This is a genomic window from Streptomyces sp. NPDC001100, from assembly GCF_053598575.1.
In genome coordinates this window covers 114245-170295 of record NZ_JBSFKO010000015.1, presented here as the reverse complement: position 1 = coordinate 170295, position 56051 = coordinate 114245, and the positions used below count along the sequence as shown (strand labels likewise).

The following is a 56051-nucleotide window of genomic DNA, read 5'->3' as shown; positions in this document are numbered from 1 at the left end:
AGGAAGGCTTTCCTCACATGACCTCCTCGCACGGCCGGGGCCTGCATCTGGCCGCCGCCGTCGACCAGCGGTCGGCTTATGACGCCGACTCCTACGTCGAGTTGGCGCGGCTCGCCGAGAGCGGCGGCCTCGACTTCGTGACCCTCGACGACACCTTCGCGCGCCCCGGCCCCGACGCCCTCGCGGTGCTGTCCCGGGTCGCCCCGGCGACCGGCCGGATCGGCCTGGTGCCCACCGTGACCGTCACCCACACCGAGCCCTTCAACGTCCAGGCGGCGGTCGCGACCCTCGACTGGGTCAGCCGGGGCCGGGCCGGCTGGCGGATCGACGTGTCGACCACCGAGGGCGAGGCCCGGCTCTTCGGCCGCCGCCATGCCGCGCCCGCCGACGCGCTGTGGCAGGAGGCGGGCGAAGTCGCCGAGGTGGCAGCCGAGTTGTGGGACAGCTGGGAGGACGACGCCGAGATCCGGGACGCCGCGACCGGCCGCTTCGTCGACCGCGACAAGCTGCACCACGTCGACTTCCAGGGCTCCTTCTTCTCCGTCAAGGGCCCCTCGATCGTGCCCAGACCCCCGCAGGGCCACCCGGTCCGCGTGGTCGACGCCACCGAGGGCCAGGCCCGCTCGACGGCCGCCCGGTACGCCGATGTGGCTCTCGTCCGCGCGGCGAGCTCCGCGCAGGCCGGTGCCGTACGGGCCGAACTGCGCGCGTCAGCCGAGAAGTTCGGCCGCGATGCCGACACCCTGCGGGTCCTGGTGAGCCTGGTCGTCGACCTCGGCGACGGCGAGCACGCGGCCGAGCCGGGCCACGGCGGAGGCGGCCCCCGGCAGACCGCGCACGGCCCGCTGTACCGGGGCGGCCCGGTGGATCTCGCCGAACTGATCGCGGCCTGGCACGGCGACCGTACCGTCGACGGCTTCCATCTCACGCCCGTCGAACCCCGCCGCGACCTGGAGCGGCTGGTCAACGGCACGGTCGCGCTGCTCCAACACCGGGGCCTGTTCCGCACGTTCTACCCGGGCAGCACGCTCCGCGAGCACCTGGGCCTGGCCCGGCCCGCCAACCGGTACGCGGTGACCGGGGGAGCGGCGTCATGACCGCACAGTCCCGGAAACAGATCCATCTGGCGGCGCACTTCCCCGGCGTCAACAGCACCACGGTGTGGGCCGATCCGCGGTCGAGGTCCCAGATCGCCTTCTCCTCCTTCGAGCACCTCGCCCGCACCGCCGAGCGCGGACTCCTCGACTTCTTCTTCCTCGCCGAGTGGCTGCGGCTGCGCGAACACAAGGGCCGTATCCACGACTTGGACGTGGTGGGACGGCCGGAGTCGCTCACCGTCCTGAACGCGCTCGCCGCCGTCACCGAGCGGATCGGCCTTGCCGCCACGGTCAACGCCACCTTCAACGAACCGTACGAACTCGCCCGCAGACTCGCCACGCTGGACCATCTCAGCGGAGGCCGGGCGGCCTGGAACGTGGTGACCTCCTCGGACGCCTTCACCGGCGAGAACTTCCGGCGCGGGGGATATCTGGACCGCGCGGACCTCCCCCACTCTCAGCTGCGTTCGAGCGGGGGGACCCCCATCACCCGGGCGGCCGAATTCGTTGACGTGGCAAGGGAGTTGTGGGACTCCTGGACCCCGGACGGACTCTCCCGCCCCTTCGCCCACAAGGGTCAACACTTCGACGTCGCGGGCGAGTTCACGGTGCCGCGCTCACCCCAGGGGCACCCGGTCGTCATCCAGGCCGGGGACCCGGGGGAGGGCCGGGAGTTCGCGGCCCGATCGGCCGACGTGATCTTCACGCGGTACGGCACGCTGGAGGACGGCCGCGCCTTCTACGCCGACGTGAAGGCACGCCTCGCGAAGTACGGCCGTGGCGAGGACGATCTCAAGATCATGCCCGGCGTCACCGTCGTCCTCGGCGACACGGCGGCCGAGGCGCAGGAGCGGGCCGCCGAGATCCGGCGGCAGCAGGTCTCCCCGCAGAACGCGATCCTCGCCGTGGAGCAGATCTGGGGCGCGGACCTCTCCTCCTACGACCCCGACGGGCCGTTCCCCGACTTCGACCCGGAGCCGGACCCCTCGCTCACCCAGGGGCGGACCCGGCGCGGCGACAGCGTCGCGACGGCCGAGAAGTGGCGGGCGCTGTCACGGCAGAAGGGGCTGTCCATCCGGCAGACCGTGATCGAGGCGAGCGGCCGGCAGTCCTTCATCGGCACCCCCGAGGCGGTCGCCGCCGAACTGGAGACCTTCGTACGGCAGGACGCCGCCGACGGCTTCGTTCTCGTACCGCATCTCACGCCGGGCGGGCTCGACGAGTTCGTGGACCGGGTGGTGCCGCTGCTCCAGGAACGCGGCGCGTTCCGCACGGAGTACCGGGGCGCCACCCTGCGCTCCCACCTCGGGCTCGCCGAGCCGGGAGGGAAGGGCTGACCTGCCCCTCGACGGGGAACCCTTCACCGGCTCGGTCCGTCTCGGCGGGTGAACTCGCCTTCCGGCTCGACGGGTTGGGGGTGGCGTTCCAGGGGAGGGCGCAGGACGACGGCAGGGTGTCGGCGGTGTTCGCCGACTCCGCGAGCCGGGACGGCAGTTGCCGGTTCCGCTTCCCGTATCCCGACGCGCCGGACGCAGAGGGGCGCACGACGGTCGACCTCGACCGGGCGGTGCTCCCGCCGTGCGCGTTCGCCGACCATTTCATCTGCCCTTTCCCGCCGCCGGGGAATACGCTGGGCGTCGCGATCGAGGCGGGGGAGCGCACCCTTCGGCAGGCGGGGCATCGGCCCTGGTGGGCCGGGATGTGGCTGTCGGCGGCGGGGTGATCAACTCGCGTAGATCGTGGGCAAGTTGAAGGCTGCACGGCCGAAAGGCGCCCTTGCGCCCGTCGGTCACGCAGCCGAATACTCCCCCACAGCGCTTGTCAGGGGCACGACGTGTTCGAAAACCGGACGCCCGACTCTGACTGCGCCTCACGGGCCCCGACCCCACGCGGGCCCCCGAATTCCCCTAGGAGGGAACGAAACGTGAGGATCAAGCGCACCACCCCCCGCAGCGGAATCGCGAGACGGGCCGGGCTGATCGCCGTGGCCACCGGATTCGTCGCCGCTGCAGCGTTCGCCGTCCCCACCGCGAACGCGAGCGAAGCCCGGACGTTCAGCGCGAGCCAGCTCTCCGCGGCCAACTCGTCCGTGCTCAAGGCCGATGTCCCGGGCACCGCCTGGGCGGTCGACAGCAAGACCAACCGCGTCGTCGTCACCGTCGACAGCACGGTGTCCCAGGCCGAGATCGCGAAGATCAAGTCGCAGGCGGGCAGCACCGCCGACGCGATCACCATCAAGCACACGGCCGGTCAGTTCAAGAAGCTGATCACCGGTGGCGACGCCATCTACGGCGGCGCGTACCGCTGCTCGCTCGGCTTCAACGTGCACAGCGGGAGCACGTACTACTTCCTGACCGCCGGACACTGCGGTGAGGTCGCCTCCACCTGGTACTCCAACTCCGGTCACACCACGGTGCTGGGCACGAACGTCGGCTACAGCTTCCCGACCAACGACTTCGCGCTGGTCAAGTACACCAACACCTCGATCGCCCACCCGAGCGCGGTCGGCAGCCAGACCATCTCCAGCGCGGCCACCCCGGCCGTGGGCACGACCGTCTACCGGCGCGGTTCCACCACCGGCACGCACAGCGGCCGGGTCACCGCCCTGAACGCCACCGTCAACTACGGCAGTGGTGACATCGTCTACGGCATGATCCAGACCACGGTCTGCGCCGAGGGCGGCGACAGCGGCGGTCCGCTCTACGGCGGCACCGTGGCCTACGGTCTGACCTCGGGCGGCAGCGGCAACTGCACCTCCGGCGGCACGACCTTCTTCCAGCCGGTCACCGAGGCCCTGAGCTACTACGGCGTGAGCGTCGGCTGACGTCCGCCTGATCTCCTCCGCTCCGGACTGCAGCCGGCAGCGGGTGGGCCCCCGTACGCAACTGGCGTGCGGGGGCTCGCTCTTGTGCCGAGCGCGGAGTTACCTTCGTGGTATCGAAGAAGGCACCTGATGCGCCCACGTCGGACCCTGGGGGGCCGTGATGGTCGAGGAGCTGGTGACGGCGGGAGTGACGCTCGCGTCCGTCGGAGCGGTGTACGCGATGGCGGCGGCCCGGGTCGTCAAGCAGTACGAGCGGGGCGTGGTGTTCCGGCTCGGCCGACTCCGGTCGGACGTGCGCGGACCGGGGTTCACCATGATCGTCCCCTTTGTGGACAAGCTCCGCAAGGTCAACATGCAGATCGTCACGATGCCGGTGCCCGCGCAGGAGGGCATCACGCGTGACAACGTGACGGTCCGGGTGGACGCGGTCGTCTACTTCAAGGTCGTCGACGCCGCGGACGCGTTGGTGCGGGTCGAGGACTACCGCTTCGCCGTCTCGCAGATGGCCCAGACGTCCCTGCGCTCGATCATCGGCAAGAGCGACCTGGACGACCTGCTCTCCAATCGCGAAAAGCTCAACCAGGGCCTGGAGTTGATGATCGACAGCCCCTCCATCGGCTGGGGCGTGCAGATCGACCGCGTCGAGATCAAGGACGTCTCTTTGCCCGAGACGATGAAACGCTCGATGGCCCGCCAGGCCGAGGCCGACCGCGAACGCCGCGCCCGCATCATCAACGCGGACGCCGAACTTCAGGCCTCCAAGAAACTCGCCGAGGCGGCCAAGGAGATGTCCGAACAGCCGGCCGCGCTCCAACTCCGCCTGCTGCAAACGGTGGTTGCGGTCGCGGCCGAGAAGAACTCGACGCTCGTCCTCCCCTTCCCGGTGGAGCTGCTGCGCTTCCTGGAACGAGCCGCCCCGGCCGCGCCCGCGGCACCCGTGTCACCCGTTGCTCCTGTGGCACCGCAACCGGTGCAGGAGCAACTCCCGCCCGCCGAGCCCCATGCGGATCCGGAACCCGAGGGGTCGATTTCCGGACAGGACTAGTCCTCACCGGTTGATGGCCGTTGCTCGCACGCGGTGTTTGCAGTGCGAACGGCCTGGGATGACAGTGGACAGTCAAAATGGTGAGGGCGTACGGCCGTGCCCCGCGCGCGACCTGAAGTCGACCTTGTGCGCTCCCTGTGAGGTTGGGAAGAGTGGGTGCCCGTCAACCTACCTTTCGGCTCGCCAGGCCCTCTGACCTGCCGGGCCGACCCCCCACAGGAGGACACGAGTTGAAGCACCGACGCATACCCGGGCGACGGGCGGTCGTGGCGGGCGCGGGCATAGCCGCGCTGGTCGTCGCGGGAGTCACCTTGCAGAGTGCGAACGCCAGCGAGACCTCGCAGCCGGCCGCACTCCGCACCCTCTCGGTCCCGGCGGCCGGAAAGCTCGCCTCGACGCTCGGCAAGGACCTCGGCACCGACGCGGCCGGCACGTTCTACGACGCGAAGACCAAGAGCCTCGTGGTCAACGTGCTCGACCAGGCCGCCGCCGACACCGTCGAGGCGGCCGGCGCCAAGGCGAGAATCGTCGAGCACTCCCTCGCCGAACTGACAGGCGCCCGTACGACCTTGAAGCAGGACGCCACCATCCCCGGCACCTCATGGGCGACCGACCCCACCACCAACAAGGTCGTCGTCACCGCAGACCGCACGGTCTCCGGCGCCGAGTGGGCCAAGCTCACCAAGGTCGTCGACGGACTCGGCACCAAGGCCGAACTCCGGCGCACCACTGGGGAGTTGAAGCCCTTCATCGCGGGCGGCGACGCCATCTCCGGCTCGGGCGGCCGCTGTTCGCTCGGCTTCAACGTGGTCAAGGGCGGCGCGCCCTACTTCATCACCGCCGGGCACTGCACCGAGGCCATCTCCACGTGGTCCGACGCCGGCGGCAACGAGATCGGCACGAACGAGCAATCAAGCTTCCCGGGCAACGACTTCGGCCTGGTCAAGTACACCTCGGACGTCGCCCACCCGAGCGCGGTCGACCTCTACAACGGCTCCTCGCAGGCCATCACCCACGCCGCCGACGCCACCGTCGGCGAGAAGGTGACCCGCAGCGGCTCGACGACCCAGGTGCACACCGGCACGGTCACCGGCCTGGACGCCACCGTGAACTACGGCAACGGCGACATCGTCAACGGCCTCATCCAGACCGACGTCTGCGCCGAGCCCGGCGACAGCGGCGGCTCCCTCTTCGACGGCGACGCGGCGATCGGCCTCACCTCGGGCGGCAGCGGCGACTGCACCTCGGGCGGCGAGACCTTCTTCCAGCCGGTCACCGAGGCACTGTCGACGTTCGGGGCGCAGATCGGCTGACCTGTCGTACGACGCCGTTCGCGCGATGTCGTGAAGGCCCGTCCCCGCGCGCGAGGGGGCGGGACTTCCGTGTCCGTACGGTCGGCTCAGCGCTTGGGCCAGTACCACAGCGGTTCGTCGAGCGGGCCCTCGCGACCCGCCACCGTCGTCTGCCCGAACTCCTTCACCAGCTCTATGGAGTTGACGTCGAGACGGTGACGTATCGCGCCCTTCTGCAGCGCGTCCGCGAGCGGTCTGGCGTGAGTGACCACGATGATCTGCGTGTCCTTGCCGGCGGTGAGGACCAGATCGGCGAGCGGCGGGATCAGGTCCGGGTGGAGGCTGGTCTCCGGCTCGTTCAGCACGAGCAGCGACGGGGGCCGGGGCGTCAACAGCGCCGCCGCCCACAGGAGATAGCGCAGGGTGCCGTCCGACAGTTCGGCGGCGGTGAGCGGGCGCAGCAGCCCGTGCTGGCGCAGGGCGAGCCGGAAGCGTCCGCCGAGATCGGCGATGTGGACCTGGCTGCCGGGGAAGGCCGCGTCCACGGCCGCGTCCAGCGCCTCGCCGTCACCGACCTCGCGGATCGTCTGCAGGGCGGCGGCCAGATCGGAGCCGTCACCGCTGAGCACGGGCGTCCGGGTGCCGATGCGGTCGGCCCGGGCCGGCGCGTGCGCGTCGGTGCGGACATGGTCGTAGAACCGCCAGGACCTGATGAACTCCCGCACCGCCAGCACGTCGGGGGCGTGCTGCGGGTCGGCCAGCTCGCCGAGCATGCTGTCGTACGGGCGCAGGGCGCCGTGTGCCCGGGACCAGCCGCCGCCCGCGCCGCGCAGTCTGACGGCGGCTGCCGCGCGGTCGGACAGGACTGCGGCCGGGCGCAGTACGGGGCCGCTCCAGATGCACTCGCGCTTGATCTCCGGATCGAGGTTGAACATGGAGGGGGCGCTGCCCGCACCGGGGGCGGGGCTCGGATGCCCGAAGTCGACCGCGTACCCGAACTCGTCCCCCGCGAAGCCCAGTTGCAGACTGACCGGGCCCGAGCGGACCGTGCCCTGCACGGCATGTCTGCCCTCGCGCACCGCGCGGCCGATCTTCTCCGGGCCCGCCCACAGGACCGACGGCAGCCCGCCCTCCTGCGCCAGCGCGGCGACGGCGCCGCCGCGCGCGGACTCGGCGAGCAGGCGCAGCGCGCGGTACAGGCTCGACTTGCCCGTGCCGTTCGCCCCCGTGATCACGTTCAGTCCGGTCAGCGGGACGATCAGGCGGCGCAGGGAGCGGTAGTTCTCGACGGCGAGGGTGCTGATCATTGGTCCAGGGTTGCAGACGGGTCTGACAACGCCGGTCGGCCCAGCAGCCGCTCGTGCTTGTGCCGCAGCGTCGCCGCCAGCAGGGTGATCACGACCCCGGCGAACGCCCACGCGGACAGCACCAGCAGCGGGCCGGTCACGGCGTTGCCCTTGAAGTAGGCGATCGAGCGCGCCACCCAGGTCCCGGCGCCCGGGGGCAGCGCGGGCCCGATCGCGTTCCAGAACGGCGGCAGCAGCGGCAGCGGGAAGGCACCGCCCGCGCTCGGGTTGCCCGCGATCACCACCAGCAGGATCGCCAGACCGATGCCCACCACCCCGAAGAGCCCCTGCAGGGCGAGGGTCGCGGCCCCGACGGCGAAGGTGATCAGCGCGCCGAGCCCCCAGAACGCCATCACGCTCCCCGGCAACGCGCCCAGGGTCGGCCCGACGATCACCGCGCCGCCGAGCCCGCCGACGATCGCGACCAGTGCCATCACGATCAGCCGGATCACCGCGCGGCGTGGGTTGGCGGGCCGCGCGCCGGTGCTGATCGCCAGGATCGAGGCGCAGAGATAGCCGCCGACGCACCAGCCGACGACCAGATAGAAGGACGACAGCCCGTCGAAGTCCTGGGCGGAGGCCGGGGCCACGTCCACCACCCTGATCGTGCGCTGCTCGGCCCTCTCCAGGGTGGTGGTGATCGTCTCCAGGGTGGTGGCGAGGACCGTGCCGCCGCCGGTCGCGACCAGGAGCGTGTCCTTGATGCCGCGCGAGTCGATGACGAGAGCGCCGTCGATGTCCCGGTTCAGGATCTGCTTCCGCGCACTCGCCGCGTCCGGCACCGTACGCGGGTCCAGCGGCGAACCGGGCAGCTGCTTCAGCCGGGCCACCGTCTGCTCGGCCGTGACCCCGGGCGCGACCACCCCGAAAGCCACATCCCTGGGCTTCGGGTTGTGGAGCGCCCCCACGTAGGAGGCGATGAAGAGCAGCTGAAGGGCGACCACACCGATGACGAGCAGGGTGGCCCGGGGGCTGACCGCGTCCTTCACCTCCCCGAGGAAGGACGTACGGGACGTACCGGCACCGGGGGGTTCTGTCATGTCCCCACGGTCCCGGTGGCCGGGTGTTCGCGCAGGCGGGAAGGGGCCGAACGGATGTCGTGCATGTGTTCGGAAAAGTTTTCTTCCCAACTGTTAGGCCCGGGTGGGGAGCTGACGGGGTGGCGTCTGTTTCGGACACCGCACACCTCCCCAAGGAATCGATGATGTGTTCGAATGTGGGTCGCCGGCGGGACTGATGCGGGTCGCTGACCGGGGCCGATGAGGTTAGGGTAATCGAACGAGCGTACGATGAATATATCGGGCAGATGTGGCCGAAAAGGGGTGGAGTGATGGAGGTGCGGCATGGCGGGCTTCGCTCATCTGCACGTCGCGTCCGGTTACTCCGCCCGCTACGGCGCCTCCCATCCCGAGCAGCTCGTCGGCCGGGCGGCCGAGCGCGGGATCGCGGCCCTCGCGCTCACCGACCGGGACACGGTCACCGGTGCTGTCCGCTTCGCACAGGCGTGCGCGAAGGAGAGGGTCCGGCCGATCTTCGGCATCGACCTGGCGGTGGAGGCGCTGGCACCCCCGCCGCCCGCGCGGCGCCCGCGCACCCCCGTACGCGGCGGCGCGCATGTGATCGAGCCGCCGCTGCGGTTCGTGCTGCTCGCCCAGGGCCGGGAGGGATGGGCCCGGCTGTGCCGCATCACCTCGGCCGCCCACGCCGGCACCGCGTCCGGCGCGGCACCGGTGGTCGTGCCGTGGGAGGCGCTGCGCGAGTACGGCGGCCCCGGGCTGACCGTGCTGCTCGGACCGCTCTCGGAGCCGGTGCGGGCACTGTCGGTGGGCCGGGAGGACGTCGCGATGAGGCTGCTGGTGCCCTGGCGGGAGATCTTCGGGCGGGGGGTCCGGCTGGAGATCGTTGCGCAGAAACGTTTCGGCACCGGTCCGGGCTCCCTCCGGCTGGCCGCCCGCACCCTGGCGCTGGCCGACCGCACCCACACCACCGCCGTGCTCTCCAACGCCGTCCGCTACGCCGACCCCGACCAGCACCGCCTCGCCGACGTCCTCGACGCGGCACGCCTGTTGCGCCCGATCGACCGGCGCCGTCTGGACAGCGGACAGCGCTGGCTCAAGGACGAGAAGGAGATGACGGTCGTGGCGCGGATGATCGCCGAGTGCGCCGGAGCGGACGTACGGCGGGCCCGTCGGCTGATGGCGGACACCGCGAGCACCGCGGAGGCGTGTGTCGTGGACCCCGTGGACCTCGGCCTCGGCAGACGGCACTTCCCGGAACCGTCGCTCTTCGGCGCCGGACCGGAGACGGGCGGCGCGGCCGGGCTGCTGCGCCTGAGATCCGAGGAGGGCCTGGTCCGGCGCGGCCTCGACCGCGACCGGGCGGCACTCGACCGACTGGAGGAGGAACTCGCCGTCATCTCCCACTGGAACTACGACGCGTACTTCCTCGCCGTCGGACAGGTCGTCGCCGACATCCGGGCCAAGGGCATCAGGGTCGCCGCCCGCGGCTCCGGCGCCGGCTCGCTGGTCTGCCACGCGCTGGACATCGCCACCGCCAACCCGCTCGACCACAGCCTGCTGTTCGAACGCTTCCTGAGCAGACGCCGCGAATCACTGCCCGACATCGACATCGACGTGGAGTCCGCCCGCCGCCTGGAGTGCTACGACACGATCTTCGAACGCTTCGGGAAGGAGCGGGTGGCGGTCACCGCGATGCCCGAGACCTACCGGGCACGCAGGGCGCTGCGCGACACCGGCCTCGCTCTAGGGATCGCCCCGGCCGACGTCGACCGGATCGCCAAGAGCTTCCCGCACCTGCGCGCCTCCGACATCACGAACGCACTCGCCGAACTGCCCGAACTACGGCAACTGGCGGGCGAGGCGGGTCGGTTCGGCCCTCTGTGGGAACTCGCCGAAGGGCTCGACTCCCTGGTCCACGGCATGGCCATGCACCCCTGCGGTGTGGTCATCAGCGACGCGACACTCCTGGACCGGCTGCCCGTGCAGCCCACCCCGCAGGGCGACTACCCCATGGCCATGGCCGCGAAGGAGGAGATCGAAGCACTCGGCAACATCAAACTCGACGTCCTGGGCGTCCGTATGCAGTCCGCGATGGCCCACGCCGTCACCGAGATCGAACGCGCCACCGGCAACCGGATCGACCTCGACGACCCCCAACAGGTGCCGCTCGACGACGTGTTCGCGTTCAAGCTCATCCAGGAGAGCCAGACGCTGGGCCTGTTCCAGCTGGAGTCGCCGGGTCAGCAGGACCTCCTGTCCCGGCTCCAACCCCGTGACGTGCAGGACGTCATCGCCGACATCAGCCTCTTCCGCCCCGGCCCGGTCGCCGGAGGCATGCCCGAGCGGTACATCGCGGCCCGCCACGGCGGCGCACCGGACTACGCCCACCCGGACCTGGAACCAGTACTCGCCGACACCTACGGCGTGACCATCTGGCACGAGCAGATCATCGAGACCCTCCGGGTACTGACCGGCTGCGACCGGGCCTTCGCCGAGATCACCCGACGAGCACTCGGCGGCAAGGACCAACTGCCCCGGATCAAGGACTGGTTCCACCAGAAGGCACGCGAGCGTGGCTACAGCCCGGCCGTCCGGGACGAGGTCTGGGAGACCGTCGAGGCCTTCGGGGCCTACGGCTTCTGCCGTGCCCACGCGGTCGCTTTCGCCGTACCGGCCCTGCAGAGCGCCTGGTTGAAGGCGCACCATCCGGCGTTCCTGCTGGCCGGGCTGCTCGAACACGACCCCGGGATGTGGCCCAAGCGGGTCCTGGTCTCCGACGCCCGGCGCCGGGGGGTGCCGGTGCTGCCCGTCGACATCAACCGCTCCTGGGTGAAGCACGTCGTGGAGATGACCGAACAGGAGGAGTGGGGCGTGCGGCTCGCGCTGTCCGGGGTGCGTGGCATCGGCGAGGCGGAGTGCGCGCGGATCGAGGAGGGGCAGCCGTACGGATCGCTGTCGGACTTCTGGCAGCGGGCCCGGCCCAGCAGACCGGTCGCCGAACGGCTGGCGGAGATCGGCGCGTTGACCTGCCTGCACGACGGCCGGCTCACCCGGCGTGATCTCCTGCTCCAGATCACCGAGTTGCACCGGCAGTCCCGCAACCGGACCGCGGGAGCCGGTCAACTGCCCATGGACACAGGGGCTGTTGGGGGAGTGGAACCGAGCGGACTGCCGGAGCTGACCGGACGCGAGGCGCTGAGCGCCGAGTTGGGGACTCTCGGCATCGACGTCTCCCGGCATCTGATGGAGCATCACCACCGACTGCTGCGCGAGATCGGCGCGACGGACGCGGCCCACTTGGCCGAACTGCGTGCGGGGCAGCAGGTGTTGGTCGCCGGTGTCCGTGCTTCCACCCAGACCCCGCCGATCGCGAGCGGCAAGCGGATCATCTTCGTCACCCTGGAGGACGGCTCGGGACTGGTCGACCTCGCGTTCTTCGAGGACTCCCACCCGGCCTGCGCGTACACCGTCTTCCACAGTGGCCTGCTGCTGGTGCGCGGCACGGTCCAGGTGCGCGGCACCCGCCGTACCGTGGTCGGTTCCATGGCCTGGGACCTGGACGAGATCGCGGCGGCCCGCCGGGACGACGGCCCCGAGGCCGCCCTCGCGCTCCTGGGCGCCGACCGCCCGCACCCGACCCCCGCCCAGCCGCACCGCACTCTCGCCAACGGCACCACCGGTGCCCGCCTGCATCCGTACGCCGACCTCCAGCCCGCCGGCACCCGCTCCGCCGACCTGAAGAAGTTCGGCCACCGCAGCCCGGGGAGCGCAGGATGAACGGGATGAACGGGATGAACGGGATGAGCACACGTCAGCGGCACATCGCCCACTTCCATCTGCACGCCGTGCTGAACGGGGCCCAGTACGAGGACATAATCGAACTGGTGTCCGGAATCACGCCCCACGTCCAGGCGATCCCGCCCAACGCCCTTCAGGTGGACCTGACTTCGGCGCTCCGGTACTTCGACATGTCCGCCTACGACGCGGTCCAGACGGTGAAGATGCGGCTGAAGGCCCTCTACGACATCGACAGCAGCGCCGGCCTCGCGGGCAACCGCATGCTGGCGGCGATGGCGGCCGACGCGTCCGCCCCGGGGGCCACCGCCTGGGTGCCCACCGGGCAGGCGGCCGACTGGCTGTATCCCCGGCCGATCACCGCGCTGCCCGGGATCGGCCGCGCCACGGCGGACACGCTGCACCGCTACGGCCTGCACACCATCGGCCAGCTCACCGACCTGCCTCCCGCGACCCTGCAACGGCTCCTCGGCGCGGGCCAGGCACGGCTGTTGGCCGAGCGCGCCCGCGGCCACGACCCCCGCCCGGTCGTCCCCGCGGAACCGGCGGCACACCTGGTCGCCGACCTGGCCCTGAGCCGGGACTGTCTGGACCCGGACCAACACCACCGGGCCGTCCTGGGACTTGCCGACCGGATCGGCCAACGCCTGCGCGGGGAACGGCAGTTCGCGGGCCGGCTCACCCTCACGGTCCGCTACGCCGACCGCACCTCCACCACGCGCACCCGCGCCCTGCCGGAACCCATCGACCACTCACCCGCTCTCGCCGCCACCGCCCTGGGCCTGTTGACCTCCCTGGGGCTGCAACGCGCCCGCGTCCGCGCCTTCGTGCTCCGCGCCGACGACCTGCGGCCGGCCGACAGCGTCTACCGTCAGCTCTCCATGGATCCCGCGGACGCCCGCGCCCGCGCGGTCGAGGCCGCCGCGGACCGCGCCCGTCGACGCTTCGGACAGGAGGCCGTGCGCCCGGCCGCCCTGGCCGACTGAGAACCGCCCCTATATTCAGGGGTGTTGGCGGCGGTCGTTGTTCCGCAGCCGCCAGGCCCGCACCAGCAGGAAGAGCCCGATCAGCGCGACCGCCACGCCCAGCACCGCGTACTGGCCGTGGCCGGACATGGCCGAGCCGTTCATCGCGCCGGTGCCCTGCGCGATCCAGACCGCGCCGAGCACGACGAGGACGATCCCGCCGATACCACGGACCAACATGGTCGCTCCATTCTCCGTACCGGTATGTCCGCGGCGGTACCCACCCGCGTCCATGGCTCAGCTTCGTCCCGTTCGGTGCGGCCGGGGCGGTCGAAAACCTTACGGAACGGGAACGTCGTACCGACCGGGGTGCTGCCCGGCCTGCTCCTGATGTGACCGAACTCCCTTTGCGTGCGGGTCAGTTGGCCCACGGCGGAACGATGTGTGTCCCGTCGGCCAACTCCGCCTCCAGCCCGATGGACGTGGTGACCCAGGTGATCACGGCGCGGTCGGTGGGGTTCTCGGCGCCGAAGGTCGCGCCGGGGTTGATGATCAGCGTGTCGCCCGCGCCGACCCGGTCGGTGCGGCCGTCGAGCGTGATGACCAGTTCGCCTTCGAGGATGTGCAGGATCTCCTCGCGGCTGACGGTGTGCAGGGGCGCCTTGGTGCCGGCCGGGATCTCGCCGCGCCAGGCGCACAACTCCTCGCTGCCGGTGGCGGGACGGGCGTACGAGACGAAGCGTGCGCCGTGGATCTCGTGAGTGACGGCTTCGGTCGAGCGGATGACGGGCATGCGTGAGCCTCTCTCCAGATGGTCAAGTTGATTGACTATATTCGCTCTATGGTCAAGCTGCTTGACCAGTTCGTCAAGGGTGTTTCAATGCCTCCGTGCAGAACTCCGAGGCCATCGCCCTGTCCGCCGCCGTGCTCGCCGTCGCCGGCGAACTCACGCAGCGCATCAATGAGGGTGTCGTCGCCCGCGGCTTCGAGGGGGTGCGGCCCGCGCACGGGTTCGCCTTCGTCCGCCTCGCCCCGGACGGCGCGACGGTCACCGATCTCGCCGCCCACCTCGGAGTGACCAAGCAGGCCGCGAGTCAGCTCGTCGAGGAGCTGGTGCGGAAGGGATACGTCGAGCGGCGGCCGCATCCCGTCGACGCGCGCGCCCGGCTGATCGTGCTGACCGAGCTGGGCTGGGCCTGTACGCGTGCGGCGGAGGAGGCCGCCGCCGATGCCGTGCGGCCGTGGGTCGAACTGCTGGGGGAGGGCGAAGTGCGCGTGTTGTGTGACCGTTTGCTGCGTATTGCGCCCTACGGTCCCATCAGGCCCACCTGGTGACCGGTTATCACTGGAAGTTTTTACTGACGCGTAACTTCACACTTCACCTACTCGCTCGTAACTTGACGAGTGAACAGCATTCTTGTGATCCGGATCACAGGGCGTAAGGCCGTCGCAACTCCCTTGAGCCGCAAGGAGATCACACGATGCTGCCCTGGAATCGAGTGCTCAGACCCCTGACCGCACTGCTCCTGACCGCCGCGGTCGCCGCTCTCCCCACCGTTGCCCACGCATCGAGCGCCCCGAGCACCGGCTGGAACGACTACACGTGTAAGCCCTCCGCCGCCCATCCCGACCCGGTCGTCCTCGTACACGGAACGTTCGCCAACAGCACCGACAACTGGCTGGTTCTCGCGCCGTACCTGGAGGCCCGCGGCTACTGCGTCTTCTCCCTCGACTACGGCCAGCTCCCCGGCGTCCCCCTCATCTACGGCCTCGGCCCCATCGACAAGTCGGCAGAGCAACTCCAGGCCTACGTCGACAAGGTGCTCGCCGCGACCGGCGCGACCAAGGTCGACCTCGTCGGCCACTCGCAGGGCGGCATGATGCCCCGTTACTACCTCAAGTTCCTCGGCGGAGCCGCCAAGGTGGACACCTTCGTCGGCATCGCGCCCGACAACCACGGCACCACCCTGGACGGCCTCACCGAACTCCTGCCGTACTTCCCGGGTGCCGAGGGCGTGATCTCCGCGACCCCCCCCGCCCTGGCCGACCAGATCGCCGGCTCGGCTTTCCTCACCAAGCTGAACGCGGGCGGCGACACCGTCCCCGGCGTCCACTACACGGTCATCGCCACCCGGTACGACGAGGTGGTCACGCCGTACAGCAGTCAGTTCCTGAGCGGATCCGACGTGCACAACGTGCTGATCCAGAACCTGTGTTCAGTCGATCTCTCCGAGCACGCCCTGCTCGGACTGTCGGACCGGATCGCCTTCCACGAGGTCGCCAACGCCCTCGATCCCGCGCACGCCACCACCACCAACTGCCTGTCGGCACTGAGCTGATGGCACACCGCGGGGTCTGTCCGACCTGAGCCGCCGGACAGACCCCGCCCCCTGGACGGCCGCACTAACGGCCGTGCCGTCCACCGCCGTTGGTCGCGCGGCGGCGGACCGAGGCGAACAGGGCCGCGGCGCCGAGCGCCAGCGAGGCCGCGCCGCCGATGACGAGAAGCGGCGAGCTGTCGTTGCTGCCGGTCGCCGCGAGCTTCTGCGAACTGCCCGCGGACTGGGGCTCGTCGACCTGGGCCGTGGCGGCGGCCGGTTCCGCCGAGGTGCTCGCGTCCGCGTCCCCGTGACCGTGGTGTTCTACGGTCGACTTGTCGGCCCCGGCCGCGATCTGCTCGTCGGACGGGGCGGAGGCGGACGGCGCGGCAGTGGTCGGGGCCGCAGTTGTCGGGGCGGCCGGGGTGGGTGTCGAACTGCTCGATGCCCCACCGCCGTCGGCCCCCGCACCGCTCCCGCCGAAGCTGACGTCCGAGCAGGAGTAGAAGGCCTCCGGACTGTCCGAGCGCTGCCAGATCGCGTACAGGAGCTGCCTGCCGGAGCGCTGGGGGAGGGTGCCGGAGAAGGTGTAGAAGCCGCCCGAGGCGACCGGGTCGGTGGCCGTCGCCACGGGGTGCTCCAGGTCCAGGTCGGCCCAGGCGAGCGGCTGCGAGGGGTCGTAGCCGGACTTGGTGACGTACACCTTGAAGGTGCCCTTGTGCGGGGCGGTCACGCGGTACTTGAAGGTGTACGAGCCGCTGCTCACGCTCGTCGTCGGCCAGTCCGCGCGGGCCAGATCGAGGCCCTTGAACTCGTCGTTGTTCGCGCTGCACAGCTTGCCGTCCGGGATCAGCGCCTGGTGCTGCCCGTCGGCGTCGCCGATGCGGATGCCGTTCCAGTCGTAGAGCGTCTGGGTGCCACCGGCCGCGACCGCCGCCCTGCACGCGGCCGACTTCGGGTTCTCCGGGCCCTCCGCGTAGCACTGCGCGACCCGGCTGACCGGATCCCCCATCGAACCGTGGGCCACCGCGGGCGCCGCGGCGAGCGCGGTCAGTACGAGAGGAGCCATGCCGAGGACGGCGGCAGCGGCGGCCTTGCGGCGTGCGAGCATGGCGGAACTCCAACTCCTCGGACGGTTCGCGGCGCGGGGGACGGATCCTGTGGGGTGATCAGAAGCTAGCCCCTGGAAACCGCGAAATCGCTTGCTGGAGACGGGGGAGAGAGATCCTTATGGTCGCGTTAAGGCAGGGCTAACCGAGGGCTCAGGGAGGGGTGGGTGCCGTGAGGGTGGAGAGGTGTCGCAGGTGAGCAGACCGCAGTCCGAGTTCCATCGCCCCGAGGAGTCCTGGCGGCGGCCGGCCGGGGCGCCCGCCGGAGTGTGGGAGCTGCAGCTGGCCGTGGATCCGGTCTCCGGGGACTCCACCGTGCTCCAGCGGTACGAGCCGGGGACCGACACCAGCGCCCAGGGTGCCGTTCGGCACGACTACTTCGAGGAGGTGTACATCCTCGAAGGCGACCTCACCGACCTGCGCCTCGGCGAGACCTTCACCGCCGGCATGTACGCGTACCGCCACCCGGACATGGAGCACGGGCCGTGGACGAGCGCGGAGGGTGTCCGGATGCTCGTGATCAGTACGCACACCGTCGGGCCCCGCCCATGACCATCGGCGTTCGCCCGGCCGTCCCCGCCGACGTACCGGCCGTGAAGGCCGTGACCGACATGGCGTACCACCACTACATCGCGCGCATCGGTGTGGTGCCGCAGCCCATGGAGGCGGACCACACGGCGAATGTGGCCGCCGGGCGCGTCTTCGTCACGGGGGACCCCGTGATCGGGCTCGTGGTGATCGAGGAGCGCGCCGACCACCTGTTCCTCGACAGCATCGCCGTCCACCCCGACGCGCACGGCACGGGGGTGGGACGACGGCTGCTGGAATTCGTGGAGGCACGCGCGCGTGCCCTGGGTCTGCCCGAGGTCAGGCTCTACACGAACGCGCTGATGTGGGAGAACCAGGAGATCTACCCGAAGTTCGGCTACGAGGTCGTCGAGCGGCGCACGGACGGGCCCTACGACCGCATCCACTACCGCAAGCCGCTGGACTGACCGGGCCGGCTCAGCCGTCCGGCCACCAGGTGCGGGCGATGTCCTTTCGGACTTCGGGGCGCTCGACAGGGCGCTCGTCGGCCTCGTCCCGCACCCGGCGGGCGTCCGACTTCTTCAGGGGCTTCTGCACGGTTACGCGGCGCATGGCTGCCTCCTTGTGTCCACCCGGGTTCGTGTTCTCACGAGGTGGACCGTTCCCGGGAGGGTGACTCATCGACGCGGGTCTGTCTGTGGTGGCAGTCACGATGGGACTGTCAGTGGCGGGTGTCACGCTGGGCCCATGAGTGAACTCGAAGCAAACGTGGACTGGGACGCGGAGGCCCCGACCTTCGACGAAGAGCCTGATCACGGCCTGCGCGACCCGGAGGTCCGGCGGGCCTGGGCGGACCGGCTGCGCGGCTGGCTGCCCGCCGCCGCGGCCGACGTCCTCGACCTCGGCTGCGGCACCGGCAGCCTGTCGCTGCTCGCGGCCGAGCAGGGACACCGTGTCACCGGCGTCGACCTCTCCCCGGCGATGATCGACCTCGCCCGCGCCAAGCTGGCCGGCCGTGACGCGGCGTTCCTGCTCGGCGACGCGGCGGCACCTCCGGTGGGCGAGCAGCGCTACGACGTCGTCCTCGTCCGGCATGTGCTGTGGGCGCTGCCCGATCCCGCCCGGGTCCTGCGGCACTGGCGCGGGCTGCTGCGCCCCGGCGGGCGGCTGGTGCTGATCGAGGGCCGCTGGGGGACGGTGAACCCGGCCGGCATAGCCGCCGACCGGCTCACCGAGCTCCTGGCACCCGTCGCCGGGCACGTGCGCGTGGAGCGGCTGTCGGACGACCCGCTGCTGTGGGGGAAGACCGTGGCCGACGAGCGGTACGCGGTGGTCGCCATGGAGTGAGCGGGCCTCACCGCAGCAGCGCGTCGAACCCGCCCGCACGGGCCAGCCCCTCCAGCTCGTCGAGGGCCGCCGTGGCCGCCGCCGCGGCCACGGGGTCCGAGGCGGCCAGCCCGCTCTCCTCGAACTCGTCCTCGTCCAGGCGCAGTACGTCCGTGCCGTCGGCGGACACCCACAGGTCCAGATCGAGGTCCTCCACGACGAGTTCGGCGCCGGAGCGGGTCGCGGGGCGGGTGATGTCGCAGTACCAGCCCTTCAACTCCCCGCTGCCGTCCCGGACTTCCTTCACCGCGAACCAGCGGTCCCGCCAGTAGTACTCGGTGAACACGTCGCCGCGCTCGAAGCGCACGAAGCCGAAGTCGCGGACGCCGTCACCGGCCCACGGGGCACGGACGGCGAGGCGGATGCCGTCGTCGAAGAGCAGCTCGGCCGGGTAACGGATCTTCGTACGGCCCGCCTTGACGAGGACGACGTCCAGCTGGCTTGTGGAATCAGGTGAGTTCGCGGACATGGCGCACCTCCGTGGCGCAGATCTGGTAGCCGAACCATTTGTTGATCGCGAGCATCGGCCCGTTGTCGGCGTCGTTGCCCGTGAACGCCTCCGTGAGTCCGGCGGCACGGGCGCGGTGCAGGGAGTCGTTCTTGGCGAGCTTCGCCAGGCCCCGGCCGCGGTGTGCGCGGGCGGTGCCGGTCATGGCCGAGCCGTAGCGGGTGGCGCCGTCCGTGCGGGCGGCGCTGAAGGCCACCGGGCGTCCGCCGACGAGGGCGACGGAGGTCAACTCGGCACTGAACAGGGGGTGTCGCCAGGTCTCGTCCAGCCAGGCCTCGAAGTCCGTGAACTCGGTGTCGATGTCGCCGGGTTCGTCCAGCGTCACCTCCGTGTCCAGCTCGAACAGGGGGCGCGGGTCCGCGGAGAAGTCCGTCCCCGGGCGGACCTCGACTCCGGACGGTGGGGCCTGGAGCGGGGGCAGCGTGCCGTGCGCCAGGTCCAGACGGAGGAGGTGCGCGGGGCGGCTCGCGGTGTAGCCGGAGCGCTCGGCGAAGGCGCGGTTGCCCGGCTTGTCCAGGACCCAGGAGTAGAGCCTGGTCGCGCCGTGGGCGACGAGGTGGTCCTCGGCCGCACGGACCAGCAGCGAGCCCGCGCCCAGGCGCGTCCGCTCCGGGTCCACGAAGACGTTGAGCATGCCCTGGCCGGGTTCCGGGCTGTCGTGGGCGATGTCGATCTGGGCGGTGCCGATGATCTCGCCGTCCTCCTCCGCGACCAGCTTGCGCGAGTGTGCGTCCGGGTGGGCATGGGCGAGGTCGTGGGCGATGGACTCCGGGGTGGACAGCATGAAGGGGAAGGCCCGGTCGCGGACCCGGACGTAGCCCTCCAGGTCGGCCCGGACGTCGGGGCGAAGGTCGCGCACGCTCACTGTCATGTCGCCGCACGCTACGGCCGAGCCGTGCCGTAGTGCCTCTCATTTTCCGGCCGGTGCGGGACAATCGGCCCGTGACCTTGAAGATCCACATCGATGACAGTGCGGCGCCCTACGAGCAGATCCGCGCCCAGATCTCGGAGCAGGCCCGGTCCGGAGCGCTGCCGGTCGGCCACCGGCTGCCCACGGTACGGGGACTGGCCGAGTCGCTCGGCCTCGCCGCCAACACCGTCGCAAAGGCGTACCGGGCCCTGGAGACGGACGGCGTGATCGAGACGCGAGGCCGCAACGGAACGCTGATCGCTGCCGCGGGCTCGGCGGCGGAGCGGGAGGCGGCGGCGGCCGCGCAGGCTTATGCGGAGAGGGTGCGACGGCTCGGCCTCACCGAGTCCGACGCGCTGGCCGCCGTAGGGGATGCCCTGCGGGCGGCTTACACGGCGGGCTGAGGGGAGTTCGGCAACGCCGGGATCCGTCGTGGTGGTTGAGCGCCGTTGCGGCGGAGGCACATGGCGGCAGGATGGAGGAGCTGAGCTGCTTGACAGAGGTGTTGAGCTGCTTACAAGTACAACCCCGCGTCCGCCCCCTCCCGTTGATCCGGTACCGACGTCGGCTGGGTGCCCCGGCGCAGTGCGTACAGCTCCGCCAGGGTCGCGCCCTCGCGGCCGATGCCCTCCTCCGTGCCGAGCCAGTTCGCCGCCTCCTTGCGGGTCAGGGCGCCGACCTCGATACGGGCGAGGCAGCGCCCGGGGCGGACCACGGCGGGGTGGAGGCGCTCCAGGTCCTCGTTGGTGGTGACGCCGACCAGGACGTTGCGGCCCTGGCCGAGGAGGCCGTCCGTCAGGTTCAGGAGGCGGGACAGGGCCTGGCCCGCCGTGTGCTTGGCCTCGCCGCGGATCAGCTCGTCGCAGTCCTCAAGGAGGAGGAGCCGCCAACGCCCTTTCCCTGTCGAGTCGTCCTCTCCGATCGCGATGTCCATCAGATAGCCGACATCGCTGAACAGCCGCTCCGGGTCCAGCACACAGTCCACCTGGCACCAGTCCCGCCAGGAACGGGCCAGCGTGCGCAGCGCCGAGGTCTTGCCGGTGCCCGGCGGGCCGTGCAGCAACAGCAGCCGGCCCGCGATGTCCTCCGGGGTCGTCTTCATCAGGGTGTCCATCGCGTCGGCCACCGGACCGGTGTAGTTGGGCCGCACGTCGTCCCACGTGCCCGCCGAGATCTGCCGGGTCGTGCGGTGCGGGCCGCGCCGGGGGGAGACATACCAGAACCCCATCGTCACGTTCTCCGGCTGCGGTTCGGGCTCGTCCGCCGCGCCGTCGGTCGCCTGGCCGAGGACCTTCTCGGCGAGCTCCTCGCTGGTCGCCGTGACCGTGACGTCGGCGCCCCGGTTCCAGCGGGAGATCAGCAGCGTCCAGCCCTCGCCCTCCGCGAGCGTCGCGCTGCGGTCGTCGTCGCGGGCGGCGCGCAGCACGCGGGCGCCCGGCGGGAGCAGGGTCGCCCCGGACCGTACGCGGTCGATGTTCGCCGCGTGCGAGTACGGCTGCTCGCCCGTCGCGAAGCGGCCGAGGAACAGCGCGTCGACGACATCGGACGGGGAGTCGGAGTCGTCGACGTTGAGCCGGATCGGCAGTGCGTCGTGCGGGTTAGCGGACATGGGGCCATGATCCGGCACGCGGGGGCCGTGTGCACCCGCTTTCCGCAGTGCGCCCCCGAGTGTCGCCGAAGCGCTCCGCTGGAAAAGCGGCGACAGGCCGTCGTTCGGCTGCGGCGCCGTCGTGGCTGGTCGCGCAGTTCCCCGCGCCCCTTTGGGGCACGGCTCACGCCGTTACGCCCCCGACCTGTTACAAGCCTGTGCGCGTACGGATCTGCCCCACCTGCTCCCTCCGCCATTACTGTTGCCCTTGATGGGACGTCATGGGTGGAATTCGGGGGCACGACGGTGGCGGCTCACCGCGCTGCTCGGCGTGGGTGCGGCCGCACTGGCTCTGATCGTGACCCTGATCAACACGCTTCCCGGCGGCGGAAGCACCGCGGGCACCTCGCGCGACGGCGACAAGGTGCACGGCACCCCGGCGACCCCGCCCGACGAGGACCGGCCGGAGGTCGGCTGGGGCTTCACCCACACCCAGTACAGCGCCGACGAGGGCAGCGACACCGCGACCGAACGTGTCGAGGGGCTGCTCGCGACGTCCCAACTCCCGCAGGACCAGGCCATCATGGGCTGGGGCGCCGACAATCCCGAGCCGGTGAAGGGGCGTTACGACTTCGGCGCCCTGGACCGCCGTATCGACTTCGTCCGCAAGTCGGGCGGCACCCCGGTGATCACGCTGTGCTGCTCGCCGGACTGGATGAAGGGCGGCAAGTCGGGCGTCGACAACACCGACTGGAGCCAGTCCGCGCTGGAGACGGCCCCACAGCCGGACCACTACGCGGACTTCGCCGCGCTCGCCGCGACCGTCGCCAAGCGGTACCCGGACGTCACCCACTTCATCGTGTGGAACGAGTTCAAGGGCTTCTGGAACAACGCCAAGCAGCGCTGGGACTACGAGGGTTACACCCAGCTCTACAACCAGGTCTACAAGGCGCTGAAGAAGGTCAACCCGAAGATCATGGTCGGCGGTCCGTATCTCGTGATGGACAGCGTCGACCCGCGGGACCCGGACGCCTCCAGCACCTTCAAGGGCAGTTGGGGCGCGATGGACCAGCGGATCGTCGACGCCTTCGACTACTGGAACAAGAACAAGGCCGGCGCCGACTTCGTGGTCGTCGACGGCTCCAGCTACACCAACGACGACGAGCTGCTGCCCAACGAGTTCGGGGCCACCGACAAGCTCACCGCCGTGAGCGAGTGGGTACGGCAGCAGACGCACGACCTGCCGCTGTGGTGGGCCGAGTACTACGTCGAGCCCGCCGACGGCAACGACGACCGCAAGGGCTGGTCCGAGACCCACCGCGTCGCCGTCCAGGCCGCCGGCATGATCGCCATGGTCAAGGGCGGCGCCACCTCCGGCTTCTACTGGAACCCGGAGGACGAGAAGGGCACGAACTGCGCGGGCTGCCTGTGGACCCCGACCGACAGCTCCGACGGCGGGAAGCAGCTGCCCATGTACGGCCTGGTCTCCCGCTTCGACGCGGCCTTCGGGCCCGGTACGAAGTTCGAGACCGTGTCGGTGGCCGCGGACGACGTACCCAACGTGAAGGTCCTCGCCACCGACAGGACGGTGCTGGTCGTGAACACCTTGGACCGGCAGATCAGCGCGCAGGTCGACGGCAAACGGTTCGACATGGCGGCCTACGAGGTCAAGTGGCTGACGCGATAGGCCACTTGACCTCGTAGGGCCCTGCTACTTCATCGTCAGGAACCGCTGCACGAGCGAGGCCAGCAGCACCGCCAGCAGGGGCAGCGAGAACCAGAAACTGCTCTGCAGCCACCGCAGTTGACGCACACTCGGCCGCACCGCGACCCGGACGATCTCGCGGGTCGTCAGCATCAGGATCAGCGCGAGGGCGGCGAGCGCGCCCACCACCGACCACGGCGTCCAGGTGATCTGCGGTCCGATCGGCCCGGGGTCGGGCTTGGGGACCGCGCCGGCCGGCTGCTTGCGCAGCGCGTACATCGTCACATCCTCGTTGACGAGGACCTTCTTCAACTCCTGCCGGTTGTCCAGGTTCTGGATGAGCCGGGACTCCCAGGTCGCCGAGTAGCCCGCGTCCAGCTGGAGCGAGACGACCTGGCTCCTGTTGAGCATCAGATACGAGTTCGGGCCCGCGTCCTTGAGCGCCTTGACGAGGCCGGACACCAGCACCGGGTCCGAAGGGGCCAGCGTGGGAACGTAGTTGACCCGCTCCATGTCCTTCGCGCCCCACGGCATCGCCGGTGTCACGTCGTTGACCGTGTCGTTGCTCAGCCACAGCAGCCGTACGGTCGGTTTGTCGTGGGCGTACACGTAGTTCATGGCGGCGACCTCGCCGGGCCGCACCCGCTCGAAGCCCTCGTTGCCCCAACGAGCCACCAGGAAGCCGCCCATGAGCACCAGGCCGGCGACCAGCGCGGCCAGCGGGGCGAGGCTCACGCGGTCCTTCTCGCGTTCCTCGGCGGTGACGCCGGTGCGCGGGAAAAGGGCGAGACCCGCGAGCAGGGCCGCGCCCGGCACCGCGAACATGAAGACCCGCAGCGCCATCTCGCCGCCGTAGGACTGCATGCCGAAGCCCAGGAACGGGACGAAGGTGAGGACGAGGAGGGAGCGTTCGCGGTACTTGTGGTCGCGCCGGCGCCACCAGCCCCAGCAGGCGAAGGCCATGACGCCGCCGGCCAGCAGGACGCGGGTGTAGAGGACCAGCTTGTGGGTCGAACTGCCGCCCTGGATACGGCCGGAGACGGAGGTCGAGACATTGCTGCCGACGCCGCCGACCCCGCCGAAGAGGTCGTTGAAGTGGCCGGACCAGTACGGCTCGGCCATGAAGCCGATCCACACCGCGACCAGCACCGCGAACAGGATGGGCAGGCCGCGCAGTTCGGAGCGGCCGATCAGGACGAGGACCGTGAGGACGCCCAGCATCACGAACGGCGTGAGCTGGTGGGCCGGGACGCTCGCCGCGAACAGACCGATCAACACCAGGAGCAGGACGGCCTGTTGGCGCCGGTCGGTCGGTTCGACCTCGGCCTCCCCGGGCCGCATCCTCGTCCACAGGACTCCCGGCGCCCGGAACCAGACCAGGAGGATCGCCACGAAGGCCAGATAGAGCAGGAAGGTGAAGCCCTGCGGGGAGAAGTAGTCCTGGCCCACCCAGCCGCTGAGCACGAAGATCCAGATGCCGGTCCACTTCGCCCGCCAGCCCGCCCGCAGCGAGCGCACCAGCAGGAACATCGGTGCCAGATAGGTGAGTTGGATGGCGGTGGGCCACCAGCGGATGACCTCGGTCCAGTCGGTGATCCCGCACGCCTTGCCGATGAACGCCGCCGCGGCGAAGAAGCCCGGCCAGCTCCAGCGGGCGTCCAGGTCGGGTACGGCCGACCCGGTGCGGTCGATGTAGTCGATGAACCCGAGGTGCTGCCAGGCCGTCGGGAAGCGCGGCTCGACCTCGATCACGGCGGGCAGCGCGTGCAGTGAGACCACGGTCGCGAGCAGTGTGATCAGCAGCAGCGCCTTGTGCTCGCGGCCCAGCCACAGCAGCGAGGCGAACACCGTGATCAGCAGCGCGGCCCCGACCAGCGTGGGCAGCGGCAGCACCGAGATCAGGCCCAGCCCGCCCATGCGGTCGAGGTCGGACTCGCCGAGCCGCAGCGCGGGCACCCAGTACAGGAGCAGCGCGGCGGCCAGCAGACAGCCGAGGACGAGACCGGGACGGGTGGGCACCATACGTTCGCGCAGGGACAACGGGCGGGCGGGCGGCGGCACTTCGGCTTCCCGGGACTCCGTCTCCCGGGCCTCCGCCGCCACGAGCGCCGCCTCCGGTACGACCACCCGGTCGGAGCCGTTGGCGGGTTCGAAGGGGGCGTCCACCTCGGGCTCCGCGAGCGGGCTCATCGAGGACTCCGAGCCGGGTTCGCGTTCTTCCACGGGCAGTCCCACGACCTCGGACCGCTTGATGCCGAGTGCCCAGGTCGGCCGCTGCTCGCCGGAGACGATGGGCGTGCCGGCGGGCGGGGTGCCGGGGCCAGGGCGTACGTCGGGCCGCCGTTCGAGGTGGTCGAAGTCCACGTGGATGCCGAGCGCCAGGGTGTCGGAGTCGAGTGCCCAGGCCGGGCCACGGAGGCGCGCGGCGGCCGGGACCTCGCGGGTCCCCAGGTCGGCCAGGTCGCCGTCCGGTGCCCCGTCCTCGGGGAGTTCCGCGGGCGGCGCCGCCCTGAGCGTCCTGAAGAGTCTGGGCGCCGCGATCGTCACGATCACCGCGAGGCTGGAGATCTCGGCGACGCCCGCGCCGGTCAGGCCCATGCGGGGGAGCAGCAGCAGCGTCAGACCGAGCACCAGGACGCACAACAGGCCCTGCAGCCAGGCGAGTCCACTGGTACGGCTCTGCGCGCGCAGCACCGCGAAGTACGTCTCCATAACGACCCGCAGCAGCGCGCCCACCGCGAACCAGCGCAGCAGCGGGGTCGCCGCGTCCGCGTAGCCCGCGCCGAACACGCCCAGGATCCACGGCGCGCCGATGAACAGCAGCCCGCAGATCGGCAGCATGATGCGGGCCATCCGCTTGAGCGCGGCCCGGGTGTTGGCGGCGATGCGCGCCGGGTCGTGGGAGCCCTCGACGGTCAGCGAGGCGCCCATGTTGATGGCGAGCAGGTTGACCGTGCCGCCTATCGTCGTGGTGATGTAGAAGTACGCGTTGTCCTCGGAGCTGACCTGCGAGGCGATGATCACCGGCACCAGATAGACCACGGCGAGCGAGAACAGCGAGCCCGTGTAGTCACCGGCGAGGAACCGCCCGATCTCCCTCAGCGTCGGCGGCTTGGCGTGGTCCTCGGTGGCCTCGATGTGCCGGGGCACCAGTCGCCGGAACACCAGCAGGCCGAGCGGCACCACGGAGAACGCGATCGCGGCGACCCACGACACGAAGACACCGCTCGTGGCGAACACCGAGGCCAGCCCGACGAGCAGCGCCAGCTTCACCGCCGAGAACACGGTGTTGCCCACCGGCACCCAGGGCGCGCTGCGCAGCCCGGTCAGCACCCCGTCCTGGAGCGTGAGCAGGTTCCAGGCGACGACGGCGACGACGAAGCCGAGCGCGTTGACCGGCCCGTGCAGGAAGCGGTACGAGGGTCCCCACTCGTTCAGGGTCAGCAGGAAGACCCCGGCGCCGAGTGCGACGACCATCGAACTACCCGCGTACGTACGGAAGATGAGGCGCCCGGTGGCGCGTCCGGCGACCGGGATGAAGCGCGCCAGGGCACCCGTCAGGGTCACCGCGGTGAGTCCGGCGAGCAGCTTCATCGCGGCGATCGCCGCCGAACCCTGTCCGACGGCGGAGGCCGAGTAGTAGTGGGCCGCGATCAGCCAGTAGCCGAGGCCGAGCACCGCGGAGATCCCGGTGTTCAGCATCAGGGCGTAGGCGTTGCGGAACAGCGGGCTGCCGTCGGGGGACTTGCGCCTCCCCGGCAGGCGCAGACGGCGCCCCGACTGCTGGGGCGCTTCGGTCTCGGGCACTGCGTCCTGGGTGGTGGTCGTCGTGTCAGACACGGGAACGGCTGGCCTTCCGGCGGACCTGTCGGGCTCTGCGGACCATGGCGTACCCCTGGGTGAGGGCACGGTCCCTGGCGAAGTTGCGGGCGATCGCACGGCCCTCGACGAGCCGCTCGAACTCCTCGACACCCGTACTGCGGCGCACGGTCACCCGGCGCAGGGCGTACGGCCCCTGCCGGCGGCGGGCGAGGTCGTTGCCGACGGCGAGCGCCTGCGCGAACCCCGTCTCCCGCACCGCGGCGCGCACCCGGCGGCTGGAGTAGCCGTACGGATAGGCGAACGAGACGGGTACGGCGCCGAGTTCGTCGGCGACGATCTCCCTGCACCGCACCAGCTCCGCGCGCAGGGAGTCGTCGTCGAGCTGGTCGAGCTGCGGGTGGGTGTGACTGTGGCCGCCGATCTCGACGTCGGCGCCCGCGAGTTCGCGCACCTGGTCCCAGTCGAGCATGGTGTCGAGGCCGCCCCCGGTGTCGTGGGCGCCCCGGATCCAGCCGGTGGAGACGAACAGCGTGGAGGCGAAGCCGTGTTGGGCGAGTGCGGGCAGCGCGTGCCGGTGCACGCCCTCGTAGCCGTCGTCGAAGGTGATCAGGACCGGGCGCTCCGGCAGCGGTTTGCCCGAACGCCAACTCGCCGCCAGATCAGCGGTGTTGATCGGGGTGAAGTGCAGATCGCCGAGGAGCGCCAACTGTTCGGCGAATGCCTCCGGTGCGACGGACAGTGCGCGGGTGGCGTCGTTCGGGGCGGCGGCGATCGAGTGGTACATGAGGATGGGCACCGGTGTGTCACTCATGCGCGTTCCCCCGCTCGATCCCGGCCACCTCGAACGTGGCCCCGCCCCGCCGTGCCCGCACGCTCCCGACGACATACCCGCCCGCCGCCGTGAACACCCCGGCGACGATCGCGCCCGCCCGGCCCGCGCCGCCCGGCCGGGCGAACACGAAGTCCCGCAGCCCGCGTGCCACCCCGGCCGGCAGGACCCTGGTCGTGTACCGGCGCTCGGACTCAAGTCCCTTGTCGGCGCCGACACTTCGGGCCACCAGCGCCTTGGACAGACCCTCGGCGTAGGTGCGCGTACGGAAGTATCCGAAGTGCTCGCGCGCCTCGGGCACCCGGTGGTGGATCACCGCCCGGTCGTCGATCAGCAGCACCGCGTCCGGTCTGGCCCGCGTGAGCCGGATGCACAACTCCGTCTCCTCGCAGCCCAGCGGACGCTTGTCGCCGTCGCGCCCGATGCCGGTCGCGAAACCCCCCGCCGCGTCGAACGCCGTACGCCGGAACGAGGCGTTGCCGCCGAGGACGTTGCGCACCCGGACCCGGCCCCGCGGCAGGCCCTTGTACGTGCAGCCCACCACCCAGTCGAACTCCTCGGGAAACCAGACGGGCCGGCGGCCCGACGCCCAGATCGGCATCGTCCGGCCGCCCACGGCCATGACCTTGGGGTCGGTGTACGCCTCGGCGAAGTGCCGCAGCCACTCCCGCTCGGCCACGGCGTCGTCGTCGAGGAAGGCGATGACCTCGCCGCGCGAGACGGCGATGCCGGTGTTGCGGCCGGCGGACAGACCGCGGGGGCCCGCGTTCGCCAGCACGCGGACCTCGCCGCTCTCCTCGAAGTCCTTGTACTCCCTGGTGAGTCGGTCCAGGAGAGCCGGGTTGTGGTCGACGACCAGCAACGTCTCCAGCGCGGGCCGCGACTGCGCCCGCACCGAGGAGACCGCCGCGAGGATGTCCTCCCAGCGGTCCTCGGTGTAGACGCAGATCACGACGGAGATGTCGGGACCGCTCAAGACACCTCTCCCCGGACCGAGGTGGGTTGCGGGTCGAGACCGTCGATCATCGTGGAGTGCGAACGGCTGCGCAGCGCACGGCGGTTGGAGCGCTCCTTGAGGATCACCTTGAGCACCCGGATCCCGTCCCGCACGGCGCGCAGATTGCTCGTGCCGTGGATGCGGAGGTACTCGTGGCTGGGGATCTCCTGCACCTTGAGGCCGGCCTTGACCACCCGGATGTTGATCAGTGTCTCGATCTCGAAGCCGGTGCAGTCGAGGTCGATCTTGTCGAGGCAGTGGCGCCAGAACGCGTTGTATCCGTAGCAGAGATCGGTGTAACGGGCGCCGAACTTGCGGTTGACGATCGTGCACAGCGCCCAGTTGCCGAGCTTGCGGATGAACGTCATGTCGTCCGTGCCGCCGCCGTTGGCGAAGCGGGAGCCCTTGGCGAAGTCCGCGCCCGAGACGAGGGCGGAGACATAGCTGACGATCTCGTTTCCGTCGGCCGAGCCGTCCGCGTCGACCATCACGATGATGTCGCCGCTGCAGGCCTCGAACCCGGTGATCAGGGCATCCCCCTTGCCCTTTCCCTGCTGTTCGACGACCTTGACCCCGGGCCACAGCTCGCGGGCCACTTCCACGGTGTTGTCGGTGGAATTGCCGTCCACAAGAACCACTTCGTGTATCCACGCGGGCAGTGTCTTGAAGACGTAGGGAAGATTCTCCGCCTCATTCATGGCGGGAATCACGATGCTCACCGGCGGTGCGATGGCCAGGTGAGAAGAGATCGGCCGGTATTTGGCCGACATTAATGGATCTTGGCCCGATGTGGCTGGGCGCAGAACAGAACTCACGAGTCTGGTCCCTCTCGTCCGGCGGACCGCCCGCCCCTGGGCGGCCCGGCTCTGTGCTCCGGTTCGAAAGGGGGGTTCTCACAGGCGCCACGGACAAAAGGATCTCCGTGCACGCGTGGTGAGCTGGCAAAGCTGGTCGACCCCCGAAAGGCGTGAAAGCCGGCCGTGCGGCACGACTCGGTCACAAGTGCGGTCACCGAGCACGGCACCCCCCTACCGCGCCCCGCGCCGGTTCATCGCGGTCCTTGAGCCCTCCCCTAGAGCCGCTCGATGATGGACCGGTGCGGGTGAGATTACGACGGTATTGATGATTGAACCCGTATGGCAAGGCCTGAAACGGGGCCTCACGTTTTTGTTGGTTTGGCCGTTACACTCCTTTGTCAGCCGTTGCACGGCGGCGCATATGCCCCAGGAATACCGATAGTGCTGTCAGGCCACTGATCACCGCCACCGCGACGATTCCCCCGTCGATGGACCACCGGTGCACGGCCAGCATTCCCTGAGCGACCAGCATGTCCACGACGACCGCGCCCGCTACCGACGCGAGAATGCGGCCGTAGGGATCAAGTCCGCGCAACGCCGCCGCAATTGCCGAGGCCGGCGCGGAGAAAAGGAAGAACAGCGCGAACGGTCCGCGCAGTGGTGATCCGGAGCCGGTGAGCGCGAGAAACGCGCCGACCGTCCCGATGGTCACTGCCGCACCGGCGAAAAGCGCCGACAGGTCCCTCCCCGGTCCTGGTCGCGCCCGCTCGGTGTCGGCGGTGGATGATCTCTTGATACCTAAGGTCTGCATTGGCGACTTTGCCCCCCAGCGCGCCGGATGCCGGGTTTCAATGTGGCGCAGCCCGACCGGGCACGTCAAGGTGCGGAAGGCGCTTGCGCCGGTTCTCGGGCATCTCCGAATAGATGTTCCCCGGAGGCGCCTGCTGCCTCCGGGGAACATGAATTCAGGTGGGGCGGACGGGCCTTACGGGACGATCTTCAGCAGCTTGTTCGGCGAACCGGTGCCCGCGCTGGTCACGACATTCGACGTGGCGCCGTTCACCAGGGCCGTGGCGACCTGGGCCGGAGTGGACGAGGTGTGGCCCGCGAGATAGACGGCCGCGGCGCCCGCCACGTGCGGGGTGGCCATGGAGGTGCCCGACAGGGTGGCGGTGGCGGTGTCGCTGGTGTTGTAGCCCGCCAGGATCGAGGAGCCGGGCGCGAAGATGTCCAGCACCGAACCGTAGTTGGAGTAACTGGCCTTGGCGTCCGTGCTGGTGGTGGCGCCGACCGTGATCGCGGTGGCGACCCGGGCGGGGGAGTACGAGGAGGCGTTGGCGCTGCTGTTGCCCGCCGCGATGGCGTAAGTCACGCCGCTGGATATGGAGTTGGCGACCGCGGTGTCGAGCGAGGTGGAGGCGGAGCCGCCGAGCGACATGTTGGCGACCGCCGGTGTGGTGTGGTTCGAGGTGACCCAGTCGATGCCCGCGATCACACCGGCCGTCGTCCCCGACCCGCTGTTGTCGAGCACCCGGACCGCCACGATGTTCGCCTTCTTGGCGACGCCGTACGTCGAGCCCGCGATCGTCGTGGCCACATGGGTGCCGTGGCCGTTGCCGTCGGAGGCGGTGGTGTCGCCGTCGACCGCGTCGTAGCCGTAGGAGGCACGGCCGCTGATCTGGGTGTGGGTGATCCGGACACCGGTGTCGATGACGTAGACGGTCACGCCGCTGCCCGCGCTGTCCGGGTAGGTGTACGTCCCCGAGAGCGGCAGTGCGGCCTGGTCGATGCGGTCCAGGCCCCAGGGCGCGCTGGACTGGGTCGTGTCGGTCAGGTGGACACGCTGGTTCTGCTCCACCGCGGCGACGGCCGGGTCGGCGGCGAGTCTCGCGGCCTCGGTCGCGGAGAGGCTGGCCGTGTAGCCGTTCAGTACGGTGCCGAACGTCTTCGTGACCGTGCCGCCGTACTCCTTGACCAGCCCCTTGCCCGCGGCCGAGGACGCCTTGAGGCCGGCGTTCTTCCTGAGGGTGACGATGTAGCTGCCGTCGACGGCTGTGGGGGAGTCGGCGGCGAGGACCGTGCCCGTGGCCGGGGCGGCCTGGGCGGGGAGTGCGGTGAGCCCGCCGACGAGGGCGGCGGTGGCGGCGCCGGTCATCGCGGCGAGCCGGAGCTTCTTGCTACGCAGGAGTGCCATTGCGAGGGAGTCCTCCTCCAGGCGGCGCGCCCGGGTCGGCGCGCGGGTGTGGGGGTGCGCGCGTCGTCGTGCGCACAGCCGTGGAGCGTTGCGTTCCGCACCAAGGCTGAGTAAAGAGTGGGTCATGTAGCGGTGTGGTTCAAGGGAGTTGACGACCTGTCACGCGGCTGTCATGAACACGCAATCAATGGCCCGGACGGCCCCACTATTGGCATGGACACTTCCCGGCAATGCGCCTGGTTGGTACCCGACAGTTGTGGCAGAGATCCTGCTAAGGGAGGTTCCATGAGACGTTCCCGATTTACGGCATACGTGACCTCGCTCCTCCTCGCCGCCGGACTCGCCCTCACCGGGGCGATGACGGCGCAGGCGTCCCAACTCGCCGCCACCGGCGGCTATGTGGCCCTCGGCGACTCCTATTCCTCGGGCGTCGGCGCGGGCAGCTACCTCGGCTCCAGCGGCTCCTGCGACCGCAGCACCAAGGCCTACCCCTACCTCTGGGCAGCCGCCCACTCACCCTCGACGTTCGACTTCACCGCTTGCTCCGGCGCCCGAACGGGTGATGTTCTGGCGAGTCAACTCGGCCCGCTCACCTCGGCCACGTCCCTCGTCTCGATCTCCATCGGCGGCAACGACGCCGGCTTCGCCGACGTCATGACGACCTGCGTCCTGCAGTCCGACAGCTCCTGCCTGACCCGGATCGCCACCGCGAAGGCGTACGTCGACTCGACGCTCCCCGCCCAACTCGACAAGGTCTACTCGGCGATCAGCGCCAAAGCCCCCGCCGCGCACGTGGTCGTGCTCGGCTACCCGCGCTTCTACAAGCTCGGCACCACCTGCCTCGGCCTCTCCGCGACCAAGCGCACCGCCATCAACGGGGCGGCCGACTACCTCGACGCCGCCCTCGCCAAGCGCGCCGCCGACCACGGCTTCACCTTCGGCGACGTACGCACCACGTTCACCGGCCACGAGATCTGCTCCGGCAGCTCCTGGCTGCACAGCCTCAACCTGCTGAGCATCACCGAGTCGTACCACCCGACCGCGGCCGGCCAGTCCGGCGGCTACCTGCCCGTGTTCACCGGTGCCGCCTGACGGCTCACCCGCCAGAAGGTGACGCCGAGTCCGACGCGGAGGCCCCGTCCGACGGGGTCTCCGTCAGGCAGGTCACCGAGAACGGCACCGAGTTGGACGTCGTCTTCACGGGCGTGCGGACCTCGACACTGATCTCGTTCCTGAACGTCCCGCTGTTCGAGTACGTCGTCAGGAACACCCGGTCCTGCTTGGTCTTCCCGCCGCCCGACGGGAACGAGAGCGTCTTCCAGCCGGGGTCCGAGACCGAACCGCTCTTCAGCACCCACCGGTAGGACACCTCCGCGGGCAGCTTCCCCACCGTGAAACTCGCCGTGAAGGTCGGCGCGTTCGTGTTCGACGGCGGACAGCTCCCCGAATAGTCGGTGTTGGCGCCCGCCACGGAGACCTGCACCGACTGCGGCGCCGAAGAGGACTTGCTCGCGCTCGGACTCGGCGTCTGGCTGGCGGCCGTGGTCTCGCTGCTCGCGCTGGGCGAAGTCCCGTCCGAGGGCTGGCTCTTGGGGCTGCTGGTGCCCTTGCCCGCGTCGTTGTTGTTCCCGTTGTCCCGGTTCAACAGCGCGTACGTCAGTCCACCGATCGCCAGGGCCAGCGCGATCACACCCGCGATGATCACGGCGGCCGCCCGCCGGTTGCGGTGCGGTTCGTCCGCGGCCGTCGGCGTCGAGTAGGAGGTGGGCGGCGGTCCGAAGCCCTGCACCGGCGTCCGCGAGTCCCGCTGCCCGTAGGCGTCCTGCGGGGCACCCGCCATCGTCGGTGTGTACGGCCTCGTCGGCGCCGTGGTCGCGCGCGGCGCACCGCCCGCCGCGATCAGCCGCAGATCCTGCTCCGCCTGCTCGGCGGAGATGCGCTCGGCCGGGTCCTTGCGCAGCAACCCCTCGATGACCGGGGTGAGCGGCCCCGCCAGCCGTGGCGTCGGCAACTCCTCGTCCACGATGGCGCGCAGGGTGCTCAGCGGGGTGTTCTGCCGGAACGGTGAGTGGCCCTCGACCGCCGCGTACAACAGCACACCCAGCGCCCAGAGATCGGACTCGGGCCCGGGGGTGCGGCCCAACGCCCGCTCCGGAGCGAGGAATTCGGGCGAACCGATGACCTCGCCCGTCATGGTGAGCGCCGAACTGCCCTCGACCATCGCGATACCGAAGTCCGTCAGCACCACCCGGCCGTCGTTCGACATCAGCACATTGGCCGGCTTCACATCGCGGTGCAGCACCCCGGCGTCGTGCGCGGCGCGCAGCGCGGCGAGCACCTCGGCACCGATGTGCGCGGCCCGCTGCGGGGTCAACGGGCCCTCGGCGTCCAGGAGATCGGCCAGGGACACACCCCGCACCAGCTCCATGACGATCCAGGGGCGGCCGTCCTCCATCGCCACGTCGTACACCGTCACCACATTGCGGTTGGCGACCCGTGCCGCCGCCCACGCCTCGCGCTCCAGCCGGGCGTACATCCGCTCCACGTCGTCGGAGGCCAGTCCGGCCGGCGCGCGCACCTCCTTGACGGCGACCTCGCGTTGCAGCACCTCGTCGCGGGCCCGCCACACCGTTCCCATACCGCCCTCGCCTAGAGGGGACAGGAGCCGGTAGCGGCCCGCGATCAGACGTTCAGTGCCCGGTTCTTCGGGCATGGGCGCTCCCCATTCGCATCCGGGCCAATCCTCCACAAACGTAGCTCAGCCGAGTACGGATGCCGCCCCCTTGAGCACCAAACCCACCCCAAGGGCCACGACGACGAACGCCGATGCCAACGGCAGGGTCCGGCGGACCAGCACTGCCATGGGGCTGGTGGTCCAGCGGGGGCGCCGGTCCAGCACTCGGTTCATCCCTGTACCCAGCTTGACGACGGCGAATCCGGCGGCGGTGAGGGTGAGGGCGAGCCCGACGCCGTACGCGACGACCAGCAGCAGCCCGAACCAGGCCTGGCCGAGCGCGGCGGCCCCCACGAGGACGACCACGGCGGACGGGCTCGGCACCAGACCGCCGGCGAAGCCGAGCAGGATCGTGCCGCGCACGGTGGGGGCGGTGGAGTGGGTGTGCGTGAAGCCGCCGTGCGTGTGTTCCACGGCGTGGTCGTGGTCGTGCGTGTGGCCGTGCTCGTGATCGTGGTCGTGCTCATGGGGGTGGGGGTGGTCATGGCCGTGACCGTGGTCATGGTCGTCGTCGTGGCTGTGGGGGTGCGGGTGGGCCTCGGTGAGCGTGTGCGTGGCACCGGCTTCGGTGTGCGCGGACGCGAGGACCAGTGAGCGCTGGGGGGACTTGGCGGTCTCGTGACTGTGATCGTGACCGTGGGGGTGGGGGTGGGGGTGCGAAGTGGCCTGTGGGCGTGGGCGGTTGCGCCAGGCGCGGCGGAGGAGGTTGCCGCCCGCGAAGAGGACGAGGACGCCGCTCGCGATGCCCAGCCAGGCGATCACCGAGGGCGTCGCGGCGGACCCTGCCGTGACCAGGAGGCCCAGGGCGATCACGCCGAGGGTGTGGGTGACCGTGACCGAGGCGGCCAGCGGGAGCACGTCCTTGAGCCGGGCGCGACCGCCCCTGGCCGCCGCCGTGGCCGCCATCAGCGTCTTGCCGTGACCGGGGGCAAGCGCGTGCATCGCGCCCAGGGCGATCGCGATGAGCAGGGAGAGCGCCGCGAAGCCGACGCTGAGGTGGTGCCGGGCGACCAGGTTGTTCAGCGCCTCCGTCCAACGGTCCGCGCCGCGCGGGAGGATGGAGGACGCGGCCGAGTCCGACTGGGACTGGTCGTCGTCGGTGAGCGCCGGGCCGCCCGGACGCGCGCGCAGCGACGCCTTCGTGATGTCGGCCGGCGAGGAGAGCAAGTCCTTGGGATAGCTGGTGAGTTCGTGCGACACCGACTTCTTCGGTACGTCCGTCCCGGTGAGCGTCATCCGGTCGGCGCGCGCGGTGATCTCCCGCCAGCCGGGCCCGGTGGTCAGGCCCGCGCTGTGGAAGCCCAGGGCGACCGTGCTGCCCTTGGGGAGCGCCGCCGTCGAACTGCACGCCAGCCGCAGGGTGTTGAGCCCGGCCTGTCCCGGCCGCAGTCGCGCGGCGCTGGTGCCGGGCGTGAGTGCGACGGTACGTCCGTCGACGGTGACCTTGCTGCCCTCGGCGGCCTTGTCGCACCGCAGGCGGGCCCACTCGGTCATGCCAAGCCGCTTGATGTCCGGATTGGCCTGGGTCGCCGGGATCTCCGCGAGGTCCTCGATGTGCGTGACACGCAGGACGCCCGGGGCCACGACGAGACCGTCGTAGCGGTTGACCGTGAAGTTGCCCAGCGGGTGTGCGCTCGCTGCCGCCGTGGGGACGAGCAGGAGTGCTCCGGCGGCCGTGAGGACGGCCGCGGTGGACGCCAACAGGCGGCGGACGGGCCTCACTTGGTCGCCTCCAGGGCCTTGCGGGCCTTGCTCGCACCGAGCGGTGAGAAGCCCGGGTTGAGCTTCAGGGCCTTGGCCAGATGGGCGCGGCCGTCCGCCTTGTGGCCGGTGGCCAGCTCGATCATGCCGAGGTGGTAGATGAACGAGGCGTTGTGGTAGCCGGTGGCCGTGGCCTGGCGGGCGTAGGCGAGGGCTTCCTGGTCGCGGCCGTTGACGTGCAGGGCCCAGGCCAGGGCGTCCGCCGTGTGCACGGTGTGCCGGCGGGCCCACTCGGCGCGGGCGGCCTTCAGGGCCGACTTGGTGTCGCCGTGGTCGGCGGCGGCGAGCGCGGTGTCGAGGTCGGCGTTGACGCCGTTGGCACGGGCCAGGACGATCCAGGCGTCGACGAGGGCGTACTGGTCGTCGGCCTTCGCCTTGTCGCCCGCGGCGCCCCGGCTCTCGTACAACTCTCCGAGTTCCACGAGGGGTTGGGGCAGCGGATAACGGGAGACGACCAGCTCCAGGCCCTTGATGGCGTCGGCGCGGTCGCCCAGGGCGGCCTGGGCGCGGGCGCGGCCCTCCAGGGCGGGGAGGTAGTTCTCGTCGGCGGCGAGCGCACGGCCGTAGTAGTCCAGGGCCGTCTTGTAGTCGCCCTGGTTCCAGGCGAGTTGGCCGAGCGTGCCGGCCACGTACGAGATGTCGCCGGGGGAGGTCGCGGCGGCGAGCGCCTGCTCCAGCACGGTGCGGGCCGTCTTGACGTCGCCGCGCAGCTCGTGGACGTACGCGTAGCGGGTGAACACCGGGACGCCGGGCTTGCGGGCGTCGGCCAGGTCGGCGGCCTTCGACGCCTCGTCGTAGCGGCCCAGTTCGACGAGCGCGTCGATACGGGAGCACAGGGCACGCTCGCTGTACGGGTTCTCCTTGAGGACCTTGTCCGCGTAGGTGAGGGCCTCCGCGAACTCGTGCCGGGCGGCGGCGAGCGCGGCCCGCCCCTCAAGGGCGTTCTCGTTGTCCGGCGAGATCTTGAGCGAGCGCGTGAAGGCGGCCTGTGCCTGCGGGTAGCGGGAGGGGTCGCCCTTGGTCCTTGCCTGCTCCACATAGGCCAGTCCGAGCGTCGCCCACCCGTCGAAGTCCTTCGGCTGGCCCCGGAGATGGGCCTGCAGCGCGGCGATGCTCGCGTCCAGGCTCCCGCTGGCCAGCAGGTCCGGCGACACGGCGCTGGAGACGTTCGTGACGCCGGTGGCACCGCTGTCCTTCGCCGCGCCGATCGCGATCGCCCCGGCGGTCATCGCCACGGCCAACAGGGCGGCACAACCGGCGAGTTGGACGACCCGCCAGCGACGGCCCGCGGCGCCCAACCGGCGGACGGCGGCGACGCGTTCATCGGCGACCGCGTCTTCCGGCGTGCCGGGGTGGGGGGCGTGATCATCGTGGTCGTGGTCGTGCGCGTGGGGGTGGTCGTGGTCGTGGGAGTGAGGGTGGGGATGGGTGTGGTCGTGCCCAGGCGATGGGGCTGCGGCTTCGGTCGGTCCTGCTACGGGCTCGATCTCGGCCTCGGCCTCGGGCTCGATCTCGGGGTTGGCCTCGGCTTCGGGGCCGGCCACGGGGTCGGTGGTGGCCTCGGAGTCGGCCTCGACTTTGGAGTCGGCTTCGGCTTCGGAACTGACCTCGGTGTCTTCGGAGTCGGCTTCGGAACTGGCCTTGACTTGCCCGGAGTTGGCCTTGGCTTCGGAACCGGCCTCAGTGTCTTCGGAGTCGGCCTCGGCTTCGGAACGGACCTCGGCTGCCTGGGAGTTGGCTTCACGCTCAGAGCCGGTCCCGGCCTCGGCGTCGGTCTCGCCCTCCGCCCACACGCGTTCCCACTCGCGTTCCCGCTCCGCCGCCACCGGCGTCTCGCCGGGCTCGCCCTCCGTCGGCTTGTTGTCGTGCTCGCGCGGGGCCATGCCGTTCCTCCATCGCCTGGGGTGGTTCAAGTGCCGTACTGCCGTGGGGGGTTGTCACGCAGGGGTGGCGCGGCCCGCACCGTGGGGGAAGAAGCTGTGCGGGCCGCGCCAGTCGGTGGGGTTTAGTACGGGCGGTGGGTCATCCGGCGGCGCCACCACGCGACACCGGCGCCGATCAGCAGGACTCCAGCCACACCCGAGGCCGCAGACGCGGTGATCAGCATCATGTTGTTGCTGGAGGACGAGCCCGCCGGCTGCAGCGCGTCGCCCAGCTGGTTCTTGACGTCACTGCCGCTGCTCGTGCCCTTGGCGAGCGGACCGCGCGAACCCGAGGTCGGCTCGGCGACGTAGGGGAAGTACTTCTCGAAGCCCTTGTCGTTCTTGTCGACCGCGTCGCCCAAGTCGTTCTTGGAGCCGACGAGTTCACCCTCCATGACCTGGAGCGCCTCGTCGATCACGTCGTCGGTGAGCCGACGCCCGTTCGGGAAGCCCGCGTTGTCGCCGTCCAGGACACCGAGCCGCTTGGGGTGCGCGGTCGGCGGGATCGACGTGTTGAGGCGCAGCATCTCCGACGGCTTGGTGTACGGCTGCAGGGTGTTGAGGTCCTTGACGCCCGTGAGGAACACGCTGACGAGGTCGTTGCGCGGCTCCTTCGGCGCCTTGATCTTGTAGATCGACTCGATCAGCTTCGGCAGTTCCGGGTTGGTCACGTTCTTCAGGAACTGCGCGTCGTCCTTGGGCTCGGACGCGTTGAACTTGTCCTTGTCCTTCTGCGGGTTGACGACCTCGTTGACCAGCGGGTTGCCGAGGCGCGAGACCTGCGTGTAGTAGCCCCTGGCGTTCTTGCGCTGGGTCGTCGAGTAGATGCCGACGGTCGGGTGGTTCTTCGACTGGCGGATCAGGTCGTTCGGCACCTGGAGGGCGATCGTGTTGACGTTGTAGCCCTTGAGCGTGTCGTTGCCGACCTCGCTGAGGTTGCCGCCGTAGAGCAGGTCGAAGACGCGCAGGTCGGCGAAGAACGGGTCGTCGGCCTGGCCCGCGAAGGTCGCGCCGCCGTTCGCCGTCTTGTAGATCGCCTGCGACCGCAGCTTGGCGTAGTCCGGCATCGACGCGTCGCCGACGTCCGAGGGCGCCGCCGGGATGTCGTCGGCGATCTTGGTCTTGTAGACCGCCCTGCCCTTCTTGAGCTTGATCAGCTCGATGTCGTACGACTGCGTGACGTTCAGGTCGGGGTCGGTCAGGCTGGTGACCGCGCCCGTGTTGTACAGGAACGTCTTCTTGTTCTTGATCTGCGTCTTGAAGGTGTAGCGGAAGATGAAGTCGTCCAGTGCGTCACCGTTGTTGTCGACGTGGATGTCGTACTGGGCGTCGTCCGCGAACTGGTAGAAGTTCGGGCCGCCCGCAGGCTCCTCGAACGGGATCCAGTTCGCCACGATGGTGGTGGTGTCCGGCTTGTCCGGGCTCACGAACGCGTAGAGGTCCGTGTTGTCGTACTGGGGGGTTCCCGAGATCAGGGGCGCCTCCCGGTGGGAGGAGGCCGAGGCCACTCCCGGTTCCAGCGCGGCCGTGCCGGCGGCTGCGAGCCCTCCGGCGGCGAGCGCGCCACATATGAGGGCCGCGAGCTTCCTGCGTCCCGCACCGCTCCTGGAGATAGGTGTCATGCCGTCCGTCCTCAGTGCCAACTTGCCTGACGCACGGAGATTCGGAGCTGGTGCCGGGCCGGATTGGTCGAATCCGAAAAGTTTTTTTTGGTGGTCTCCAATCCGGCTCGTGACCCGCGTTTTAAGTCCGCTGATCCGTAACCCATCCTTAGAGGCATCCGCTGCGAATGCCTCGTGTGACGGGATGCGAAGTGACAGACCGCGTGCGGTCGAAGAGGAGGGGCCGCGTGCGGTCGACGAGAGGGGGACGGGTGGGGGCGGACGAACTCCTGGTGCAGGTCGCCGGAGGGGATCAGCGGGCCTTCGAGGAGCTCTACGGACTGGTGTCCGGGCCCGTGTTCGGGCTGGTGCGCCGCGTGGTGCGCGACCCCGCGCAGTCCGAGGAGGTGTCCCAGGAGGTGCTGCTCGAACTGTGGCGGTCCGCCGCCCGGTTCGATCCCGGCCGCGGCAGCGCCCTGTCCTGGGTCCTCACTCTCGCCCACCGCCGGGCCGTCGACCGGGTGCGCAGCGCCCGCGCCGCCGTCGACCGCGAGCAGCGCGAGGCCCGCCGCTCCCACAACCCGGCCTTCGACCAGGTGACCGAGGAGGTCGAGGCAGGCCTGGAGCGCCAGTTGGTGCGCCGCTGCCTGGACCGGCTCACCGCCCTGCAACGGCAGTCCGTGACCCTCGCCTATTACGACGGCTATACGTACCGTGAAGTGGCCGAGCGGCTCTCGCTGCCGCTGGGCACGGTCAAGACCCGTATGCGTGACGGACTCACCCGGCTGCGCGACTGCCTGGGAGGTGCCGCATGAGCATCCTCGCCCGACTCTTCCGCCGGGGCGATCTCCACTCGCTCGCCGCCCCCTACGCCCTCGACGCCCTCGAACCCGGCGAGCGCGCCCAGTTCGAGAAGCACCTCAAGAAGTGCGAGCGCTGTGCCTTCGAGGTGCGCAGCCTGTCCGAGGGCGCGGTCCGCCTCGCCCGGTCCATGGCCGCCCAGCCGCCGCCCGCGATGCGCGACCGGGTGCTGTCCGCGATCCGCAACACCCCGCAGGAGCCCGGGCCGCTGCGGGAGCGCGGGCGGGAGACGCGGGAGTACACGCCCCGGCTGCCGGCCCATGTGTGGGGCGCGGAGCCGCAGGCTTCACGCGCCCGCGTGCCCCAACGACGGCCGTTCTTCGTCCCGTTCGCCACCGCGACGGCCGCCGCCGCCCTCGTCGTGGCCTCGCTGTTCGCGGTGCAGGCGAACAAGACCCAGGACAAGCTGGACGCCGCGCAGGCGCAGTCGCGTGAGATCGCACACGTTCTCGCGGCTCCCGACGCCCGTGCGACCACCGGCGCGGACACCGCGGGCCGGAGCATCGGCGTGGTCGCCTCCGCGTCGGAGGGGCGCGCGGTCGTCACCCTGAGCGGATACGGCGCACCGCCGAGCGGGCGCGTGCGTCAACTGTGGCTGATGCGCCCCAATGTGCAACCGCGCTCCCTCGGGCTCTTCAAGGACGACACGCCCTTGGTCACCACCGGACTCGACAAAACAGCAACATCACTCGCAGTGACCGTCGAGCCCGACGGAGGCTCACCGCAGCCCACAACTCAGCCAGTTGTCCAACTCGCCCTGAAATCGGTTGGATTCGGAGAGTAATCAAGGAGGGGTCGTCAACACCCTTACGGGGAAGGTGAATCCTGAGACCTCGATACACGAGTGCCCGGTTGGGGCGATAGGGTTACCCTGCCCGGGCCGGGTGGACTCGTACGGGTGGGGAGTGACATGGAACAGATAGTGCGCAGCAGGGCAAGGGTCCCTGCGATCACGTGCGGGAGCAGCGCGACGAGTTCGCGCCTCGACCGCCATCTCTCGGTGCTGGGCGGCCCCGTCGTCCCGCAGCGCGAGACGGCAGAGGCGACCTCGCTGATGCGCGAGCTCACCTCACGCGACACCACGCAGGAACGCAGCGCCAGGGGCGCGCGAGTGAGCAGGGTCTCGCTCTTCGCACCGCTGCGCAGGCTGCGCCGTTCGCTGTTCGGCGGGCGCTGAGCAAGTCCTCGGCGTCCCCGGGGAGTTCCCGGGGGCCCGCGCTCAGGACGCCACACCGTCCCGGCGCAGTGCTGCGATCTCTACGTCCGCCATCCCCACGGCACGCAGCAGCGCCACGGTGTGCTCCCCGAGCGCGGGCACGTCACCCATCCGCGCCTCGCCTCCGCCCGGCAAGGTGATCGGCGGCAGCAGCGCCCGCAACGGCCCGACCGGCGAACCCACCTCCCGCCACCGCTCCCGGGCCGCCAACTGCGGGTGCTCCGCCACCTCTTGTACGTTCCTGAGGCGCGCGCAGGCCACGCCCGCGCGCTCCAGCCGCGACACGGCCTCGTCGGTGGCCAGCCCACCCAGCACCGCACCGACGAGGGCGTCCGTGCGCATCCGGTTCACCACCCGCTCCGCATTGGTCGCGAAGTCCGGATCGGTCCCCAACTCCGGCCGCCCCAGCACCTGTTCGGCCAGCCGCCGCCACTCCCGGTCGTTCTGCACCGCGAGCAGCACCTGCCCGCCGTCCGCCGTGGGATAGACGTCGTACGGCGCGATGACGGCGTGCGCAAGACCCGCGCGCGCCGGGGGAGTTCCGCCGTGCATCGTGTGATGCAGCGGATGCCCCATCCACTCCACCACCGCGTCCAGCATCGAGACCTCGACGGGCCCGCCCCGACCGGTGGTGCCGCGCCGCACCAGCGCCGCGAGCGCACCGGAGAACGCGTACATCCCCGCCGCGATGTCGGCCACCGGGATCCCCGCCTTCACCGGCCGCTCCGGCGTCCCCGTCACCGACACCAGCCCCGCCTCGCACTGCACGAGCATGTCGTAGGCCCGCTTGCCGGCGTACGGCCCCGACGCCCCGTACCCCGAGATGTCCACGGCGACCAGCCGGGGATGCGCCGCGCACAGCGTCGCCGCGTCGAGTCCGAGCCGCGCGGCGGCCCCATGCGCGAGGTTCTGCACGAACACGTCCGCGTCCGCGACCAGCCGCCGTACGACGTCGAGGCCGCGCGGGTCCTTCAGGTCCAGCGCGATCGACTCCTTGCCCCGGTTGCACCACACGAAGTGCGAGGCGAGCCCGCCGGCCGCGGTGTCGTAGCCGCGCGCGAAGTCACCGCCGTCGACCCGCTCGACCTTGATCACCCGGGCGCCGAGATCGGCGAGTTGCCGGGTGGCGAAGGGGGCGGCGACCGCCTGTTCGACGGCGACGACGGTGACGCCCTCAAGGGGCAGCGGCATGGGCTCCATGCCGGGGATCATGTCCCGCGCCCGGCACCTTTGTCATGCGGGGAGCTCACCCCTCGCCGCGTGCGTACCGGCGCACGGCGAGCGGCGCGAACACGGCGATCAGCGCGGCGCACCACGCCAGCGCCCCGGCGACCGGATGGGCCACCGGCCAGGCGGCACCCTCGGGCACGGGCGAGTTGCCGAACAGGTACCGCAGGGCCGTGGTCACCGCGCTGATCGGGTTCCACTCGGCCAGCGCGCGCAGCCAGCCCGGCAGCCGGTCGGTCGGGATGTACGCGTTGGACAGCAGCGGCAGCATGAAGGTCGCGCTGCCGAGCTGACCGGCCGCCTCCTCGCTGCGGGAGGCGAGCCCGAGCAGGATGCCGACCCAGGCGCAGGCGAACCGGAACAGCAGCAACAGGCCCACAGCGGCGGCGGCTCGGGCCGCCGATCCCTCGACCCGCCACCCCACCGCGAGACCGACCAGCAGGAACGGCACGGTCCCGGCCGCCGTGACGACCAGATCGGCGGTCGCCTGTCCGAGCGGCACGGCCGCCCTGCTCATCGGCAGGGTGCGGAGGCGGTCGCTCACGCCCCGGTGCGAGTCCTGGGCGGCCTGGAACATGCCGGTCATGATGCCGTTCGCGGCGGTCGCGACCAGCAACCCCGGGACCAGGTACGAGCGATAGGCGTCGCCGGGCATCGCCAGCGCGCTGCCGAAGACGTACCCGAAGAACAGCAGCATCGTGATCGGCATGGTCTGGGTGAGGATCGCCAGCGCCGGATTGTTCCGCACCCGCCGCAGCTGCCGGCCGAGCATCGCGGTGCCGTCGTACGCCAACGCGCTCATGCCGCAGCCTCCTTACGGTCCGTCAGCCGGAGGAACACGTCGTCGAGGGTCGGTGGCCGCATGCTCGCGTCGAGCAACGGCACGCCCGCCGCGTCGAGTTCGCGGACGAGGCGGGGCAGGGTGAGGGTCGCATCGCCGGTGATCGCGCCGACGGTGTTCCGCTCGTGGTCGAACGACGGCTCGGCGCCCGTGAGTTGGTCGAGGACACCGGCCGCCTTCGCCAGGGCGTCCGCATGCGCGACGACGACCTCGGCGTAGGTGCCGATGAGCGCCTTGAGTTGGGACGGCGACCCGCTGTGCGCGACCCGCCCCTGGTCCACCAGAGCGATGTCGTCGGCGAGTTGGTCGGCCTCCTCCAGGTACTGCGTGGTCAGCAGCACGGTCGTACCCTCCCTCTTCAAGTCCCGTACGGCGTCCCAGATCCGGTTCCGGCTGGCCGGGTCGAGGCCGGTCGTCGGTTCGTCCAGGAACAGCACCTCGGGGCGTCGTATGAGACTCGCCGCCAGGTCGAGGCGGCGGCGCATCCCGCCGGAGTAGGTGGACGCGGGCCGGTCGGCGGCCTCGGTCAGGCCGAAGCGGTCCAGCAGCTCGGCGGCCCGCTCGGCCGGACCCCGCACCCGGTGCAGTCGTGCGAACAGCCTCAGGTTCTGCCGGCCGGTGAGGTCGCCGTCGACCGACGCGTACTGCCCGGTGACGCCGATGCTGCGCCGTACGGCCGAAGCCTTCCGGACCAGATCGTGCCCGGCGATCCGTGCGGAGCCCGCGTCGGGGCGCAGCAGGGTGGTGAGCAGTCGGACGGCGGTGGTCTTGCCCGCGCCGTTGGGCCCGAGGACTCCGCAGACCGTGCCTTGTGCCACCGCCAGGTCCAGCCCGCGCACGGCGTGCACGGCGCCGAAGCGCTTCTCCAGACCTTCACTAAGTACAGCGTACGTAGTAGTCATGGGTCGACCATAGCGCACTACGTACGGTGTACGTAACTAGCATGGTGGTCGAGGTGATGATCAATGGCGGACCGAGCGGCCGTACCCGAAGTGATCTGGGCGCGACCCGAGCGGGCGGGGCGTGGGCCCAAGCCCGCGTACAGCCGCGCGGACATCGCGGCGGCGGCGGTGCGGATCGCCGACGGCGGGGGGCTGGACGCGGTGTCCATGCGGCATGTCGCGGCCGAGTTGGGGTGCGGCACGATGTCGCTCTACAACTACGTCCCCCGCAAGGAGGACCTGTACGAGCTGATGGTCGACGCGGTCAGCGGCGAGCACGAGCGGTGGGAGCCGTCGGGGGACTGGCGGGCCGACATGATCCGGGTCGCCCATCAGACGCGGACGCTGATGCACCGGCACCCCTGGCTGCCCCGGCTCATGTCACCGGTGTACGGGTTCAGCCCGAACGCCCTGCGGTATCTGGAGCACTGCCTCGCCTGCCTCGATCCGGTCGAGGCGACGTACGGCACGAAGATGCAGCTCGTCGGGCTGCTCAACGGGGTCGTGACGATGTATGTGTCCAACGAGCTGGCCACGGCCGAGCGGTCGCGGTCGTTGCCCTGGTCGGAGGAGCAGGAGAACGCGGTGCGGATCGCGTACCTGGGCAGTCAGATCGCCGGCGGGGCGTATCCGCGGATGGCGGCGGCGTTCATGGAGGACCCGGGGCCCATCGACCTGGACGCGGTGTTCGGCATGGCGTTGCGGAAGGTCCTGGACGCCTTCGATCCCGAACGGGGTCAGAGCAGCGCGAACTGACCCTCCGGGCCCTCCTCGTGGTGGTCCAGGACCGAAGCCGGGTGGCGTGTCCACTCCGGTGCCGGGAGGACGCCCGCCCTGCGCAGCTCGGCGGAGGTGACGGGGTCCGTCACCGTCAACTCCGTCTGCCGCGGCCGCAGTTCCGCCAGCAACGCCAACACCGTGATCAGCTCCAGCAGTTCCGACGTCCAGGTCTGCTGCCATGCCGCCGGGCGGATCGCGGCCAGGGTGCCCGGGGCGGCGGACTCGGACGTGCGGGACGTGAACCACTCCTCCAGGACGCGTACTCCGCTCACCTCGAAGTCCCAGGACTCGGGCGGGACCGGGGAGATGCGGCCCTCGTCGAGGTGGAGGGTCTCCTCGTCGCGGTCGTAGTGGAGGGTGAGGGGGAGGGACGGCAGCGGGGCGCGGACGTAGGGGCGTCGGCCGCCGGGGAGTTTCGGGCGGTCGCCGTTGCGGTGCATCAGCCAGAGCAGGCGGTGGCCCAACTCGACTCCGCGAGCCCAGAGTTCGGGGTCCCGCGTCAGGGGTACGGCCGGACCGGGGCGGACCGTCGCCACCGTCCAGGCGAGGACGTCCGCCGGGGCGGGGGAGTGGCCGAGGTGACCGGCGAGGTGGTCCAACAGGCCTGGTGCCAGGTTCGGTTCCTCGGCGTGGGGGCGGCGGTAGAGCGGCCGGACGCGGCCGGGGCGGACCAGGGGGAGGATCGTGGACGCGAGCAGAAGCGGGCCGGAGGTGCCGGGGGCGCCCGGAGTGTCCACCACGAAGATCTGGCGCTCGTCCGCGACCCGCCACAACTCCGGCCGGGCCACGTCGATCAGACGGTGGTCGGGGATGAGCCACTGCTCGTCGAACGGGGCGTGCAGGACGCGGACCGGTTCCGGACAGGGGCCGGTGGCACGGACCAGTTTCTCCGTGCCGCTGGACTGGCCGGGGAGCTGGGTCACCGCCGAGTGGAGGGTGCGGGAGCGGGTCGGCTCGAACAGGGTTTCCCGGGCGGGGACTTCGGCCTTCACCAGGGTGTCCCAGCGGGCTCTCAGGGTTGCCGCGTCGGGAGCCGTCGGCCACCCCCGGCCGAGCCGGATCGGTGCGACGGACCACGGCATGAGGTCCGCGAGCAACGGAGCGTCGTCGTGCGTCACGCTCGGCATCGTACGACGACCTCAGTTCGCGACGTCGAGCGTGACCGAGAAGGAGAAACGGTCCCCCCGGTAATGGATGACGGCCACGTCCAGGACCCTGCCCAGGGGGTCGTAGGTGATGCCGGTGTAGTGCAGGATCGGGCTGAGGAGCGGGACCTGGAGGAGGCGGGCGGTCTCCGGGTCGGCGAGTCGGGCCTCCACGGTGTCCGTGATGCGGCTGATGTCCGCGCCGACTACGTCCCGCAGCACCTTGGTCATCGGCCAGCGGATCAGGTCGTCCGGGTCGAGGCGGGCGGCCAGTTCGGGGCGGATGTGGTTGCGGGCGTGGTTCGTGGGCTCGCCGGTCTTCTCGTCGCCGCGGAGGCGGTGATACGCCGCCAGCTCGGTCAAGTCCGGGAAGTGCTCGGCGAGTTCGGGCGGTACGGAGACCTTGCCGTGGTTGAGGAGCTCGGTCGTCATGCCGGACTGCTGGGCCACGATCGCGTCGACCGAGCCCAACAGCCGTACCGGCGTGGCCCGTCGGACGTCCGGCTCGATGAACGTGCCGCGACGGCGGTGGCGGGTGATCAGCCCTTCGTCCTCCAGCTCCTTCAGCGCCTGCCGCATGGTGAGCACGCTGACGCCGTAGTGCCCCGCGAGCTGTTCCTCGGTGGGCAGCCGCAGCGGGTCCTGGGGCGAGCGGCCGAGTATCGAGGCGCGCAGCGACTGCGACACCTGGTACCAGAGCGGCAGCTTGCGGTTCAGGACGATCGAATCCGGGGCGAAGGAGGTCACGGGGCCATCCGTACCGGTAGGGAGGGATCAGTGCAAGAGCCGTAGGGCGGTGGGGAATTGTCAGTGAGAGGGGCGGAAGTGGCGTTGCAGGCCCTGCCAGACGTCGTCGTAGCCCTGCTGGAGGTGGTCGGCGTGTGCCGCCTGGGCCGTCGCCGTCACCGGCCAGCGGGTCTCGAACATGAACGCCAGGCCGTCGTCGATCTTCTGCGGGCGCAACTCCGCCGCGCTGGCGCGGTCGAAGGTCTCCCGGTCCGGTCCGTGCGCCGACATCATGTTGTGCAGCGAGCCGCCGCCGGGCACGAAGCCCTCCGCCTTCGCGTCGTAGGCGCCCTCGATGAGCCCCATGTACTCGCTCATCACGTTCCGGTGGAAGTACGGCGGCCGGAACGTGTCCTCGCCCACCAGCCAGCGCGGGGCGAACACCACGAAGTCCACGCCGGCCAGGCCCGGGGTGTCCGACGGGGACGTCAGCACGGTGAAGATCGACGGGTCGGGATGGTCGTAGGAAATGGAGCCGAGCACATTGAAGCGGCGCAGGTCGTAGGCGTACGGCACATGGTTGCCGTGCCAGGCGACGACGTCGAGCGGCGAGTGGTCGTAGGTCGCGGTCCAGAGGTTGCCGCAGAACTTGTTCACCACCTCGACCGGGTTCTCGACGTCCTCGTACGCGGCGACCGGCGCGTGGAAGTCCCGGGCGTTGGCGAGTCCGTTGGCGCCGATCGGGCCGAGGTCGGGGAGCTGGAAGGGCGCACCGTAGTTCTCGCACACATATCCGCGGGCTGAAGCGTCCAGCAGCTCCACACGGAAGCGCACCCCACGGGGGATCAACGCCACATGTCCCGGCTCCACGTGGAGGAGCCCGAACTCCGTGCGCAGCAGCAGTCCGCCGCGCTCCGGGACGATCAGCAGCTCGCCGTCGGCGTCGCTGAAGACGCGGTCCATGGAGGAGTCGGCGTGGTAGAGGTGCACGGCCATGCCGGTGCGCTGGGTCGCGTCGCCGTTGCCGCCCAGGGTCCACAGGCCGGCCAGGAAGTCGGTGCCGGGCGCGGGTGCGGGCAGTGGGTTCCAGCGCAGCCGGTTCGGGTCGGGCACCGACTCCGTGAAGGGCGCCGTACGGATCGCGCCGTTGTCGGCGCGGGCGAAGGGCGGGTGCGCGGCCGAGGGGCGGATGCGGTAGAGCCACGAGCGGCGGTTGTGCGCCCTCGGCTCGGTGAACGCCGTACCGCTGAGCTGCTCGGCGTAGAGGCCGAGCGGTGCGCGCTGCGGGGCGTTGCGGCCCTCGGGCAGGGCGCCCGGCACCGCCTCCGAGCTGTGTTCATTGCCGAAACCGCTGAGGTGGGTCAGCCCCTCGGCGGTCTTGCGGATGTCCCCGCTCATCTCTGCTCCTCGCCCTCCGAGCCGTCTGATTCCTATGCATCACCATAGGATTGCGGTTTCGCGGGCGCAAGGGGACGACGAAGGGTGCGGGGAAAATCCGACTTCCGGGGGCGAAGAACCAGCCTCAAGGGGGATCCGGCTGTCAGACCGGTGTTCTAGTCTCCCCGGCATGTCGTGGTCGCGCGCACTTCTCACCGCGCTCGCGGTCTGTGCCCTGCTGCTGGCCGGATCGGCGGGCTGCGGTTCCGGTGACGCCCATGCGCGGAAGGGCGACCGGGTGTCGCCGTCCCCGGTGGGCAAGGTGCTCGACGACACGGACGAGCAGGGCCGGCACTACCGCGAGGTGAGCAAGAAGGGTGCGCCGGAGGTCGGTGTCGAGGTGGAGCCGGACGCCTCCGACGACAGCTGGGACGTCCGGCTGACCGTCCACGACTTCCGCTTCTCGCCCGCCGGCGTGAAGCCGGTCGCGGTCGCGGGCCGCGGCATCGTCCGCCTCCTCGTCGACGGCCGTACCGTCGCGCGGCTCCGCGTCCCGGAGTACCGGCTCGCGTCCGACCTCGTCCCGCAGGGCACCCACCACGTCACCGCGCGCCTGTACGCGGACGACGGCACCGTGTGGGCCGTGCACGGCAAACCGGTGGAGAGCACGGCGGACATCACGGAGTCGGCGGTGCAGGCCACGCCCGACGGCAGCAAGTCACCCGGTTCCGCACCGACGCGGGGGCCGGTATGAGTGCTATGGGCACCCAGTTCCGTACTGAGGTGCGAGCTTCTCCTGACCGCGGCGGAAAGGCATCATGAAGCCCGTGCCCCACACGACATCGCTCCGTCGTGCGCCCGTGCAGCGGCGCAGCGCCGAACGGCTGACCAGGATCCTCGACGCCTGCGCCGACCTCCTCGACGAGGTCGGCTACGACGCGCTGAGCACCCGGGCCGTGGCCGTGCGCGCCGGCGTCCCCATCGGCTCGGTCTACCGCTTCTTCGGGAACAAGCGCGCGATGGCCGACGCCCTCGCCCAGCGGAACCTGGAGCGCTACACGGAGCGCGTCACCGAGCGCCTCAAGGAGGCCGGTGGCGCGGAAGGGTGGCGGGCGGCGGTGGACGCCGTCCTGGACGAGTACATCGCCATGAAGCGCACCGCGCCCGGCTTCTCCCTCGTCGACTTCGGCAACCAGATCCCGGTCGGCTCGGGCCACGCGGAACCCAACCACCGCGTCGCCGACCGCCTCACCGACCTGCTCTCCGGCTATCTCTCGCGCGAACCCGATGAGGACCTGCGCCGTACGTTCCTGATCGCGGTGGAGACCGCCGACTCCCTGGTCCATCTCGCCTTCCGGGTCGCTCCCGAGGGCGACGATAAGGTCATCGAGGAGACGCGGGCGCTGCTGCGGGCGTATCTGGCGCGGGTGCTGGACTGACCGGCGGCCGAACGGCCGCCCTTCCGCGGGCGCGGGGACGGTGTCCGGCGGGGCCCTGTCCGCCCGCGGGTTTCCGACCTCGTCCCGGAACCCCCTCGCCAGCGTCCATACCGGTCGGTATGCTCACCGCCAAGAGGCAACGTCGCCCTTGGGAGGCCCCGTGTCCCGCACCGCCCTGCGTATCTGCCCCCTGTGCGAAGCCACCTGCGGGCTGACCCTCACCATCGAGGGCACCCGGGTGACCGGCGCCCGAGGCGACCGCGAGGACGTGTTCAGCCGGGGGTTCATCTGCCCCAAGGGCGCCTCCTTCGGCGCCGTCGACGGCGACCCCGACCGGCTGCGCACCCCGCTCGTCCGCCGCGACGGCGAACTGCGCGAGGCCACCTGGGAGGAGGCGTTCGACGCGGTCACGGCCGGACTGCGCCCGGTGGTCGAGCGCCATGGCCCGCACGCCGTCGGTGTCGTCCTCGGCAACCCCAACGTGCACACCATGGCCGGCGCCCTCTACCCGCAGGTCCTGCTCGGCGCCCTCGGCACCCGCAGCGTCTTCACCGCCTCCACGGTCGACCAGATGCCCAAACACGTCTCCTGCGGTCTGCTCTACGGCGACGCCAACGCGATCCCGGTACCCGACCTCGACCACACCGACCATCTGCTCCTCATCGGCGCCAACCCCCTTGAGTCCAACGGGAGTCTGTGCACCGCCGCCGACTTCCCCGGCAAGCTCAAGGCGCTCAGGGCCCGCGGCGGCACCCTCACCGTCATCGACCCGCGCCGCACCCGCACCGCCAAGCTCGCCGACCGGCACATCGCGGTCCGCCCCGGCACCGACGCCCTGCTGCTCGCGGCGATGACGTACGTGCTCTTCGAGGAACACCTCGTGGACCTGGGGGAGTTGGGTCCACATGTGCAGGGCGTCGAGGAACTCCGCTCGGCCGTAAGGGACTTCACCCCCGAAGCGGTCACCGGCGCCTGTGACGTGACCGCCGACGAGATCCGCGCCCTCGCCCGCGAACTGGCGGCTGCCCCAACTGCCGCCGTCTACGGCCGTATCGGCAGCTGCACCGTCCCGCACGGCACCCTCGCCAGCTGGCTCGTCGACGTCCTCAACATTCTCACCGGCAACCTCGACCGGCCCGGCGGCGCCCTCTTCCCGCAGGCCGCCACCGATCGGACACCCCGGCCCGCCGGACCGGGACGCGGCTTCGCGCTCGGGCGCTGGCACTCCCGGGTGAGTCAATACCCGGAAGCGAAGGGCGAGTTGCCGCTCTCCGCGCTCGCCGAGGAGATCGACACCGCGACCGTCGAAGGCGAACCGATCCGCGCGCTCATCGCCGTCGCGTCCAACCCCGTGCTCTCCGCACCGGACGGCGCCCGCCTGGACAAGGCCCTCGACTCCCTCGACTTCATGGTGAGCGTCGACCCCTACCTCAACGAGACCGCGCGCCACGCCGACGTCGTCCTTCCGCCGCCCCCGCCCTCCCAGAGCCCGCACCACGACTTCGCGTTCAACACCCTCGCCGTCCGCAACCAGGTCCGCTACTCCCGCCCCGCGATCCCGCTGGAGCCCGGCCGGATGGCCGAGACCGAGATCCTGGCCCGGCTGATCCTCGCCGCGACCGGCATGCACGGCGCCGACCCGGCCGCCGTCGACACGATGGTCATCGACCAGACCCTCGCCAAGGCCGTCAAGGACCCCGACTCGCCCGTCCACGGCCGCGATCCGCGCGAGATCACCGACCGCCTCACCGGCGACACCGGCCCCGAGCGCCGGCTCGACATGATGCTGCGCCTCGGCCCCTACGGCGACGGCTTCGGCGTACGACCCGACGGGCTGACCCTCCAGCAGCTGCTCGCGCATCCGCACGGCATCGACCTGGGCCCGCTGACCTCACGCCTGCCGCAGCCGCTGAAGACACGCAGCGGCAAGGTCGAACTGCTGCCGCAGCCGATCGCCGACGACCTGCCCCGGCTCCGGCAGGCCATGAGCGAGCGCGCCGAGGGACTCGTTCTCGTCGGCCGCCGCCACCTGCGCTCCAACAACAGCTGGATGCACAACGTGCCCGCCCTCACCGGCGGCACCAACCGCTGCACCCTGCACATCCACCCCGAGGACGCCGAGCGGCTGGGCGTGACCGACGGAGCGCCGGTCCGGGTGAAGGGCGCCGGGGGAGAGGTGACCGCCCCCGCAGAGATCACGGACGGCCTCCGCCGGGGCGTGGTGAGCCTTCCGCACGGCTGGGGACACGACCGTCCCGGCACCCGCCTCAACCACGCGTCCGCCGACCCTGGCGTCAACGTGAACCAGCTGCTCGACGGCAGTCTCCTCGACCCGCTGTCGGGCAACGCGGTGCTCAACGGAGTGCCCGTGGAGGTCGCCGCACTCACCGCACCGCTGTGACCTGGACTTTTGCGCTTATTGCTCGCGCGTCAACATCTTGTTAACGCAGCTTTGCGCGACCTAACGTCGTCGGACCGCCGCCCCTGGTGGGAGTTCAAAGGCGAACGTTAGGTGTTCCACTCATGCTGACCATCCTCGGCTTCACCATGATCGCGACCTTCCTGGTCCTGATCATGCTGAAGAAGATGTCGCCGATCGCGGCACTCGTCCTGATACCCGCGCTGTTCTGCGCCTTCGTCGGAAAGGGCGCCAAGCTCGGCGACTACGTCATCGACGGCGTCACCAGCCTCGCGCCCACCGCGGCGATGCTCATGTTCGCGATCGTCTACTTCGGTGTGATGATCGACGTGGGTCTCTTCGACCCGATCGTCCGGGGGATCCTCAAGTTCTGCAAGGCCGACCCCCTGCGCATCGTGGTCGGCACCGCGGTCCTCGCCGCGATCGTCTCCCTGGACGGCGACGGTTCGACCACCTTCATGATCACCGTCTCGGCGATGTACCCGCTGTACAAGCGCCTGAAGATGAGCCTGGTCGTGATGACCGGTGTCGCCGCGATGGCCAACGGCGTGATGAACACGCTCCCCTGGGGCGGACCGACCGCCCGCGCCGCGACCGCCCTCAAGCTCAACGCCAGCGACATCTTCGTCCCGATGATCCCGGCCCTCGCCGTGGGCCTGCTGGGTGTCCTCGTCCTCGCGTACGTCCTCGGCCGCCGCGAGCGCAAGCGGCTCGGCGTGCTGACGCTGGACGAGGTGCTCGTGGAGGAGCCCGCCGAGTCGGAGACGGTCCTCGTGGGCGCCGGCGGCGGGGAGGGCGACAAGCGGGCGCGGACCGGCGGTTCGGGTACCGGCAACGCCCCCAGGGTCACCGGCGGTTCGGGCTCCGGCACGGACGCCGGCGCCGAACTGCCCGACGAGGACGACGGTTTCCGCGGCCTCGACCCCAACCGCCCGACCCTGCGCCCCAAGCTCTACTGGTTCAACGCGCTGCTCACGGTCACCCTGCTCACCGCGATGATCATGGAGTGGCTGCCGATCCCGGTGCTGTTCCTGCTCGGTGCCGCGCTCGCCCTGACCGTCAACTTCCCCCACATGCCGGACCAGAAGGCCCGCCTCGGCGCCCACGCGGAGAACGTCCTCAACGTCTCCGGCATGGTCTTCGCCGCCGCCGTCTTCACCGGCGTCCTCCAGGGCACCGGCATGGTCGACCACATGGCGACCTGGCTGGTCGACAACATCCCCGACGGCATGGGCCCGCACATGGCCTTCGTCACCGGCGTGCTCAGCATCCCGCTCACGTACTTCATGTCGAACGACGGCTTCTACTTCGGCATCCTCCCCGTGCTCGCCGAGGCGGGCCAGGCCCACGGCGTCTCCTCCCTGGAGATCGCCCGCGCCTCCCTCGTCGGCCAGCCCCTGCACATGTCGAGCCCGCTCGTGCCCGCCGTGTACGTCCTGGTCGGCATGGCCAAGGTGGAGTTCGGCGACCACACCCGGTTCGTGGTCAAGTGGGCGGCCCTGACATCGCTCGTCGTCCTCGGGGCAGGAATCCTGTTCGGCATCATCTGACCTACACGACAGGGAACTCGACCATGGCGCCCGGCAGGAACCGCGGCTGGCTGCTCCGCCTCGTCATCGCCTTCGGCTTCGCGCAGGGGGCGGTGTCGATGGCCCGCCCCGCGGTGTCCTACCGGGCGCTCGCCCTCGGCGCGGACGAGCGGGCGATCGGTGTCATCGCGGGGGTGTACGCGCTGCTCCCGCTGTTCGCCGCCGTACCGCTGGGCCGCCGCACCGACCACGGCCGCTGCGCACCCCTGCTGCCCGTCGGCGTGGTCCTGATCTCCGGCGGCTGCGCCTTGAGCGGGCTCGCCAACTCCCTCTGGGCGATGGCGATGTGGAGCGGCGTGATGGGCCTGGGCCATCTCTGCTTCGTGATCGGTGCCCAGTCGCTGGTCGCCCGCCAGTCGGCCCCGCACGAACAGGACCGCAACTTCGGCCACTTCACCATCGGCGCCTCCCTCGGCCAACTCGTCGGCCCCATCGCCGCGGGCGCCCTGATCGGCGGCTCCGACATGGCCGGCAGCAGCGCCCTGGCCCTGCTCGTCGCGGGCGCGGGGGCCGCCGTGTCGTTCACCTCCCTCTGGCGCATCGAGGACCGTACGGCCGTCAAGTCCCTTACCCGGCAAGGCGATCGCGTGCCCATGCGGAGCATCCTCGGCGCCCGGGGTGTCCCCGCGGGCATCTTCGTCAGCCTCTCCGTGCTGTCCGCGACCGACATCCTCACCGCCTACCTTCCGGTGGTCGGCGAACACCGGGGCATCGCGCCCTCGGTGATCGGCGTACTGCTCAGCATCCGCGCGGCGGCCACCATCGCGTGCCGCCTCGTCCTCACCCCACTCCTCCAACTGCTCGGCAGGGCCACCCTGTTGACCGCGACCTGCCTCCTCGCGGGCGTCCTGTGCGCGGGCATCGCGCTGCCGGTTCCGGTGTGGGCGATCGGCCTGATGCTCGCCGTGCTCGGCTTCTGTCTCGGTGTCGGCCAGCCGCTCTCCATGACGACCGTCGTCCAGGCCGCCCCCGACGGCGCCCGTTCCACCGCCCTCGCGCTGCGCCTCACCGGAAACCGGCTCGGCCAGGTCGCCGCACCGGCCGGCGCGGGCCTTGTCGCCGGAGTCGCGGGCGTGGCGGCGCCGTTCGTGATGCTCGGCGCGCTGCTGGTGCTCTCGGCGGGGGCCGCGCTGCGGTCGCCGGGCGGTGCCGCCCGGGAGCGGACGGCACCCGGCGGCGTGCGGCGGGGGCGGCCTTCCTTGAGCCGGAAGGGCGATATCTAGCGATATCTGACGGCGCGTACGGCGCTGCGCACGCATTCGGCGGGCCGGATGTGAAAGGGAATCAGGCTAAAGAGCAATTCGTACGATAATCGCCTGATTCGGAGGGCTGTTCATGCCGACCTCATTCCTGCCCCGTCGAGCCGCCGCCTGGACGGTTCTCGCCGCCGCGGCAACC

Annotated in this window: 51 protein-coding genes (1 of these 51 cut by a window edge); 26 read left to right on the top strand and 25 right to left on the bottom strand. The window is 70.8% G+C overall.

Annotation, left to right across the window (positions count from 1 at the left end; genetic code table 11):
* Positions 1–17: 17 nt before the first annotated feature.
* The 6 genes from ACWDEW_RS23080 to ACWDEW_RS23055 all read left to right on the top strand — a co-directional run bounded on the left by ACWDEW_RS23080 (position 18) and on the right by ACWDEW_RS23055 (position 6279).
* On the top strand, positions 18–1097 hold the full coding sequence (locus tag ACWDEW_RS23080; protein ID WP_450514824.1) for an LLM class flavin-dependent oxidoreductase: 1080 nt from the start codon (positions 18–20) through the stop codon (positions 1095–1097).
* Positions 1094–2434, top strand: coding sequence for an NtaA/DmoA family FMN-dependent monooxygenase (locus ACWDEW_RS23075; RefSeq protein ID WP_450514823.1), 1341 nt, complete (start codon positions 1094–1096; stop codon positions 2432–2434). The genes ACWDEW_RS23080 and ACWDEW_RS23075 overlap by 4 nt, the downstream gene beginning before the upstream one ends.
* Positions 2431–2820: a DUF1684 domain-containing protein gene (locus ACWDEW_RS23070; RefSeq protein WP_450514877.1), complete on the top strand. Its 390-nt coding sequence runs from the start codon at positions 2431–2433 to the stop codon at positions 2818–2820. Before ACWDEW_RS23075 ends, ACWDEW_RS23070 begins: the two co-directional genes overlap by 4 nt.
* 201 nt (positions 2821–3021) lie before the next feature.
* Positions 3022–3921 carry a S1 family peptidase gene (locus tag ACWDEW_RS23065; protein ID WP_450514822.1) on the top strand — a complete coding sequence of 300 codons (900 nt, stop codon included), beginning with the start codon at positions 3022–3024 and terminating at the stop codon, positions 3919–3921.
* Positions 3922–4081: 160 nt separating this feature from the next.
* On the top strand, positions 4082–4966 hold the full coding sequence (locus tag ACWDEW_RS23060) for a slipin family protein (protein WP_450514876.1): 885 nt from the start codon (positions 4082–4084) through the stop codon (positions 4964–4966).
* Between the two features lie 230 nt (positions 4967–5196).
* Positions 5197–6279 (top strand): S1 family peptidase, encoded by a 1083-nt coding sequence (locus ACWDEW_RS23055; RefSeq protein WP_450514821.1) that lies wholly within the window; start codon positions 5197–5199, stop codon positions 6277–6279.
* Between the two features lie 86 nt (positions 6280–6365).
* Here ACWDEW_RS23055 and ACWDEW_RS23050 read toward each other — a convergent pair whose 3' ends face one another.
* Entirely contained in the window at positions 6366–7565 is a 1200-nt protein-coding gene (locus ACWDEW_RS23050; RefSeq protein WP_450514820.1) for an AAA family ATPase, read from the bottom strand.
* Complete coding sequence (locus tag ACWDEW_RS23045) at positions 7562–8644, bottom strand: DUF3533 domain-containing protein (RefSeq protein ID WP_450514819.1); 1083 nt, start codon at positions 8642–8644, stop codon at positions 7562–7564. Before ACWDEW_RS23045 ends, ACWDEW_RS23050 begins: the two co-directional genes overlap by 4 nt.
* 303 nt (positions 8645–8947) lie before the next feature.
* Between ACWDEW_RS23045 and ACWDEW_RS23040 the strand changes: the two genes are divergently transcribed.
* A complete protein-coding gene (locus ACWDEW_RS23040; RefSeq protein ID WP_450514818.1) occupies positions 8948–12400 on the top strand; it encodes a DNA polymerase III subunit alpha in 3453 nt (1150 codons plus the stop codon).
* 23 nt (positions 12401–12423) lie between these two features.
* Positions 12424–13404, top strand: a complete 981-nt coding sequence (locus ACWDEW_RS23035; protein ID WP_450514817.1) for a DNA polymerase Y family protein — start codon at positions 12424–12426, stop codon at positions 13402–13404.
* A 15-nt stretch (positions 13405–13419) separates the two neighbouring features.
* On the opposite strand, the gene ACWDEW_RS23030 is transcribed toward ACWDEW_RS23035, so the two are convergent.
* Positions 13420–13623 carry a hypothetical protein gene (locus ACWDEW_RS23030; protein ID WP_450514816.1) on the bottom strand — a complete coding sequence of 68 codons (204 nt, stop codon included), beginning with the start codon at positions 13621–13623 and terminating at the stop codon, positions 13420–13422.
* 178 nt (positions 13624–13801) lie between these two features.
* Complete coding sequence (locus ACWDEW_RS23025; protein ID WP_450514815.1) at positions 13802–14176, bottom strand: cupin domain-containing protein; 375 nt, start codon at positions 14174–14176, stop codon at positions 13802–13804.
* Between the two features lie 95 nt (positions 14177–14271).
* Here ACWDEW_RS23025 and ACWDEW_RS23020 point away from each other — a divergent pair, with 95 nt between their 5' ends.
* Positions 14272–14718: a MarR family winged helix-turn-helix transcriptional regulator gene (locus tag ACWDEW_RS23020; RefSeq protein WP_381245659.1), complete on the top strand. Its 447-nt coding sequence runs from the start codon at positions 14272–14274 to the stop codon at positions 14716–14718.
* A 146-nt stretch (positions 14719–14864) separates the two neighbouring features.
* Positions 14865–15722 carry an esterase/lipase family protein gene (locus tag ACWDEW_RS23015; RefSeq protein WP_450514814.1) on the top strand — a complete coding sequence of 286 codons (858 nt, stop codon included), beginning with the start codon at positions 14865–14867 and terminating at the stop codon, positions 15720–15722.
* Positions 15723–15786: 64 nt separating this feature from the next.
* On the opposite strand, the gene ACWDEW_RS23010 is transcribed toward ACWDEW_RS23015, so the two are convergent.
* The gene (locus ACWDEW_RS23010) at positions 15787–16812 is read right to left on the bottom strand and encodes a lytic polysaccharide monooxygenase auxiliary activity family 9 protein (protein WP_450514813.1); all 1026 of its coding nucleotides are present in this window, start codon (positions 16810–16812) and stop codon (positions 15787–15789) included.
* Positions 16813–17005: 193 nt separating this feature from the next.
* Between ACWDEW_RS23010 and ACWDEW_RS23005 the strand changes: the two genes are divergently transcribed.
* Both ACWDEW_RS23005 and ACWDEW_RS23000 read left to right on the top strand, forming a co-directional pair.
* Positions 17006–17362, top strand: coding sequence for a cupin domain-containing protein (locus ACWDEW_RS23005; RefSeq protein ID WP_450514812.1), 357 nt, complete (start codon positions 17006–17008; stop codon positions 17360–17362).
* Positions 17359–17805 carry a GNAT family N-acetyltransferase gene (locus tag ACWDEW_RS23000; protein ID WP_450514811.1) on the top strand — a complete coding sequence of 149 codons (447 nt, stop codon included), beginning with the start codon at positions 17359–17361 and terminating at the stop codon, positions 17803–17805. Before ACWDEW_RS23005 ends, ACWDEW_RS23000 begins: the two co-directional genes overlap by 4 nt.
* Before the next feature lie 10 nt (positions 17806–17815).
* Here ACWDEW_RS23000 and ACWDEW_RS22995 read toward each other — a convergent pair whose 3' ends face one another.
* The gene (locus ACWDEW_RS22995) at positions 17816–17950 is read right to left on the bottom strand and encodes a hypothetical protein (RefSeq protein WP_019066207.1); all 135 of its coding nucleotides are present in this window, start codon (positions 17948–17950) and stop codon (positions 17816–17818) included.
* 135 nt (positions 17951–18085) lie between these two features.
* Here ACWDEW_RS22995 and ACWDEW_RS22990 point away from each other — a divergent pair, with 135 nt between their 5' ends.
* Positions 18086–18685: a class I SAM-dependent methyltransferase gene (locus ACWDEW_RS22990; RefSeq protein ID WP_450514810.1), complete on the top strand. Its 600-nt coding sequence runs from the start codon at positions 18086–18088 to the stop codon at positions 18683–18685.
* Positions 18686–18692: 7 nt separating this feature from the next.
* Here the strand turns inward: ACWDEW_RS22990 and ACWDEW_RS22985 are convergent, their stop codons facing one another.
* Positions 18693–19193: a DUF402 domain-containing protein gene (locus ACWDEW_RS22985; RefSeq protein WP_450514809.1), complete on the bottom strand. Its 501-nt coding sequence runs from the start codon at positions 19191–19193 to the stop codon at positions 18693–18695.
* On the bottom strand, positions 19174–20103 hold the full coding sequence (locus tag ACWDEW_RS22980) for a GNAT family N-acetyltransferase (RefSeq protein ID WP_450514808.1): 930 nt from the start codon (positions 20101–20103) through the stop codon (positions 19174–19176). Before ACWDEW_RS22980 ends, ACWDEW_RS22985 begins: the two co-directional genes overlap by 20 nt.
* 71 nt (positions 20104–20174) lie before the next feature.
* Between ACWDEW_RS22980 and ACWDEW_RS22975 the strand changes: the two genes are divergently transcribed.
* Entirely contained in the window at positions 20175–20546 is a 372-nt protein-coding gene (locus ACWDEW_RS22975) for a GntR family transcriptional regulator (protein ID WP_450514807.1), read from the top strand.
* Positions 20547–20656: 110 nt separating this feature from the next.
* On the opposite strand, the gene ACWDEW_RS22970 is transcribed toward ACWDEW_RS22975, so the two are convergent.
* Positions 20657–21751: a DUF5925 domain-containing protein gene (locus ACWDEW_RS22970; RefSeq protein ID WP_450514806.1), complete on the bottom strand. Its 1095-nt coding sequence runs from the start codon at positions 21749–21751 to the stop codon at positions 20657–20659.
* Between the two features lie 250 nt (positions 21752–22001).
* Between ACWDEW_RS22970 and ACWDEW_RS22965 the strand changes: the two genes are divergently transcribed.
* Positions 22002–23417: a GH39 family glycosyl hydrolase gene (locus tag ACWDEW_RS22965; RefSeq protein ID WP_450514805.1), complete on the top strand. Its 1416-nt coding sequence runs from the start codon at positions 22002–22004 to the stop codon at positions 23415–23417.
* A 24-nt stretch (positions 23418–23441) separates the two neighbouring features.
* Here ACWDEW_RS22965 and ACWDEW_RS22960 read toward each other — a convergent pair whose 3' ends face one another.
* From ACWDEW_RS22960 to ACWDEW_RS22935, 6 genes are all read right to left on the bottom strand, one after another.
* Positions 23442–27275 carry a lipopolysaccharide biosynthesis protein gene (locus ACWDEW_RS22960; protein ID WP_450514804.1) on the bottom strand — a complete coding sequence of 1278 codons (3834 nt, stop codon included), beginning with the start codon at positions 27273–27275 and terminating at the stop codon, positions 23442–23444.
* On the bottom strand, positions 27268–28068 hold the full coding sequence (locus ACWDEW_RS22955; RefSeq protein ID WP_450514803.1) for a polysaccharide deacetylase family protein: 801 nt from the start codon (positions 28066–28068) through the stop codon (positions 27268–27270). The genes ACWDEW_RS22960 and ACWDEW_RS22955 overlap by 8 nt, the downstream gene beginning before the upstream one ends.
* A complete protein-coding gene (locus ACWDEW_RS22950) occupies positions 28061–29062 on the bottom strand; it encodes a glycosyltransferase family 2 protein (protein WP_450514802.1) in 1002 nt (333 codons plus the stop codon). Before ACWDEW_RS22950 ends, ACWDEW_RS22955 begins: the two co-directional genes overlap by 8 nt.
* Positions 29059–29898 (bottom strand): glycosyltransferase family 2 protein, encoded by an 840-nt coding sequence (locus tag ACWDEW_RS22945; RefSeq protein WP_450514801.1) that lies wholly within the window; start codon positions 29896–29898, stop codon positions 29059–29061. The genes ACWDEW_RS22950 and ACWDEW_RS22945 overlap by 4 nt, the downstream gene beginning before the upstream one ends.
* Before the next feature lie 367 nt (positions 29899–30265).
* Positions 30266–30592: a hypothetical protein gene (locus ACWDEW_RS22940; RefSeq protein ID WP_450514800.1), complete on the bottom strand. Its 327-nt coding sequence runs from the start codon at positions 30590–30592 to the stop codon at positions 30266–30268.
* 273 nt (positions 30593–30865) lie between these two features.
* The gene (locus tag ACWDEW_RS22935; protein ID WP_450514799.1) at positions 30866–32074 is read right to left on the bottom strand and encodes a S8 family peptidase; all 1209 of its coding nucleotides are present in this window, start codon (positions 32072–32074) and stop codon (positions 30866–30868) included.
* 285 nt (positions 32075–32359) lie between these two features.
* Between ACWDEW_RS22935 and ACWDEW_RS22930 the strand changes: the two genes are divergently transcribed.
* Complete coding sequence (locus ACWDEW_RS22930; protein ID WP_450514798.1) at positions 32360–33166, top strand: SGNH/GDSL hydrolase family protein; 807 nt, start codon at positions 32360–32362, stop codon at positions 33164–33166.
* 4 nt (positions 33167–33170) lie between these two features.
* Here the strand turns inward: ACWDEW_RS22930 and ACWDEW_RS22925 are convergent, their stop codons facing one another.
* The 4 genes from ACWDEW_RS22925 to ACWDEW_RS22910 form a co-directional block, all read right to left on the bottom strand.
* A complete protein-coding gene (locus ACWDEW_RS22925; protein WP_450514797.1) occupies positions 33171–34787 on the bottom strand; it encodes a serine/threonine-protein kinase in 1617 nt (538 codons plus the stop codon).
* 45 nt (positions 34788–34832) lie between these two features.
* Positions 34833–36530 carry an urease accessory protein UreH domain-containing protein gene (locus ACWDEW_RS22920; RefSeq protein ID WP_450514796.1) on the bottom strand — a complete coding sequence of 566 codons (1698 nt, stop codon included), beginning with the start codon at positions 36528–36530 and terminating at the stop codon, positions 34833–34835.
* Positions 36527–38452, bottom strand: a complete 1926-nt coding sequence (locus ACWDEW_RS22915; protein WP_450514795.1) for a tetratricopeptide repeat protein — start codon at positions 38450–38452, stop codon at positions 36527–36529. The genes ACWDEW_RS22920 and ACWDEW_RS22915 overlap by 4 nt, the downstream gene beginning before the upstream one ends.
* A gap of 122 nt (positions 38453–38574) precedes the next feature.
* Complete coding sequence (locus tag ACWDEW_RS22910) at positions 38575–40113, bottom strand: DUF4331 domain-containing protein (RefSeq protein ID WP_450514794.1); 1539 nt, start codon at positions 40111–40113, stop codon at positions 38575–38577.
* A 251-nt stretch (positions 40114–40364) separates the two neighbouring features.
* Between ACWDEW_RS22910 and ACWDEW_RS22905 the strand changes: the two genes are divergently transcribed.
* The 3 genes from ACWDEW_RS22905 to ACWDEW_RS22895 all read left to right on the top strand — a co-directional run bounded on the left by ACWDEW_RS22905 (position 40365) and on the right by ACWDEW_RS22895 (position 42130).
* Positions 40365–40907, top strand: a complete 543-nt coding sequence (locus ACWDEW_RS22905) for a sigma-70 family RNA polymerase sigma factor (RefSeq protein ID WP_019066225.1) — start codon at positions 40365–40367, stop codon at positions 40905–40907.
* Positions 40904–41737: an anti-sigma factor gene (locus tag ACWDEW_RS22900; RefSeq protein WP_450514793.1), complete on the top strand. Its 834-nt coding sequence runs from the start codon at positions 40904–40906 to the stop codon at positions 41735–41737. Before ACWDEW_RS22905 ends, ACWDEW_RS22900 begins: the two co-directional genes overlap by 4 nt.
* 126 nt (positions 41738–41863) lie before the next feature.
* Entirely contained in the window at positions 41864–42130 is a 267-nt protein-coding gene (locus ACWDEW_RS22895; RefSeq protein ID WP_019066227.1) for a hypothetical protein, read from the top strand.
* A gap of 42 nt (positions 42131–42172) precedes the next feature.
* Here the strand turns inward: ACWDEW_RS22895 and ACWDEW_RS22890 are convergent, their stop codons facing one another.
* The 3 genes from ACWDEW_RS22890 to ACWDEW_RS22880 are packed head-to-tail and all read right to left on the bottom strand — an operon-like array spanning position 42173 to position 45139.
* On the bottom strand, positions 42173–43381 hold the full coding sequence (locus ACWDEW_RS22890; protein ID WP_450514792.1) for a CaiB/BaiF CoA transferase family protein: 1209 nt from the start codon (positions 43379–43381) through the stop codon (positions 42173–42175).
* 34 nt (positions 43382–43415) lie between these two features.
* Complete coding sequence (locus ACWDEW_RS22885; RefSeq protein ID WP_450514791.1) at positions 43416–44198, bottom strand: ABC transporter permease; 783 nt, start codon at positions 44196–44198, stop codon at positions 43416–43418.
* Positions 44195–45139: an ATP-binding cassette domain-containing protein gene (locus ACWDEW_RS22880; protein ID WP_450514790.1), complete on the bottom strand. Its 945-nt coding sequence runs from the start codon at positions 45137–45139 to the stop codon at positions 44195–44197. The genes ACWDEW_RS22885 and ACWDEW_RS22880 overlap by 4 nt, the downstream gene beginning before the upstream one ends.
* A 63-nt stretch (positions 45140–45202) precedes the next feature.
* Between ACWDEW_RS22880 and ACWDEW_RS22875 the strand changes: the two genes are divergently transcribed.
* Positions 45203–45934: a TetR/AcrR family transcriptional regulator gene (locus ACWDEW_RS22875; protein ID WP_450514789.1), complete on the top strand. Its 732-nt coding sequence runs from the start codon at positions 45203–45205 to the stop codon at positions 45932–45934.
* Here the strand turns inward: ACWDEW_RS22875 and ACWDEW_RS22870 are convergent.
* Genes ACWDEW_RS22870 through hmgA form a run of 3 tightly spaced genes read right to left on the bottom strand, consistent with a single transcriptional unit; the run spans position 45916 to position 49227 of the window.
* Positions 45916–47085 carry a type ISP restriction/modification enzyme gene (locus ACWDEW_RS22870; RefSeq protein WP_450514788.1) on the bottom strand — a complete coding sequence of 390 codons (1170 nt, stop codon included), beginning with the start codon at positions 47083–47085 and terminating at the stop codon, positions 45916–45918. The two genes, ACWDEW_RS22875 and ACWDEW_RS22870, sit on opposite strands and share 19 nt — an antisense overlap.
* Before the next feature lie 12 nt (positions 47086–47097).
* Positions 47098–47850: a GntR family transcriptional regulator gene (locus ACWDEW_RS22865; protein WP_450514787.1), complete on the bottom strand. Its 753-nt coding sequence runs from the start codon at positions 47848–47850 to the stop codon at positions 47098–47100.
* 60 nt (positions 47851–47910) lie between these two features.
* Positions 47911–49227 (bottom strand): homogentisate 1,2-dioxygenase, encoded by a 1317-nt coding sequence (gene hmgA / locus ACWDEW_RS22860; protein ID WP_450514786.1) that lies wholly within the window; start codon positions 49225–49227, stop codon positions 47911–47913.
* A gap of 169 nt (positions 49228–49396) precedes the next feature.
* On the opposite strand from hmgA, the gene ACWDEW_RS22855 reads away from it, so the two are divergent.
* The 6 genes from ACWDEW_RS22855 to ACWDEW_RS22830 form a co-directional block, all read left to right on the top strand.
* A complete protein-coding gene (locus tag ACWDEW_RS22855) occupies positions 49397–49960 on the top strand; it encodes a hypothetical protein (protein WP_450514785.1) in 564 nt (187 codons plus the stop codon).
* A 64-nt stretch (positions 49961–50024) separates the two neighbouring features.
* Positions 50025–50645: a TetR family transcriptional regulator gene (locus ACWDEW_RS22850; RefSeq protein ID WP_450514784.1), complete on the top strand. Its 621-nt coding sequence runs from the start codon at positions 50025–50027 to the stop codon at positions 50643–50645.
* A gap of 160 nt (positions 50646–50805) precedes the next feature.
* Positions 50806–53046 (top strand): molybdopterin oxidoreductase family protein, encoded by a 2241-nt coding sequence (locus ACWDEW_RS22845; RefSeq protein ID WP_450514783.1) that lies wholly within the window; start codon positions 50806–50808, stop codon positions 53044–53046.
* A 122-nt stretch (positions 53047–53168) separates the two neighbouring features.
* The gene (locus tag ACWDEW_RS22840; protein WP_450514782.1) at positions 53169–54614 is read left to right on the top strand and encodes a CitMHS family transporter; all 1446 of its coding nucleotides are present in this window, start codon (positions 53169–53171) and stop codon (positions 54612–54614) included.
* Positions 54615–54637: 23 nt separating this feature from the next.
* Positions 54638–55876, top strand: coding sequence for an MFS transporter (locus tag ACWDEW_RS22835; RefSeq protein ID WP_450514781.1), 1239 nt, complete (start codon positions 54638–54640; stop codon positions 55874–55876).
* Between the two features lie 112 nt (positions 55877–55988).
* On the top strand, positions 55989–56051 hold the 5' end (the start) of the coding sequence (locus ACWDEW_RS22830) for a hypothetical protein (RefSeq protein WP_450514780.1). It continues 540 nt past the right edge of the window; the window shows 63 of its 603 coding nt (coding positions 1–63); it begins with the start codon at positions 55989–55991; its stop codon lies off the right edge, out of view.

What these genes read in the sequence shown, in the direction of transcription:
- ACWDEW_RS23080 (WP_450514824.1), top strand. Translation starts at nt 18, where the DNA reads ATGACCTCCTCGCACGGCCGGGGCCTGCATCTGGCCGCCGCCGTCGAC.
- ACWDEW_RS23075 (WP_450514823.1), top strand. Translation starts at nt 1,094, where the DNA reads ATGACCGCACAGTCCCGGAAACAGATCCATCTGGCGGCGCACTTCCCC.
- ACWDEW_RS23060 (WP_450514876.1), top strand. Translation starts at nt 4,082, where the DNA reads ATGGTCGAGGAGCTGGTGACGGCGGGAGTGACGCTCGCGTCCGTCGGA.
- ACWDEW_RS23050 (WP_450514820.1), bottom strand. Translation starts at nt 7,565, where the DNA reads ATGATCAGCACCCTCGCCGTCGAGAACTACCGCTCCCTGCGCCGCCTG.
- ACWDEW_RS23045 (WP_450514819.1), bottom strand. Translation starts at nt 8,644, where the DNA reads ATGACAGAACCCCCCGGTGCCGGTACGTCCCGTACGTCCTTCCTCGGG.
- ACWDEW_RS23040 (WP_450514818.1), top strand. Translation starts at nt 8,948, where the DNA reads ATGGCGGGCTTCGCTCATCTGCACGTCGCGTCCGGTTACTCCGCCCGC.
- ACWDEW_RS23035 (WP_450514817.1), top strand. Translation starts at nt 12,424, where the DNA reads ATGAGCACACGTCAGCGGCACATCGCCCACTTCCATCTGCACGCCGTG.
- ACWDEW_RS23030 (WP_450514816.1), bottom strand. Translation starts at nt 13,623, where the DNA reads ATGTTGGTCCGTGGTATCGGCGGGATCGTCCTCGTCGTGCTCGGCGCG.
- ACWDEW_RS23025 (WP_450514815.1), bottom strand. Translation starts at nt 14,176, where the DNA reads ATGCCCGTCATCCGCTCGACCGAAGCCGTCACTCACGAGATCCACGGC.
- ACWDEW_RS23015 (WP_450514814.1), top strand. Translation starts at nt 14,865, where the DNA reads ATGCTGCCCTGGAATCGAGTGCTCAGACCCCTGACCGCACTGCTCCTG.
- ACWDEW_RS23010 (WP_450514813.1), bottom strand. Translation starts at nt 16,812, where the DNA reads ATGCTCGCACGCCGCAAGGCCGCCGCTGCCGCCGTCCTCGGCATGGCT.
- ACWDEW_RS23000 (WP_450514811.1), top strand. Translation starts at nt 17,359, where the DNA reads ATGACCATCGGCGTTCGCCCGGCCGTCCCCGCCGACGTACCGGCCGTG.
- ACWDEW_RS22995 (WP_019066207.1), bottom strand. Translation starts at nt 17,950, where the DNA reads ATGCGCCGCGTAACCGTGCAGAAGCCCCTGAAGAAGTCGGACGCCCGC.
- ACWDEW_RS22990 (WP_450514810.1), top strand. Translation starts at nt 18,086, where the DNA reads ATGAGTGAACTCGAAGCAAACGTGGACTGGGACGCGGAGGCCCCGACC.
- ACWDEW_RS22985 (WP_450514809.1), bottom strand. Translation starts at nt 19,193, where the DNA reads ATGTCCGCGAACTCACCTGATTCCACAAGCCAGCTGGACGTCGTCCTC.
- ACWDEW_RS22980 (WP_450514808.1), bottom strand. Translation starts at nt 20,103, where the DNA reads ATGACAGTGAGCGTGCGCGACCTTCGCCCCGACGTCCGGGCCGACCTG.
- ACWDEW_RS22970 (WP_450514806.1), bottom strand. Translation starts at nt 21,751, where the DNA reads ATGTCCGCTAACCCGCACGACGCACTGCCGATCCGGCTCAACGTCGAC.
- ACWDEW_RS22965 (WP_450514805.1), top strand. Translation starts at nt 22,002, where the DNA reads ATGGGACGTCATGGGTGGAATTCGGGGGCACGACGGTGGCGGCTCACC.
- ACWDEW_RS22955 (WP_450514803.1), bottom strand. Translation starts at nt 28,068, where the DNA reads ATGAGTGACACACCGGTGCCCATCCTCATGTACCACTCGATCGCCGCC.
- ACWDEW_RS22935 (WP_450514799.1), bottom strand. Translation starts at nt 32,074, where the DNA reads ATGGCACTCCTGCGTAGCAAGAAGCTCCGGCTCGCCGCGATGACCGGC.
- ACWDEW_RS22930 (WP_450514798.1), top strand. Translation starts at nt 32,360, where the DNA reads ATGAGACGTTCCCGATTTACGGCATACGTGACCTCGCTCCTCCTCGCC.
- ACWDEW_RS22925 (WP_450514797.1), bottom strand. Translation starts at nt 34,787, where the DNA reads ATGCCCGAAGAACCGGGCACTGAACGTCTGATCGCGGGCCGCTACCGG.
- ACWDEW_RS22915 (WP_450514795.1), bottom strand. Translation starts at nt 38,452, where the DNA reads ATGGCCCCGCGCGAGCACGACAACAAGCCGACGGAGGGCGAGCCCGGC.
- ACWDEW_RS22910 (WP_450514794.1), bottom strand. Translation starts at nt 40,113, where the DNA reads ATGACACCTATCTCCAGGAGCGGTGCGGGACGCAGGAAGCTCGCGGCC.
- ACWDEW_RS22900 (WP_450514793.1), top strand. Translation starts at nt 40,904, where the DNA reads ATGAGCATCCTCGCCCGACTCTTCCGCCGGGGCGATCTCCACTCGCTC.
- ACWDEW_RS22895 (WP_019066227.1), top strand. Translation starts at nt 41,864, where the DNA reads ATGGAACAGATAGTGCGCAGCAGGGCAAGGGTCCCTGCGATCACGTGC.
- ACWDEW_RS22890 (WP_450514792.1), bottom strand. Translation starts at nt 43,381, where the DNA reads ATGATCCCCGGCATGGAGCCCATGCCGCTGCCCCTTGAGGGCGTCACC.
- ACWDEW_RS22885 (WP_450514791.1), bottom strand. Translation starts at nt 44,198, where the DNA reads ATGAGCGCGTTGGCGTACGACGGCACCGCGATGCTCGGCCGGCAGCTG.
- ACWDEW_RS22880 (WP_450514790.1), bottom strand. Translation starts at nt 45,139, where the DNA reads ATGACTACTACGTACGCTGTACTTAGTGAAGGTCTGGAGAAGCGCTTC.
- ACWDEW_RS22875 (WP_450514789.1), top strand. Translation starts at nt 45,203, where the DNA reads ATGGCGGACCGAGCGGCCGTACCCGAAGTGATCTGGGCGCGACCCGAG.
- ACWDEW_RS22870 (WP_450514788.1), bottom strand. Translation starts at nt 47,085, where the DNA reads ATGCCGAGCGTGACGCACGACGACGCTCCGTTGCTCGCGGACCTCATG.
- hmgA (WP_450514786.1), bottom strand. Translation starts at nt 49,227, where the DNA reads ATGAGCGGGGACATCCGCAAGACCGCCGAGGGGCTGACCCACCTCAGC.
- ACWDEW_RS22855 (WP_450514785.1), top strand. Translation starts at nt 49,397, where the DNA reads ATGTCGTGGTCGCGCGCACTTCTCACCGCGCTCGCGGTCTGTGCCCTG.
- ACWDEW_RS22850 (WP_450514784.1), top strand. Translation starts at nt 50,025, where the DNA reads ATGAAGCCCGTGCCCCACACGACATCGCTCCGTCGTGCGCCCGTGCAG.
- ACWDEW_RS22840 (WP_450514782.1), top strand. Translation starts at nt 53,169, where the DNA reads ATGCTGACCATCCTCGGCTTCACCATGATCGCGACCTTCCTGGTCCTG.
- ACWDEW_RS22835 (WP_450514781.1), top strand. Translation starts at nt 54,638, where the DNA reads ATGGCGCCCGGCAGGAACCGCGGCTGGCTGCTCCGCCTCGTCATCGCC.